At 69.5% G+C, this 54,029-nt stretch carries 44 protein-coding genes, 2 pseudogenes and 1 riboswitch; of the genes and pseudogenes, 28 read left to right on the top strand and 18 right to left on the bottom strand.

The annotated features are described in order from the left end of the window. The first annotated feature begins 16 nt into the window (after window positions 1–16). Window positions 17–2,290 carry an ATP-dependent DNA helicase RecG gene (gene recG / locus NX1_RS29745; RefSeq protein ID WP_068066640.1) on the top strand — a complete coding sequence of 758 codons (2,274 nt, stop codon included), beginning with the start codon at window positions 17–19 and terminating at the stop codon, window positions 2,288–2,290. A 47-nt stretch (window positions 2,291–2,337) separates the two neighbouring features. On the opposite strand, the gene NX1_RS29740 is transcribed toward recG, so the two are convergent. Then, the gene (locus NX1_RS29740) at window positions 2,338–3,807 is read right to left on the bottom strand and encodes an MFS transporter (RefSeq protein WP_068066637.1); all 1,470 of its coding nucleotides are present in this window, start codon (window positions 3,805–3,807) and stop codon (window positions 2,338–2,340) included. Window positions 3,808–4,001: 194 nt separating this feature from the next. On the opposite strand from NX1_RS29740, the gene sigJ reads away from it, so the two are divergent. Continuing rightward, a complete protein-coding gene (gene sigJ, locus NX1_RS29735; RefSeq protein WP_068066635.1) occupies window positions 4,002–4,916 on the top strand; it encodes an RNA polymerase sigma factor SigJ in 915 nt (304 codons plus the stop codon). Window positions 4,917–4,919: 3 nt separating this feature from the next. Here the strand turns inward: sigJ and NX1_RS29730 are convergent, their stop codons facing one another. Continuing rightward, a complete protein-coding gene (locus tag NX1_RS29730; RefSeq protein WP_174555540.1) occupies window positions 4,920–6,341 on the bottom strand; it encodes a short-chain fatty acyl-CoA regulator family protein in 1,422 nt (473 codons plus the stop codon). Between the two features lie 163 nt (window positions 6,342–6,504). Here NX1_RS29730 and prpD point away from each other — a divergent pair, with 163 nt between their 5' ends. From prpD to NX1_RS29710, 4 genes are all read left to right on the top strand, one after another. Beyond that, window positions 6,505–8,028: a 2-methylcitrate dehydratase PrpD gene (prpD, locus tag NX1_RS29725; RefSeq protein WP_068066632.1), complete on the top strand. Its 1,524-nt coding sequence runs from the start codon at window positions 6,505–6,507 to the stop codon at window positions 8,026–8,028. After that, window positions 8,028–8,951, top strand: a complete 924-nt coding sequence (prpB, locus tag NX1_RS29720; RefSeq protein WP_068066629.1) for a methylisocitrate lyase — start codon at window positions 8,028–8,030, stop codon at window positions 8,949–8,951. The genes prpD and prpB overlap by 1 nt, the downstream gene beginning before the upstream one ends. 3 nt (window positions 8,952–8,954) lie before the next feature. Continuing rightward, window positions 8,955–10,100: a bifunctional 2-methylcitrate synthase/citrate synthase gene (locus NX1_RS29715; RefSeq protein WP_068066626.1), complete on the top strand. Its 1,146-nt coding sequence runs from the start codon at window positions 8,955–8,957 to the stop codon at window positions 10,098–10,100. Between the two features lie 68 nt (window positions 10,101–10,168). Next, window positions 10,169–10,552: a nuclear transport factor 2 family protein gene (locus NX1_RS29710; RefSeq protein ID WP_068066622.1), complete on the top strand. Its 384-nt coding sequence runs from the start codon at window positions 10,169–10,171 to the stop codon at window positions 10,550–10,552. A gap of 336 nt (window positions 10,553–10,888) precedes the next feature. On the opposite strand, the gene metE is transcribed toward NX1_RS29710, so the two are convergent. Continuing rightward, window positions 10,889–13,156 (bottom strand): 5-methyltetrahydropteroyltriglutamate--homocysteine S-methyltransferase, encoded by a 2,268-nt coding sequence (metE, locus tag NX1_RS29705; RefSeq protein ID WP_068066618.1) that lies wholly within the window; start codon window positions 13,154–13,156, stop codon window positions 10,889–10,891. Between the two features lie 154 nt (window positions 13,157–13,310). After that, window positions 13,311–13,517, bottom strand: a riboswitch (cobalamin riboswitch). A 252-nt stretch (window positions 13,518–13,769) separates the two neighbouring features. Between metE and NX1_RS29700 the strand changes: the two genes are divergently transcribed. The 3 genes from NX1_RS29700 to coaD are packed head-to-tail and all read left to right on the top strand — an operon-like array spanning window position 13,770 to window position 18,234. Then, a complete protein-coding gene (locus NX1_RS29700) occupies window positions 13,770–17,174 on the top strand; it encodes a pyruvate carboxylase (RefSeq protein WP_068066615.1) in 3,405 nt (1,134 codons plus the stop codon). Further along, a complete protein-coding gene (rsmD, locus tag NX1_RS29695) occupies window positions 17,171–17,728 on the top strand; it encodes a 16S rRNA (guanine(966)-N(2))-methyltransferase RsmD (RefSeq protein ID WP_068066612.1) in 558 nt (185 codons plus the stop codon). Before NX1_RS29700 ends, rsmD begins: the two co-directional genes overlap by 4 nt. A 20-nt stretch (window positions 17,729–17,748) precedes the next feature. Continuing rightward, window positions 17,749–18,234, top strand: a complete 486-nt coding sequence (coaD, locus tag NX1_RS29690) for a pantetheine-phosphate adenylyltransferase (RefSeq protein WP_068066609.1) — start codon at window positions 17,749–17,751, stop codon at window positions 18,232–18,234. A gap of 65 nt (window positions 18,235–18,299) precedes the next feature. Here the strand turns inward: coaD and NX1_RS29685 are convergent, their stop codons facing one another. After that, the gene (locus tag NX1_RS29685; RefSeq protein WP_068066606.1) at window positions 18,300–18,812 is read right to left on the bottom strand and encodes a GtrA family protein; all 513 of its coding nucleotides are present in this window, start codon (window positions 18,810–18,812) and stop codon (window positions 18,300–18,302) included. A 331-nt stretch (window positions 18,813–19,143) separates the two neighbouring features. Here NX1_RS29685 and NX1_RS29680 point away from each other — a divergent pair, with 331 nt between their 5' ends. The 8 genes from NX1_RS29680 to NX1_RS29645 all read left to right on the top strand — a co-directional run bounded on the left by NX1_RS29680 (window position 19,144) and on the right by NX1_RS29645 (window position 25,874). Beyond that, window positions 19,144–19,890, top strand: a complete 747-nt coding sequence (locus NX1_RS29680; protein WP_068066603.1) for a DivIVA domain-containing protein — start codon at window positions 19,144–19,146, stop codon at window positions 19,888–19,890. Between the two features lie 162 nt (window positions 19,891–20,052). Beyond that, complete coding sequence (locus tag NX1_RS29675) at window positions 20,053–20,679, top strand: YceD family protein (RefSeq protein ID WP_068066657.1); 627 nt, start codon at window positions 20,053–20,055, stop codon at window positions 20,677–20,679. A gap of 54 nt (window positions 20,680–20,733) precedes the next feature. After that, the gene (gene rpmF, locus NX1_RS29670; RefSeq protein WP_014987105.1) at window positions 20,734–20,916 is read left to right on the top strand and encodes a 50S ribosomal protein L32; all 183 of its coding nucleotides are present in this window, start codon (window positions 20,734–20,736) and stop codon (window positions 20,914–20,916) included. Between the two features lie 22 nt (window positions 20,917–20,938). Further along, entirely contained in the window at window positions 20,939–21,661 is a 723-nt protein-coding gene (gene rnc, locus NX1_RS29665; RefSeq protein ID WP_068066601.1) for a ribonuclease III, read from the top strand. Window position 21,662: 1 nt separating this feature from the next. Then, complete coding sequence (gene mutM / locus NX1_RS29660) at window positions 21,663–22,523, top strand: bifunctional DNA-formamidopyrimidine glycosylase/DNA-(apurinic or apyrimidinic site) lyase (RefSeq protein ID WP_068066598.1); 861 nt, start codon at window positions 21,663–21,665, stop codon at window positions 22,521–22,523. A 64-nt stretch (window positions 22,524–22,587) separates the two neighbouring features. Next, entirely contained in the window at window positions 22,588–23,169 is a 582-nt protein-coding gene (locus NX1_RS29655; protein ID WP_068066655.1) for a dihydrofolate reductase family protein, read from the top strand. Between the two features lie 4 nt (window positions 23,170–23,173). Next, a complete protein-coding gene (locus tag NX1_RS29650; RefSeq protein WP_245668725.1) occupies window positions 23,174–24,232 on the top strand; it encodes a PHP domain-containing protein in 1,059 nt (352 codons plus the stop codon). Window positions 24,233–24,350: 118 nt separating this feature from the next. After that, a complete protein-coding gene (locus NX1_RS29645; protein ID WP_245668724.1) occupies window positions 24,351–25,874 on the top strand; it encodes a PstS family phosphate ABC transporter substrate-binding protein in 1,524 nt (507 codons plus the stop codon). Window positions 25,875–25,883: 9 nt separating this feature from the next. Here the strand turns inward: NX1_RS29645 and NX1_RS29640 are convergent, their stop codons facing one another. From NX1_RS29640 to NX1_RS29615, 7 genes and pseudogenes are all read right to left on the bottom strand, one after another. After that, window positions 25,884–26,063 (bottom strand): hypothetical protein, encoded by a 180-nt coding sequence (locus NX1_RS29640; protein ID WP_068066652.1) that lies wholly within the window; start codon window positions 26,061–26,063, stop codon window positions 25,884–25,886. A 68-nt stretch (window positions 26,064–26,131) separates the two neighbouring features. Next, window positions 26,132–28,267 (bottom strand): amylo-alpha-1,6-glucosidase, encoded by a 2,136-nt coding sequence (locus NX1_RS29635; RefSeq protein ID WP_084501846.1) that lies wholly within the window; start codon window positions 28,265–28,267, stop codon window positions 26,132–26,134. Further along, a complete protein-coding gene (locus NX1_RS29630; protein WP_068066595.1) occupies window positions 28,264–29,451 on the bottom strand; it encodes a glycosyltransferase family 4 protein in 1,188 nt (395 codons plus the stop codon). The genes NX1_RS29635 and NX1_RS29630 overlap by 4 nt, the downstream gene beginning before the upstream one ends. Before the next feature lie 291 nt (window positions 29,452–29,742). Then, window positions 29,743–30,831 carry a winged helix DNA-binding domain-containing protein gene (locus NX1_RS29625; RefSeq protein ID WP_068066591.1) on the bottom strand — a complete coding sequence of 363 codons (1,089 nt, stop codon included), beginning with the start codon at window positions 30,829–30,831 and terminating at the stop codon, window positions 29,743–29,745. A gap of 64 nt (window positions 30,832–30,895) precedes the next feature. Continuing rightward, window positions 30,896–31,030 carry a hypothetical protein gene (locus NX1_RS38475; protein WP_281217403.1) on the bottom strand — a complete coding sequence of 45 codons (135 nt, stop codon included), beginning with the start codon at window positions 31,028–31,030 and terminating at the stop codon, window positions 30,896–30,898. Window positions 31,031–31,050: 20 nt separating this feature from the next. Continuing rightward, complete coding sequence (locus tag NX1_RS29620; RefSeq protein WP_068066647.1) at window positions 31,051–31,392, bottom strand: 4Fe-4S dicluster domain-containing protein; 342 nt, start codon at window positions 31,390–31,392, stop codon at window positions 31,051–31,053. Beyond that, a pseudogene (locus tag NX1_RS29615) lies at window positions 31,389–32,696 on the bottom strand (FAD-binding protein); the annotation flags it as partial. The gene NX1_RS29620 and the pseudogene NX1_RS29615, both read right to left, overlap by 4 nt. Window positions 32,697–33,026: 330 nt before the next feature. On the opposite strand from NX1_RS29615, the gene NX1_RS29610 reads away from it, so the two are divergent. Then, window positions 33,027–33,548: a hypothetical protein gene (locus NX1_RS29610; protein ID WP_068066588.1), complete on the top strand. Its 522-nt coding sequence runs from the start codon at window positions 33,027–33,029 to the stop codon at window positions 33,546–33,548. A gap of 110 nt (window positions 33,549–33,658) precedes the next feature. Here NX1_RS29610 and NX1_RS29605 read toward each other — a convergent pair whose 3' ends face one another. The 4 genes from NX1_RS29605 to NX1_RS38200 are packed head-to-tail and all read right to left on the bottom strand — an operon-like array spanning window position 33,659 to window position 38,457. After that, the gene (locus NX1_RS29605) at window positions 33,659–34,543 is read right to left on the bottom strand and encodes a potassium-transporting ATPase subunit C (RefSeq protein ID WP_068066585.1); all 885 of its coding nucleotides are present in this window, start codon (window positions 34,541–34,543) and stop codon (window positions 33,659–33,661) included. Window position 34,544: 1 nt separating this feature from the next. Next, window positions 34,545–36,698 carry a potassium-transporting ATPase subunit KdpB gene (gene kdpB / locus NX1_RS29600; protein WP_068066581.1) on the bottom strand — a complete coding sequence of 718 codons (2,154 nt, stop codon included), beginning with the start codon at window positions 36,696–36,698 and terminating at the stop codon, window positions 34,545–34,547. A gap of 1 nt (window position 36,699) precedes the next feature. Further along, a complete protein-coding gene (gene kdpA, locus NX1_RS29595; protein ID WP_068066578.1) occupies window positions 36,700–38,370 on the bottom strand; it encodes a potassium-transporting ATPase subunit KdpA in 1,671 nt (556 codons plus the stop codon). After that, window positions 38,371–38,457: a potassium-transporting ATPase subunit F gene (locus NX1_RS38200; RefSeq protein ID WP_067782076.1), complete on the bottom strand. Its 87-nt coding sequence runs from the start codon at window positions 38,455–38,457 to the stop codon at window positions 38,371–38,373. A gap of 720 nt (window positions 38,458–39,177) precedes the next feature. On the opposite strand from NX1_RS38200, the pseudogene NX1_RS29585 reads away from it, so the two are divergent. The 7 genes and pseudogenes from NX1_RS29585 to NX1_RS29555 form a co-directional block, all read left to right on the top strand. Continuing rightward, window positions 39,178–41,655, top strand: a pseudogene (locus tag NX1_RS29585) (sensor histidine kinase); the annotation flags it as partial. 494 nt (window positions 41,656–42,149) lie between these two features. Then, window positions 42,150–42,872 (top strand): response regulator, encoded by a 723-nt coding sequence (locus NX1_RS29580; protein WP_281217402.1) that lies wholly within the window; start codon window positions 42,150–42,152, stop codon window positions 42,870–42,872. A gap of 129 nt (window positions 42,873–43,001) precedes the next feature. Continuing rightward, window positions 43,002–43,469 carry an OsmC family protein gene (locus tag NX1_RS29575; RefSeq protein WP_068066570.1) on the top strand — a complete coding sequence of 156 codons (468 nt, stop codon included), beginning with the start codon at window positions 43,002–43,004 and terminating at the stop codon, window positions 43,467–43,469. 149 nt (window positions 43,470–43,618) lie between these two features. Next, a complete protein-coding gene (locus NX1_RS29570) occupies window positions 43,619–43,927 on the top strand; it encodes an acylphosphatase (RefSeq protein ID WP_068066567.1) in 309 nt (102 codons plus the stop codon). A gap of 31 nt (window positions 43,928–43,958) precedes the next feature. Continuing rightward, on the top strand, window positions 43,959–44,657 hold the full coding sequence (locus NX1_RS29565) for a hypothetical protein (protein WP_084501845.1): 699 nt from the start codon (window positions 43,959–43,961) through the stop codon (window positions 44,655–44,657). Continuing rightward, entirely contained in the window at window positions 44,657–45,823 is a 1,167-nt protein-coding gene (locus NX1_RS29560) for a glutathionylspermidine synthase family protein (RefSeq protein ID WP_068066564.1), read from the top strand. Before NX1_RS29565 ends, NX1_RS29560 begins: the two co-directional genes overlap by 1 nt. 56 nt (window positions 45,824–45,879) lie before the next feature. Next, window positions 45,880–46,329, top strand: coding sequence for a DUF350 domain-containing protein (locus NX1_RS29555; RefSeq protein ID WP_068066561.1), 450 nt, complete (start codon window positions 45,880–45,882; stop codon window positions 46,327–46,329). A 39-nt stretch (window positions 46,330–46,368) separates the two neighbouring features. Here NX1_RS29555 and NX1_RS29550 read toward each other — a convergent pair whose 3' ends face one another. Then, complete coding sequence (locus NX1_RS29550) at window positions 46,369–46,995, bottom strand: MBL fold metallo-hydrolase (RefSeq protein WP_068066558.1); 627 nt, start codon at window positions 46,993–46,995, stop codon at window positions 46,369–46,371. Continuing rightward, window positions 46,992–48,077 carry an S-(hydroxymethyl)mycothiol dehydrogenase gene (locus NX1_RS29545; protein WP_068066555.1) on the bottom strand — a complete coding sequence of 362 codons (1,086 nt, stop codon included), beginning with the start codon at window positions 48,075–48,077 and terminating at the stop codon, window positions 46,992–46,994. Before NX1_RS29545 ends, NX1_RS29550 begins: the two co-directional genes overlap by 4 nt. A gap of 178 nt (window positions 48,078–48,255) precedes the next feature. On the opposite strand from NX1_RS29545, the gene NX1_RS29540 reads away from it, so the two are divergent. Further along, on the top strand, window positions 48,256–48,684 hold the full coding sequence (locus NX1_RS29540; protein ID WP_068066552.1) for a DUF1707 SHOCT-like domain-containing protein: 429 nt from the start codon (window positions 48,256–48,258) through the stop codon (window positions 48,682–48,684). Window positions 48,685–48,795: 111 nt separating this feature from the next. Then, window positions 48,796–49,740, top strand: a complete 945-nt coding sequence (locus tag NX1_RS29535) for a DUF4231 domain-containing protein (protein ID WP_068066549.1) — start codon at window positions 48,796–48,798, stop codon at window positions 49,738–49,740. A gap of 62 nt (window positions 49,741–49,802) precedes the next feature. Here NX1_RS29535 and NX1_RS29530 read toward each other — a convergent pair whose 3' ends face one another. Further along, window positions 49,803–51,149: a hypothetical protein gene (locus NX1_RS29530; RefSeq protein WP_068066546.1), complete on the bottom strand. Its 1,347-nt coding sequence runs from the start codon at window positions 51,147–51,149 to the stop codon at window positions 49,803–49,805. 459 nt (window positions 51,150–51,608) lie between these two features. On the opposite strand from NX1_RS29530, the gene smc reads away from it, so the two are divergent. Further along, on the top strand, window positions 51,609–54,029 hold a 2,421-nt coding region (gene smc, locus NX1_RS29525; protein ID WP_068066543.1), incomplete at its 3' end, for a chromosome segregation protein SMC.

Raw genomic sequence — 54,029 nt, 5'->3', positions numbered from 1 at the left:
GCACGAGGGCGGAGAAATGGCGACACTGAGCGATCGGCTCGACCACATCCTTGGCGCGAAGGCCGCGGATTCGCTGTCCGACGCCTTCGACATGCACACGGTCGAGGATCTGCTGCGGCACTATCCGCTGCGCTACGCCACCCAGGGCCAGCCGCTCACCGAGGAGGCGCCCGAGGACGGCTCGCACATCACCGTCATCGGCCGGATCACCAAGACCGAGCTCAAACCGATGCGCAACCGGCGCGGCTCGCTGCTGAAAGTCTTGCTGGACACCGGCTCCGGCCGCCCGGTCGACGTCACCTTCTTCAACGGTGACAAGGTGAGATACGTAGTCAAAGAGGGACTTCGGGCGATGATGTCGGGCACCGTGAGCTACTGGCGGCCCGGCAGCTGGAATCTCAGCCACCCCGGCTACCTGATCCTGCCCGAGACCGAGGACGATTCGGTCGGCACGTTCACCAAGGTGCGCGGCGGCGGCGACCTGCGCGGTCTGGCGCAGAGCGCGAAAGGCGCCGGCGGCGTCGACGTCTCGTTCATGGAGCGGGAATTCATCCCGGTGTATCCGGCCACCGCGAAGGTGCAGAGCTGGGATCTGCTTGCCTGCGTGCGCCAGGTGCTCGAGCAGCTCGACCCGATCGACGATCCGCTGCCGGAGGACGTTCGCGACGATCGCGCCCTCATGCCGGTCTCCGACGCGCTGCGGCTGATCCACCTGCCGGAACACAAGTCCGATATCGACCGGGCCAAGGAGCGCCTGCGCTTCGACGAGGCGCTGGCCCTGCAACTGGTGCTCGCCGACCGGCGGCACGAGGTCGCGGGCCGGACCGCGCGACCGTGTCCGCCGCGCGCCGACGGCATCGCCGCGGCATTCGACCGGCAGCTGCCGTTCGAGCTCACCGCCGGTCAGCGGCAGGTGATCTCGGAGATCTCCGCCGATCTCGGCCGCACCCAGCCGATGCACCGGCTGCTCCAGGGCGAGGTCGGCTCGGGCAAGACGATCGTCGCGCTGAACGCCATGCTCCAGGTGGTCGACGCGGGTCAGCAGTGCGCGCTGCTCGCGCCGACGGAAGTGCTTGCCGCCCAGCACTGTCGGTCGCTACGCGGGATGCTCGGCGAGCTCGGCACGGCGGGGGAGCTCGGCGCCGCCGAGCAGTCCACCCGGGTGGTGCTGGTGACCGGGTCGATGTCGGCGTCGGCGAAGAAGGCCGCGCTGCTCCAGGCCGTCACCGGCGAGGCGGGCATCGTCATCGGCACGCACGCGCTGATCCAGGACAACGTGGAGTTCTTCGACCTCGGCATGGTGGTGGTCGACGAACAGCACCGGTTCGGCGTCGAACAGCGTGACGCGTTGCGCGCCAAGGCGAAAGCCGGAAGCAGCCCGCATCTTCTTGTAATGACCGCGACCCCGATTCCGCGCACCATCGCCATGACCACGCTCGGCGATCTGGAGACCTCCACCCTCACCGAGCTGCCCCGCGGCCGCTCGCCCATCACCTCGAAAGTCGTTCCGCGCAAGCTGCATCCGAACTGGGTCGACCGTGCCTGGGAACGCATCCTCGAAGAGGTGAAGGACGGCCGCCAGGCGTACGTGGTGTGCTCGCGCATCGGCGACGACGAGGAGAACGGCGGCTCGGGCAAGCGCGGTCGCGGCAAGGCGGCGGAGGAGAAGGAGACCCCGGCGACGCAGGCCGTCGTCGACGTCTTCGACATGCTGCGCGCCGGACCGCTTGTGGGCGTCCGGGTCGGCCTGTTGCACGGCAGGCTGCCCTCGGACGAGAAGGACCAGGTCATGCGCGCCTTCAACGACGCGGAGATCGATGTGCTCGTCTGCACCACCGTGGTCGAGGTCGGCGTCGACGTGCCGAACGCGACGGTGATGGTGATCGTCGACGCCGACCGGTTCGGTGTCAGCCAGCTGCACCAGCTGCGCGGGCGGATCGGCCGTGGCAAGCACGCGGGGCTGTGCCTGTTGATCACCGACGCCGCGCCGGGCGGTTCGGCGATGACCCGGCTGGAAGCGGTGGCCGCTACCACCGACGGGTTCGAGCTCGCCGTGCTCGATCTGCGCCAGCGCCGCGAGGGTGACGTGCTCGGCGCGGCACAGTCCGGCACAGCGAGCTCGCTCAAGCTGCTCTCCCTGCTCGACGACCTGGAAGTCATCACCGCGGCACAGGATCTGGCCAGGCAGCTGGTCGAGGCCGACCCCGGGCTGCGCGAGCACCCCGGCTTGGCGGGCATGATGCACGCCGCCGTCGACGGTGAGCGGCTGGAGTACCTGGCCAAGTCGTGAGGTGCGGCAGGGACGGACCGCGGGTGCCGATCCGTCCCCGGATAGTGCTATGCCGCAACGGCTTTCGGTTGCTCCTCGGTCGCATCGGCGGTGTCCGCGCCGCGCGAGTCCGCGGTCCAGAACCCGATGACCGCCGCCGAGATCGCGATCAGCCCGCCGACGAGCAGCGCGCGCTGGAAGCCGTCGGTCATCGCGGCCTGCTGCGGCTCGCCCGCCGCCAGCTGCGCGGTGGTGCGGGAGGTGGCGATCGCCGTCAGCACCGCGATGCCGAGCGCGCCGCCGATCTGCTGGGCCGTGTTGAGCAGCGCGGCGGCCAATCCGGCCTGTTCGGCGGGCACGCCCGCGTTGGCGGCTGTGGTGTTGGCGACGAACACCGCGCCCGCCCCGACCGACATGACGAGCATGCCGGGCAGCAGATTCGCCAAGTAGGACCCGTCGGTCGGGATGAACGACAACCACACCACGCCGAGCCCGGTGATGGCGGCGCCGCCGATGATCACCGGCCGGGTGCCGACCCTGGCGAACAGTTTCGCCGAAAGACCCGCCGCCGCACCGATGGTGAGACTCACCGGCAGATAGGCCACGCCCGCCGCGAGTTCGCCGTACCCGAGGACAGACTGCATGTAGAGGGTCACGAAGAAGAACATCGCGAGCATGCCCGCGGCCAGGGTGAGATGGGTCAGGTTCGCCGCCGCGAGGCCGCGGACGCGGAAGATCGACAGCGGCATCAGCGGATCCGCCGAGTAGTGCTCGTTCGCCACGAAGGCGATGAGCAGAGCCGCCGCTGCGCCGAGCAGCGCGAGCGTCGTCGCGTCGCCCCACCCGTGTTCCGGCGCCTTCACCAGTCCGTAGACCAGCAGCATCAATCCGCCGGTGCCGAGCGCGGTGCCGAGCAGGTCGAAGCCGCCGCGAATCTCGTTGCGCCGGTCGTTGGGGACGAGCGACGGAATGGCCGCCAGCACCAGCAGGCACACCGGGGTGTTGACGTAGAAGATCCAGCGCCAGCCGGGGCCCTCGGCCAGCACGCCGCCGAGGAAGACGCCCGCCGCCGACGCCAGCCCGGCGGCGCCGCCCCACACGCTGAGCGCGGCGGTGCGGTCGGGTCCCTCGCGGAAACTGGTGGTGAGGATCGACAACGCGGCGGGCAGCATCAGCGCCGCGCCGACACCTTGCGCCAGGCGCGCGCCGATCAGCAGCCCGCTCGCGTCGGCGAGCCCGCCGATCGCCGAGGAGACCGCGATGATCAGCGTGCCCGCGACCAGCACGCGGCGGCGTCCGAGCAGATCGGCGAGACGTCCGCCGAGCAGCATGAGTCCGCCGTAGGTGAGCAGATAGCCGCTGGTGACCCATTGCAGCGTCACCACCTCCATGCCGAGTTCGCGCTGGATGGTCGGCAGCGCGACATTGACGATCGAGCCGTCGACGAAATCGAGGAACGCGACCGTGCACAGCAGCGCCAGCGTGAGCTTGCCGCGGCGGGTCGCCAGATACGAGGGTGATTCGGTCGGTGCGGGCACTGGCCAGGTCCTTCTCTGCGGTCGGACGGTTTTCATCCGCTCGCCAACCCAGAGCGCGCGCGGCCGGGGGAGGTGACATCGGCGGCCGCCCGAGAGATTCAGATCACACATCGTTGCCTTCGATGTCACGTTCGAGGCGCGGAAACACTCTCGGACAACGACAGCCGCGCGCGCTTTCCGGCACAGGAGGAACGATGATCGACACCATGGACGAACAGCCGACGCGAGTTTTCGCCGAGCACCGCGAACTGCTGTTCTCGATCGTGTACAACATGCTCGGCACCGTCACCGACACCGAGGACGTCCTGCAGGACACCTGGCTGGCTTGGGTGTCGCGGAACCGCTCCGACCTCGGCGAGATCATCAGCCCGCGGGCGTACCTGGTGCGGATCGCGGTGAACACCGCCCTCTCGCGCCGAGAGAGCATCGTGCGGAGGCGGGAGACCTACGTTGGGCCGTGGCTGCCCGAACCGCTGGTCGCCGACACCCCCGAGATCCGGGACAGCGCCGACGCCGCCGAGATCGCGCTGCGCGGCGAGTCGGTCTCGCTGGCCGTGCTCGTGATCCTGGAGACGCTGACCCCGCTGGAACGCGCGGTGTTCGTGTTGCACGAGGTGTTCGGCTATCCGCACGCCGAGATCGGCTCGATCCTCGGCCGCGAGACCCCGGCGATTCGTCAGCTCGCGCACCGGGCGCGGGATCACGTGCGGGCGAAGCGTCCTCGCTACCAGGCCGATCCCCGCACCCAGCGCGCGGTGACCGAGCGCTTCCTCGCCGCCCAGCTGAGCGGGGACGTGACGGGCCTGCTGGAAATGCTCGCGCCGGACGTCACCTTCCTTTCCGACGCGGGCGGCCGGGTGCGGGCGGCGCTGCGGCCGATCCACGGCGCCGACAAGGTCGCGCGACTGCTCACCAGCCCGATGGTGATCGCTTCGGTGCCGGACATGTCCGTCCGGTTCGGCTGGACCAACGGCGAACCGTCCGTGATCGTGTACTCCGGCGGCGAGCTGCAAGCCGTCGTGGCGCTGGACATCGAGGCGGACACCGGAAAGGTCAGCTGCGTCTACGCGATGCGCAACCCGGAGAAACTCCGCCACCTGGGCGGATGAAACTCAGCGCAGCATTCGCGGATACGGCAGATCGGTGCTGGTGTTCTCGGCGACCGCCAGCGGGCTGCCGATCTGGGGGAACGCCCGCTGTGGGCAGGCCGGTCGCTCGCACACCTTGCAGCCTGCGCCGATCGGCACCGCGGCGGCCGGGTCGTCCAGGTGCAGGCCGGTGGAATACACCAGGCGGTCGGCGTATTCGATGTCGCAGCCGAGTCCGAGGGCGAAATTCTTGGTGGCCGTGCCGAATCCGTGCGGGGCGATGAACGAGGTGCGGGCGATCCAGAGGTAGCGCCGCCCGTCGGGCATGGCGGCGATCTGCGTCAGGATGCGGCCGGGGTTCGCGAACGCCTCGTGCACCACCCACAGCGGACAGCTGCCGCCGACCCGGGAGAAGTGGAAGGCCGTGGCGGACTGGCGTTTCGAGATATTGCCCGCGCGGTCGGTACGAACGAGGAAGAACGGCACGCCGCGCTGGCCCTGCCGTTGCAAGGTGCTCAGGCGGTGGCAGATGGTCTCGAAGCCGACCTCGAAACGCAGGCTCAGCAGGTCGATGTCGTAACGCAGTTCCTCGGCCGAGCGCAGGAACCGGCCGTAGGGCAGTATCAGCGCGCCCGCGAAGTAGTTGGCGAGCCCGATCCGGGCCAGCGCGCGGGATTCCCCTGTGAGCGAGGGGGTTTCGCTGAGCACCGCGTCCAGTTCGGCGCCGAAGAGCAGAAAGCCGAGCGTGGTCGCGATCTGGAAGGCGCGCTGCCCTGGCCGCAGCCTGCGTGCCAGGGTCAGCGTCCGGCTCTCGGGGTCGTAGTGGCGCTTCGGGATCGCGGGATCCGCGCCGTCGCCGCGCACCAGCACGGTCACCCCCGCCCGCTCCTCCGCGATTCTGGCCAGCTGGCGGTCCAGCGAGCCGATGGTCAGTCCGGACTCCTCGAAGAGCTGTTCGGCGAGGTGATCGAGGTGCGGAATGTGATTGTGGTGGTCGTAGAAGAAATCGCGCACGTCCTCGTAGGGCATCGGGACACCCGGTCCGCCGGTGGGCGCGGCCACCCGGGAGGAGAGCAGATCCAACTGGTCGGTGGCGGCGCGCAATCGGCGATGCATGGCGACCAGCAGGCGGGCCACCTCGGGCTGCCTGGTGGCCAGCTCCTCGACCTCGGCCAGCGGGGCGCTGTCGCCGCCCGCCGCGTCGACGAGCACCTCGTGCAGATCGGAGACCAGCCGGGCGTCGGAATCGGCGGCGAAGAATTGCACATCGAGGTCGAAAGTGGAATTGAGCTTCAGCAGCACCGGAATGGTGAGCGGTCGCTGGTCGCGTTCCAGCTGGTTGAGATAACTGGGCGAGAGATCGAGGGATTTCGCCAGCGCCGCCTGCGTCATCCGCCGTTCCTCGCGCAATCGCCGCAGCCGGGCGCCCGCATACATCTTGCGCACGGGCGAATCCTAGCCGCTTCGTCTTCGCAAACATCGCAGATTCGGTACTTCTCGCCCACAAAAGTCGGCATGTGCAAGGGGTTCTTGCTCCAGCGATCGCTGCGTAGCGTGCGAAGAGAGGCCCTTGGGCCGGTCGAGCAGGCCGTCTGGAACCGGAGGATGCATGAAGACTCATATCGTACGCGCTCGCGCCGCCGACGAAGCGTTTCCGCGCGGCGAACATCTGGCCGCGAAGATCGCGGATGTGGCAGCGGATCCGGTCGAGGTGACCGACGAGGTGGCCGAGATGATCGTGAACCGCATCATCGACAACGCGGCCGTCGCCGCGGCCTCGGTGCTGCGGCGTCCCGTCACCAGCGCGCGCACCCAGGCGACAGCGCAGCCGTATCGACCGCGTGAGGGGCGGTCGGGTGGCACCGTCTTCGGCCTGTCCAAGCAGACCAGGGTCTCCCCGGAGTGGGCCGCGTGGGCCAACGGAGTCGCGGTGCGGGAACTGGACTTCCACGACACCTTCCTCGCCGCGGAGTACTCGCACCCCGGCGACAACATCCCGCCGATCCTCGCCGTCGCCCAGCACACCGGCCGTACCGGCGCCGAGCTGATCCGCGGCCTGGCCACCGGTTACGAGATCCAGATCGACCTGGTGCGCGGAATCTGCCTGCACGAGCACAAGATCGACCACGTCGCGCACCTGGGGCCATCGGCCGCCGCCGGCATCGGCACGCTGCTCGGGCTGGATGCCGAGACCATCTACCAGGCGATCGGTCAGGCGCTGCACACCACCACCGCGACCAGGCAGTCCCGCAAAGGCGAGATCTCCAGCTGGAAGGCCTACGCACCGGCGTTCGCGGGCAAGATGGCCGTGGAGGCGGTGGACCGGGCGATGCGCGGCGAGGGCGCGCCCGCGCCGATCTGGGAGGGCGCCGACGGCGTCATCGCGTGGCTGCTCGGCGGGACCGAGGTGGAGTACCGCGTGCCGCTGCCCGCCCCCGGTGAGGCCAAGCGCGCCATCCTGGACAGCTACACCAAAGAGCACTCGGCGGAATACCAGAGTCAGGCGCCGATCGACCTGGCCCGCCGGATGCGGTCGCGCATCGGCGATCTCGACCGGATCGAATCGATCGTGCTGCACACCAGCCACCACACGCACGTGGTGATCGGCACCGGCTCCGGCGATCCGCAGAAGTTCGACCCGCACGCCAGCCGCGAAACCCTCGACCACTCCGTTCCCTATATCTTCGCCGTGGCGCTCCAAGACGGCGGCTGGCACCACGAGCGTTCTTACGCCCCGGAACGCGCGCAGCGGCCGGACACCGTCGCGCTGTGGCGCAAGATCTCCACGGTCGAGGATCCGGAATGGACGCGCCGCTACCACTCGACCGATCCGAACGAGAAGGCGTTCGGCGCCCGCGCGGTGGTGACCTTGGACAGCGGCGAGACCATCGTCGACGAGCTGGCCGTCGCCGACGCGCATCCGCTCGGCGCGCGGCCGTTCGGCCGCGCCCAGTACGTCGAGAAGTTTCGTACGCTGGCCGACGGGGTAGTAGATCCTGCGGAGCAGGACCGCTTTCTCGACGCGGCGCAGCGCACCGCGGAACTCGGTGCGGGAGAACTGGATCGGCTGACGTTCACGGTGGCGCCCGAGGTCCTCGGCCGGGCACCGGAGGCTCGTGAGGGGATCTTCTGATGCCCGACCAACTCCGTCCCGGTTTGCCGGCCGCCGCGACCACCGCCGCCGGCAAGCGAGCCGCCTTCCGCGCCGGACTGACCTCAGGGCGCATCCAGCGCCTGCCCGGCGCGTTCGATCCGCTGGTGGCCACCCTGATCCAGCGGCTGGGATTCGAGGGTGTCTACGTCTCCGGCGCGGTGGTGTCGGCCGAATTGGCGCTGCCCGACATCGGTTTGACCACGCTCACCGAGGTGGTCGAGCGCGGTCGGCAGATCGCCAGGGTGACCGACCTGCCCGTGCTGATCGACGCCGACACCGGCTTCGGCGAACCGATGAACGCCGCGCGCACGGTGACCCTGCTCGAGGACGCGGGCTCGGCGGGCTGCCACATCGAGGATCAGGTGAACCCCAAACGCTGTGGCCACCTCGACGGCAAGGCCGTGGTACCGGTGCGGGACATGGTGCGCAGGCTGCGCGCGGCCGTCTCGGTGCGGCGCGATCCCGGCTTCGTGATCTGCGCCAGGACCGATGCTCGCGGCACCGAGGGATTGGCCGCGGCGATCGATCGTGCCAAGGCCTACGCCGACGCGGGCGCGGATCTGATCTTCACCGAGGCGCTGGCCGACGCGGCCGAGTTCGCGAAGTTCCGTGCCGCCGTCGACGTTCCGCTGCTTGCCAACATGACCGAGTTCGGCAAGTCCGAGCTGCTGTCCGCGCAGGCGCTGGAGGATCTCGGCTACAACGCGGTCATCTATCCGGTGACCACGCTGCGGCTCGCGATGCACGCGGTGGAACAAGGGTTGGCCGAGATCGCGAGCACCGGAACGCAATCCGGTCTGCTGGACCGGATGCAGCACCGCGCCCGGCTCTACGAACTTCTCGACTACCAGCGCTACAACGACTTCGACTCCGGAATATTCACCTTCACGCTGAGCGAGTGAACCATGACCGAGATCAGAAAGGGGCTGGCCGGAGTGGTGGTCGACACCACCACCGTCTCCAAGGTCGTGCCCGAGACCAATTCGCTGACCTACCGCGGCTACGCGGTCCAGGATCTGGCGGCGCACTGTAGCTTCGAGGAGGTCGCCTACCTGCTCTGGTACGGCGAGCTGCCCGACGTGGCCCAGCTCGAGCTGCTGTGCCGGCGGGAGCGCGCGCAGCGGCGGGTCGACCGGTCGATCCTGTCGCTGATCGAGAAGATGCCCGCAAGTTGTCATCCGATGGATGTCGTGCGCACGGTGGTGAGTTACCTCGGCGCGGAGGAACCGGGCACGGACCCGGACGGCATCGCCGTGCGGAAGGACTTGCTGACCAGAGCATTACGGCTCACCGCAGTGCTGCCGACGGTGGTGGCCGCTGATATGCGCAGGCGTCGGGGCCTCGATCCCATCGCGCCGCACTCGCACTTGGGCTTCGCGGAGAACTTCCTGAACATGTGCTTCGGCGAGGTGCCGGACCAGCGGATCGTCCGCGCCTTCGAGGCGTCGCTGATCCTCTACGCCGAGCACGGCTTCAACGCCTCCACCTTCGCCGCCCGCGTCGTCACCTCCACCCGCTCCGATCTCTACAGCGCGGTCACCGCCGCCATCGGCGCGCTCAAGGGCCCGCTGCACGGCGGCGCGAACGAAGCGGTGATGCACGCGATGCTGGAGATCGGCGAGCCGGAGCGCGCGGCGGACTGGTTGCGCGACAAGCTCGCCGCCGAGCGGAAGGTGATGGGCTTCGGGCACCGCGTCTACAAGAACGGCGACTCCCGGGTGCCGACCATGAAGGCCGCGCTCGACGATGTGGCGGCGGTGACCGGCGGGCAGCGCTGGTTGCGCGTGTACGACGAGCTGGAGCGCGCGATGGCCGAGGCCACCGGCATCCGGCCGAACCTCGATTTCCCGGCGGGGCCCGCGTACTACCTGATGGGCTTCGACATCGAGATGTTCACCCCGCTCTTCGTGCTCAGCCGCATCACCGGCTGGACCGCGCACATCGCCGAGCAGTCGGCGGCCAACGCGCTCATCCGGCCGCTGTCGGAATACACGGGCGTGGCGCAGCGGGAGCTGCTGGTCGCGGGGCGGGGTGGGGCGAACCCCTACTGAACCAAGCGTTCATTTGGTTGAATGGGTGGATCGATGTCCCGCCCGGCGCCAAGGAAGCGAGCGTTGCCATGACCGGTCCCGACGAACTCGTCCGCGCGATGTGCCAGAGCTGGTCCGGTCCCGATCCCGACCCCGATCGGATCAGCTCGTACTTCGCCGAAGACGCCGTGTACCACAACATCCCGATGGAGCCGATCGTCGGCCGCACCGCCATCCGCGATTTCATCGCCGGATTCCTAGGCTCCTTCGACGCCATCGATTTCGATATCCACCACCAGGTGGTGTCCGGCAACGTCGTGATGAACGAACGCACCGATACTTTGCGCGGTAACGGTCGCGACACCCCGCTGCCCGTCATGGGCGTCTTCGAGGTGCGCGACGGCGCCATCACCGCGTGGCGCGACTACTTCGACATGGCGGCCGTCGACCGCGCCTTCGGTTCGCCCGACTGAGCGATATGGGCCACGTGGGAACCGAATGGACTTGGCGCACGTCGAAGAAAGCAAGTGGGGAGCAATGATTCGTCGACGTGTGAGGAGGGGCGGCTCGTGGAACGGTCGAGGTGTGTGCCGTCGTGGCGGCAAGGTGTGAGTCCCAAGGCTCGGACGCGGCCGGTGCGGCAGGCGGGGGAAGCATGCGAGAACTACACGCCGAGAAAGCGGCCGCAGCAGGAGCGTCCGTTGGAGGGCGACTGAAATCGCGTTCATCGGCAGTGGGTCGACGATCGCTGCAAGCGAGTGAGATTCGATGCGGCCGGGCCGCGCGGAAAGCGCGGCCCGGCCTTCGTGCTAGCGCACCGCCTTCGCGGCGGCCACCATGTTGCGCAGCGCGGCTTCCACCTCCACCGGACCGCGGGTCTTCAGTCCGCAGTCCGGATTCACCCAGAGCCGTTCGGCGGGAACGGCTTTCAATGCGGCGCGCAGCGAGGCGGTGATCTCCTCGACGCCCGGCACCCGGGGGGAGTGGATGTCGTAGACGCCCGGGCCCACACCCAGGTCGAAGCCCGCGGCGTTGAGATCGTCGAGCACCTCCATGTGCGAGCGGGCCGCCTCGATGGAGGTCACGTCGGCGTCCAGCCCCGCGATCGCGTCGATGACCTCACCGAACTCCGAATAGCACAGATGGGTGTGGATCTGCGTGGCATCGGCGACGCCCGAGGTCGCCAGCCGGAACGAGCTCACCGACCAGTCCAGGTAGGCGGCCTGATCGGCGGCTCGCAACGGGAGCAGTTCGCGTAGCGCGGGTTCGTCGACCTGGACGATGCGGATGCCCGCTGATTGCAGATCGACCGTCTCGTCCCGGATCGCCAGCGCCACCTGGCGCGCCGAGTCGGCCAGCGGCTGGTCGTCGCGGACGAAGGACCAGGCAAGGATGGTGACCGGTCCGGTCAGCATGCCCTTGACCGGTTTGTCGGTCAGCGACTGGGCGTAGGTGATCCAGTCCACCGTCATCGGCGCGCGGCGGGTGACGTCGCCGAACAGGATCGGCGGCCGCACGCAGCGGGTGCCGTAGGACTGCACCCAGCCGTTGTCGGTGGCGGCGAAACCGTCGAGTTGCTCGGCGAAGTACTGCACCATGTCGTTGCGCTCCGGCTCGCCGTGCACCAGCACGTCGAGGCCGAGCTTCTCCTGGAGCGCGACGACGTCGGCGATCTCGGCGCGCATCCGGCGCACGTACTCGGCCTGATCGATCTCGCCCTTGCGCAGCGCCGCCCTGGCCAGCCGGATCGCCGAGGTCTGCGGATACGAGCCGATCGTGGTGGTCGGCAGCGCGGGCAGGTCGAGCCGCTGCGCCTGCAGCGCGCGACGTTCGTCGGCGGGCGCGCGCCGGGTGGCCTCCGGACCGAGCGCGGCGAGCCTGGCGCGCACCTGAACGTCGTGCAGCCGTGGGTCGGCGGCGCGCGTCGCCGCGGCGGCCCGCGCGGCGGCGAGCTCGTCCGCGACGGCCTCGGTGCCCTGCGCCGAAGCCGTTGCCAGCAGGCGCACTTCGGTCACCTTTTCCGCGCCGAAGGCCAGCCAGGAGCGCAGCCGCTCGTCCAGTCCGGTCTCCGGGGCGAGCGAGTAAGGCACGTGCAGCAGCGAGCAGGAACTCGACACCGCCACCGACGCCGCGCTGCCGAGCAGCGTGCCGAGGGTCGACAACGCCCGATCCAGGTCGGTGCGCCACACATTTCGTCCGTCGACCAGGCCCGCAACCAGCAGCTTGTCCGCCAGCGACGGCAGCGTCGCCACTGCGGACAGATCCCACGTCGCGGTGAAGTCGAGTGCGATGCCCTCGACGGCGGTCGCCGCGAGCGCGGGCAGCGCGGCCCGCGGCGTGCCGAAGTAGGTGGCGACCAGGATCGCGGGCCGCTCGCTCGCCTCGGACAGCGCGGCGTAGGTCCGCCGCACCAGGTCGATCTCGGCCTCGGTGAGATCGGTGACCAGCACCGGCTCGTCGATCTGCACCCACGCAGCACCCGCGGCGGCCAGCTGACGCAGCAGGTCGCGGTAGAGCGGCACCAGCTCGCCGAGCCGGTCCAGCGCCGGGCGGCCACTGCTCTTGGCGAGCTTCAGGAAGGTGATCGGCCCGACCAACACCGGACGCGCGGGCACGCCGAGTTCGAGCGCCTCGCGCAGCTCATCGAGAGGCTTCTCCGGATGCAGCGCGAACGTTGTCTCCGCGCCGAGCTCGGGAACGAGGTAGTGATAGTTGGTGTCGAACCACTTGGTCATCTCCAGCGGTTCCACGACGTCGGTGCCGCGGGCCGCAGCGAAGTACCGGTCCAACGGATCGGCGATCCCGGCGACCCGGGCGGGCAGCGCGCCGAGCAGCACGGCGGTGTCGAGCATCTGGTCGTAATAGGAAAAGGTGCCGACCGGGATCGAGTCCAGTCCGGCCGCCGACAGCTCGGTGAACTGGGCGCGGCGCAGGTCGCGGGCGACGGAGTGCAGCTGCTCGGCGTCGATGCGCCCGGCCCAGTACGACTCGGTGGCGCGCTTCAACTCCCGGCGCGGTCCCACGCGCGGTAGCCCGAGAACCGTCGCGGTGAATGGGGTGTGCTGAGAAACAGTCACGGTGTGCTCCAGTGCTTTTCAGGACGTGAGCCATCGCCATGCGAGCACGCGGCGACCGGCCGACGTCGCGGGCAGCCGAGTGGAGACGGAGCCCGGGAAGATCGGCACTGACGGTCCGCGCGCCCAATCCACGAGGCGGTGGCCGCCGGATACGGCGTATCCGGCACGGCTGGCAGGTCTTCGGACTCGCGGGCACCGGCTGCGGAGCCGCGCTCCCGCCGACCTACTTGCCGTCGCTTCCCAGGCGCGCGCCCAGTGCGTGATGACGGTGTTCGTTCCTGCTCACCGCTGCGGGACAGTCCCGGATTCTCACCGGGTTCCCTCTCGCCCGCTGCCCGGAAGGACCGGGAACGGGTTTCGACTCCTTGCGCGCGACGTCGGGGCTCCATCTCGTCGGGCACACTGGAGAACCAGCTGCGTTGTCCAGCATAAACGGGCGCCGGGGTATTCCGTGCGTACCCCCGGCCCGCCGCGCACCGACAGCGGGTGACAACGGTGAGATGTGACGCCGGGATGAACGCAACTTCGCAAGCCTGCTAGGTCCCGTTGTGAAGATTGCTGCGAAGGGGACTTCCCTGTCGGCGCTGTATCCGGGGCCGGGTACCTTGGTTCAATGTTCTCGAAAGTCTTGGTTGCCAATCGCGGCGAGATCGCCATCCGCGCCTTCCGCGCGGCCTACGAACTCGGCATCGGGACGGTCGCCGTTTTCCCATACGAGGATCGCAACTCGGTCCATCGGTTGAAGGCCGCGGAGTCCTATCAGATCGGGGAGAAGGGCCACCCGGTCCGCGCTTACCTCTCCATCGAGGCGATCATCGACGCGGCGAAGTCCGCGGGCGCCGACGCCATCTACCCGGGGTACGGATTCCTCTCGGAGAACCCCGATTTGGCGGCGGCGTGCGCGCGCGAGGGCATCACCTTCATCGGCCCGTCGGCCGAGGTGCTCGAGCTGGCGGGCAACAAAGCTCGCGCCATCGAGGCGGCCAAGGCGGCCGGGCTACCGGTGCTGAAGTCGAGCGCGCCGTCGGCGGACGTGGATGAACTGCTCGCCGCGTCGGCCGAACTCGAGTACCCGATTTTCGTCAAGGCGGTCGCGGGCGGCGGCGGTCGCGGCATGCGCCGGGTCGCGGCGCCCGAGCAGCTGCGCGAGTCGATCGAGGCCGCGTCGCGCGAGGCCGAGTCCGCGTTCGGCGACCCGACCGTGTTCCTCGAGCAGGCGGTGGTGAACCCGCGCCACATCGAGGTGCAGATCCTGGCCGACCAGCACGGCAATGTCATGCACCTGTTCGAGCGCGACTGTTCGGTACAGCGCCGCCACCAGAAGGTGATCGAGCTGGCGCCCGCGCCCAATCTCGATCCGGCGCTGCGCGAACGCATCTGCGCCGACGCGGTGGCCTTCGCCCGCCAGATCGGCTACAGCTGCGCGGGCACCGTCGAGTTCCTGCTCGACGAGCGCGGCAACCACGTCTTCATCGAGATGAACCCGCGCATCCAGGTCGAGCACACGGTCACCGAGGAGGTCACCGACGTCGACCTCGTACAGTCGCAGCTGCGTATCGCGGCCGGCGAGACCCTTGCCGACCTGGGCCTGAGCCAGGACTCGGTGACCATTCGCGGCGCGGCGTTGCAGTGCCGCATCACCACCGAGGACCCGGCCAACGGTTTCCGCCCCGACACCGGGCGCATCACCGCCTACCGCACCCCGGGCGGCGCGGGCATCCGCCTGGACGGCGGCGCCAACCTCGGCGCGGAGATCGGCGCCTACTTCGACTCCATGCTGGTCAAGCTCACCTGCCGCGGACGTGACCTGCCCGCCGCGGCGGCCAGGGCCAGGCGCGCGCTGGCCGAGTTCCGCATCCGCGGCGTCACCACCAATATCCCGTTCCTGCTCGCGGTGCTCGACGACCCGGACTTCAAGGCGGGCCGGGTCACCACCTCGTTCATCGAGGAGCGCCCGCAGCTGCTGACGCTACGCCAGTCGGCCGACCGCGGCACCAAGATCCTCGAGTACCTGGCCGACATCACCGTCAACAAGCCGCACGGTGCGCGGCCGACCACGGTCTACCCGCACGACAAGCTGCCCGACATCGATCTGAGCGTGCCGCCGCCGGACGGGTCGCGGCAGCGGCTGCTTCGCCTCGGCCCCGAGGGTTTCGCGCAGGCGCTGCGCGAGCAGAAGGCGGTCGGCGTCACCGACACGACCTTCCGCGACGCGCACCAGTCGCTGCTGGCCACCCGTGTGCGGTCCAACGGTCTGCTCGAGGTCGCCGGGCACGTCGCACGGATGACCCCCGAGCTGCTCTCGGTCGAGTGCTGGGGTGGCGCGACCTACGACGTGGCGCTGCGCTTCCTCTACGAGGACCCGTGGGAGCGGCTGGCCGCGCTGCGCGAGGCGATCCCGAACATCTGCCTGCAGATGCTGCTGCGCGGGCGCAACACCGTCGGCTACACCCCGTACCCGGAGCAGGTGACCCGGTCGTTCGTCTCCGAGGCGACGGCCACCGGCATCGATATCTTCCGCATCTTCGACGCGCTCAACAACGTCGACCAGATGCGCCCCGCCATCGACGCCGTGCGCGAAACCGGCACCGCCATCGCCGAAGTCGCGATGAGCTACACCGGCGATCTGTCGAACCCGAACGAGACCCTCTACACCCTCGACTACTACCTCAAGCTGGCCGAGCAGATCGTCGACGCGGGCGCGCACGTGCTCGCGATCAAGGACATGGCCGGTCTGCTGCGCGCGCCCGCGGCCGCGACGCTGGTCACCGCGCTGCGCAGCAACTTCGATCTGCCCGTGCACGTGCACACCCACGACACGCCCGGCGGTCAGCTGGCCACCTACCTGGCGGCCTGGCAGGCGGGCGCCGACGCGGTGGACGGCGCGAGCGCGGCCATGGCGGGCACCACCAGTCAGCCCGCGCTGTCGGCGATCGTCGCCGCGGCGGCCAACAGCGAGTTCGACACCGGGCTCGATCTGCAGAACGTGTGCGATCTGGAGCCGTACTGGGAGGCGCTGCGAAAGGTGTACGCGCCCTTCGAGTCCGGGCTGCCCGCCCCGACCGGGCGGGTCTACACCCACGAGATCCCCGGCGGTCAGCTGTCGAACCTGCGTCAGCAGGCCATCGCGCTCGGCCTCGGCGATCGCTTCGAGGAGGTCGAGGCCAAGTACGCGGCCGCCGACCGCCTGCTCGGTCGTCTGGTGAAGGTGACGCCGTCGTCGAAGGTCGTCGGCGATCTCGCGCTGGCGCTGGTCGGCACCGGCGTCGACATCGAGGACTTCGCCGCCGATCCCGGCCGCTACGACATCCCCGACTCGGTCATCGGCTTCCTGCGCGGTGAACTCGGCACCCCGGCGGGCGGCTGGCCCGAACCGTTCCGCAGCAAGGCGCTCGCCGGACGTGGCGCGGCCAAGCCGGAGACGCCGCTGTCGCCCGCGGATCAGGCTGGGCTGGAAGGTGATTCGGCGCAGCGGCGCGCGACGCTGAACCGCCTGCTGTTCCCCGGCCCGACGACGGAGTTCCTCACCCACCGCGAAAAGTACGGCGACACTTCGGGACTCAGCGCCAACCAGTTCTTCTACGGGCTGCGCCGCGGCGAGGAACACCGGGTGCAGCTGGAGAAGGGCGTCACCCTGCTGATCGGGCTGGAGGCCATCTCCGAGCCCGACGAGCGCGGAATGCGCACCGTGATGTGCATTCTCAACGGCCAGCTGCGTCCGGTCGCTGTCCGCGACAGGTCCATCGCCAGCGAGATCCCGGTCGCGGAGAAGGCCGACAAGACCAACCCCGGCCATATCGCCGCGCCGTTCGCGGGCGTCGTCACCCTGTCGGTCGCCGAGGGCGACACCGTCGAGACCGGCGACACCATCGCCACCATCGAGGCCATGAAGATGGAGGCCGCGATCACCGCGCCGCGCGCGGGCATCGTCGGTCGCATCGCGATCGGCAAGGTGCAGCAGGTCGAGGGCGGTGACCTGCTGGTCGAACTGGCCGTGCGCGAGTCGACCGCGGAATGACGCGAATCGTCGCGGGCGCGGCGGGCGGGCGGCGCCTCAGGGTGCCGCCCGCGGGGACGAGGCCCACCTCCGACCGGGTGCGCGAGGCGCTGTTCAGCGCGCTCGACGCCAGGATGGATCTGGACGGCGCGCGGGTGCTCGACCTGTACGCGGGCTCGGGCGCGCTCGGCTTGGAGGCGCTCTCCCGTGGCGCGTCCTACGCGCTGCTCGTCGAATCGGATCGCAAGGCGGCGGCCGTGGTGCGCGGCAACATCGCCGATCTCGGCCTGCCCGGCGCGGAGCTGCGCGTCGGGCCGGTCGCCGCGGTGCTCGCCCAGGGCGGCGCGGGGCGGTTCGATCTGGTGCTGTCCGATCCGCCCTACGACGTGGACACCGCGGCGGTGACCGCCGACCTGGTCGCGCTCGCAGACGGCGGTTGGTTGCATCCCGACGCGCTGATCGTCGTGGAACGGTCCAGCCGCTCGCCCGAAATCGATTGGCCCGCAGCCTTCCTGCCCGCCAAGCCGCGGCGCTACGGCGAAACCCGCCTGGAACTGGCCGACTATCGGCCGTGACCGGGTGGTAGCGTCGCCTCATGGCTGGAGCATTGTGTCCCGGGTCCTTCGATCCGGTCACCAACGGGCATCTCGATGTATTCGCCCGCGCGGCGGCGCAATTCGACGAGGTCGTGGTGACCGTCATGGTGAACCCGAAGAAGCAGGGCATGTTCACCGTCGAGGAACGGATCGAGATGCTGCGCGAGGCGACCGCGCACCTGCCGAACCTGCGGGTCACCTCCTGGCAGGGCCTGCTCGTCGACTTCGCCAAGGAGCAGGGCATCACCGCCATCGTCAAGGGTCTGCGCGACGCCACCGATTTCGGTTACGAACTGCAGATGGCCCAGATGAACAAGAAGCTCTCCGGGGTGGACACCTTCTTCATCGCCACCAACCCGACCTTCAGCTTCCTGTCCAGCTCGCTGGTCAAGGAGGTCGCGACCTACGGCGGCGACGTCAGCGACATGCTTCCGCCGTCGGTGTACAAGCGCCTGCTCGACCGCCTCGCCGAACGGCGCGGCTGAGCCCGGACAGACAACCGCCCCGGTTCCGAATTCGGAGCCGGGGCGGATTCGTTCGAGGGCGTGTCTCAGAACACCAAGCCGCGCAGGGCGAGGAAGCGCATGCCACCGACCGCGGCTGTGATCGCCAAGACGGCCGCCGCCTGGGCGGTGTTGCCGAGGCCGGGGGTCCAGAGATCGAGGCCGGCCAGTGCCGCGGTGGTGATGGCGAGGCCGACGAGGGCGAGTCCGCCGCCCTCCCATTGCGCGGTGAACCAGCCGACCCGGTTCGCCGCGTGGAAGGTCAACTGGCGGTGCAGCTCGTTGGCGATGATCGTGCTGACCACCGAACCGGCGATGTTGGCCACGATCGGTCCGATGCCGTGCATGGCGAAGAAGAGCAGGACGTAGGCGACGTTGCTCGAACCGCCGACCAGCGCGAAACGGATGAGCTGGGCGAAGGCGCGATCGCCGCGCAGGTACTGCAGAAGCTGCCCGAATCGGGCGACCGATACCGGGCGCACGATGGGGTACGGGAAGGCCCACGGCGTGTAGACGCCCACGGGCACCACTGCCGAGCGTGGTGCTTCCAGAACCGTCATTGCTCTTCCGATCAACCCGAGCCTTGGAAGGGACAACAGCGGCGGTTGCCGCTTTCCTTCCCCGGTCAACTGCCCGGAAAGGCGTCCACTCCGTCGGCCTCCTCGGTCCCACAGTTCCCGTGCGGCCCTGCGGTCCCCTTATGAAGATCTTGTGGAGATCCTCTGACAAAAAATGTAGCACGAAGTGGAGGGTCTTCCTCCACTTGATTTTGTGGTGTACGAGACACTGCGGCGACACACCGGTAGGGGGTTCGGCATACGTCGTGATGAGGGGCACACTGGGCTCGGCGGAGAGTTTCGCCCGATTCAGCAGGAGAGCGGGGTAGTGAGCATGTATCGCGTATTCGAGGCACTCGACGAGCTGGTGGCCATCGTCGAGGAGGCGCGCGGCATCCCGCCCACCCGCAGCTGCATCGTGCCGCGCGGCGACGTGCTCGAACTGCTCGACGACGTGCGTGACGCGCTGCCGGGCGAACTCGACGACGCTCAGGACGTGCTCGATCATCGCGACAAGATCGTCTCCGATGCTCGCTCGGCCGCCGAGATCACCGTGACCTCTGCCAACGAACAGGCCGAGCAGACCATCGGCTCCGCACGCGAGGAAGCCGACCGCATCCTCGCCGACGCGAAGGCGCACGCGGACCGGATGGTGGCCGAGGCCAGTGCGCACGCCGACCATCTGGTCGCCACCGCGCAGGAGGAGGCCGAGCGCGTCGTGGCCGACGGCAACGCCGAGTTCGAGGCGGTCACCGGCCGGGCGCGGGCCGAGTCGGAGCGCATGATCGAGGCGGGCAAGGCGTCCTACGAACGCTCGGTGGCCGAGGGCCTCGCCGAGCAGGAGCGCTTGGTGACCCAGACCGAAGTGGTCAGGGCGGCGCACGCCGAGTCCGCGCGCATCATCGACCGCGCGCACGCGGAGGCCGACCGGATGCGCGACGAGTGCGACCACTACGTGGATTCGACGCTCGCCCAGTTCGAGGAGACGCTGAACAGCACCTTGCGCACCGTCGGCCGCGGGCGGCACCAACTGCGCAGCGGCGCCGGAGCGCCCGACTACGCGGCGGAATTCCGCCGTTGACCGGGTGCGGCCTCATCCGCCGCGACCCTCGTTTCCGCCGATGTGCGTCCTCCTGTCGGTGCTGGCCTATGCCGCAGCGCCGCCTGCGTTTTGAGGTTCGGCCGACCCCTCGCGTATTGTTGAGTGGTTGCCCATTTCCCTTCGATCGTGAGTGAGTTCGTGATGCCCGCCGGTTCCGGTTCTGTGTCGCGTCGCCGTGCGGCCTCGCACCGCAAGACGGACGTGGGTTTCGTGCTGGACACCCGCAGCCTGGGGCGCCGCCCCGGCACGATGCGGGAGCAGCAGCGCACGGTCACCACCGCCGAGAAGATCGGGTTGGACCTGATCTACATCCCGGAGGGAGCCGAGGTCGAGCTCGACCTGCAACTGCAAGCGGTATCCGAGGGTGTGCTGGTCACCGGAACGGTGATCGCGCCGACGGCGGGAGAGTGCTCGCGCTGCCTCGAACCGTTCACCGGCGAGGTCCGCCTCCATCTCACGGAGCTGTTCGCGTACCCCGACAGCACCACCGAGCAGACCACCGAGGACGACGAGATCTATCGGATGGACGACGATCTCATCGACCTCGAACCGGTGGTCGTCGACGCGATCGGTTTGGAGCTGCCCTTGCAGCCGCTGTGCACTCCGGACTGCGCCGGGCTGTGCCCGGAATGCGGCGTGCGGATGGCGATTGCGGGTTCCGACCATGGGCATGAGATACTTGACCCTCGCTGGGCCGGGCTGGCGAAGTTCGCCAACGAATCGCCCGGCAACGGCAGTCCCGACGCGGACGCCGACCCAGAACGATAAACGCAAGACCGTCAGCCGAACCGGCAGAGCAATTAGGACAGAGGAGAGTTAGTCGTGGCCGTTCCCAAGCGCCGGATGTCCCGTTCCAACACCAGGTCGCGGCGCAGCCAGTGGAAGGCCACCGCGCCGACCCTGATCACCTGCCCGAACCGCGCCTGCGGCGAGAAGACCCTGCCGCACATCGCGTGCCCGTCCTGCGGCACCTACAAGGGCCGCCAGGTCACCGCCGCCGTCTGACAGTTCGACCTGTCGTATCGACGTGACCGTCAGCAAGGACGAAGCCGGCTCGTCCGGTGAACACGCCAGCCTGCTCGAAGCCCTCGGCGTCGACGTACGACCGGATCTGCTGCGCCTCGCGCTGACACACCGGTCGTACGCCTACGAGAACGGCGGGCTACCGACCAACGAGCGCCTGGAATTCCTCGGCGACTCAGTACTCGGCCTCAGCATCACCGAGCGGCTGTACCACGAGCACCCGGACAAGTCCGAGGGCGAACTGGCCAAGCTGCGGGCGAGCGTGGTGAACATGCACGCGCTCGCCGAGGTGGCGCGCGGGCTCGGCCAGGGCGGCCTCGGCGTGCACCTGCTGCTCGGCAAGGGCGAAGAGCTCACCGGCGGCCGGGACAAGCCGAGCATCCTCGCCGACGGCATGGAGTCGCTGCTCGGCGCGGTCCACCTGCAACACGGCATCGACGTGGCGCGCGGCGTCGTGCTTCGGCTGTTCGCTGAGTTGCTCGAGCGCGGCCCGCGCATGGGCGCCGGCCTCGACTGGAAGACCAGCCTGCAGGAGCTCACGGCGGAACGCGGTCTCGGCGTGCCCAGTTACGAGATCACCTCGACGGGCCCCGACCACGACAAGGAATTCACCGCGACCACGGTGATCGGCGGCCGTGCCTACGGGCAGGGCGTCGGCCGGTCCAAGAAGGAAGCGGAGCAGAAGGCCGCGGGCGCCGCCTACCAGGCACTGACCGCCGAAGCCTGACGTGCCCGAACTCCCCGAGGTCGAGGTCGTCCGGCGCGGACTCGCCGAGCATGTGGTCGGCCGCACCATCGAATCGGTGACCGTCACGCACCCGCGATCGGTGCGCCGTCATCTCGAGGGGGCGGCCGATCTCGCCGCCCGCATGGCCGGGCAGCGCGTGACGGCGGCCGAGCGACGCGGCAAATATCTCTGGCTCACCTTCGACGACGGCGACGACGCGCTGGTCGTGCATCTCGGCATGAGCGGCCAGATGCTGGTGCGTCCCGCCGACGCCCCGCTGGAGAAGCACACGCATATCAAGGCGACCCTGCACGACGGCACCCAGCTCCGCTTCGTCGACCAGCGCACCTTCGGCGGCTGGGCGCTCGCTCCACTGGTCGAGGTCGACGGCACGCCGGTGCCCGAGCCGGTGGCGCATATCGCCCGCGATCCGCTGGACCCGCGCTTCGACCGGGAGGCGGCGGTGGACGCCATCCGGGCCAAGCGGTCCGAGATCAAACGGGTGCTGCTGGACCAGTCGGTGATCTCCGGCGTCGGCAACATCTACGCCGACGAATCGCTCTGGCGCGTCCGCATCCACGGCAGTCGCCTCGCCTCCGGTCTGACCAAGCCCGTGCTGCGCGAACTGCTCGACGCGGTCACCGCCGTGATGGGTGAGGCCTTGGCTGTCGGCGGCACCTCATTCGACGCGCTCTATGTCGACGTCAACGGTGAGTCCGGCTACTTCGAACGCGCGCTCGCCGTCTACGGCAGGGAGGACGAGCCGTGCCGCCGCTGCGGCGCGCCCGTGGTGCGCGAGCGATTTATGAACCGTTCTTCCTACTCCTGCCCGCGCTGCCAGCCGAAGCCGCGCCGCCGCTGACTCGAGCGAGCTACGGTTTCCTCATGCAGCCCGGGACGTCCCCCCGGTCGTGGAGGAAGGACACATGCGCAAGCTCACCTACTACGTAGCGTCGACGATCGACGGGTTCATCGCCACCGAGGAAGGGTCGGTCGACTTCTTCCCCGTCGGCGGCGACCACGGCCCGGCGATCACCGCGCAGTATCCCGAGACCTTGCCGACCAAGGTGCGGGAGGCGCGCGGCATCACCAAGCGCAATGCCAACTTCGACACGGTGCTGATGGGGCGCAAGACGCACGATTTCGGCGTGCGCACAGGCACCTCCAGCCCGTACGCGCACCTGCGACAGTTCGTGGTCTCCACGACCCTGCCGGAGAACCCGGACCCCGCCGTCGAGCTGATCTCGGACGATCCGCTGGAGCGGGTGCGAGAACTCAAGCGGGACAAGGGACTCGGCATCTGGCTGTGCGGCGGCGGCGAGCTGGCCCAGGTACTGCTTCCCGAGATCGACCAGATCTTCCTGAAGCTGTATCCGATCGTGCTCGGCCGCGGTCGTTCGCTGTTCGGTTCCGGGCCCCGGCTGCCGGAGGCGGCGCGATTCCGCGTGATCACCAGCCGGGTGTTCGAAGACGGGGTGGCATTCGTGAAGTACAGCAGGATTCGATAGCCGCGTGACCGACGCCGATCGGATCGCCGAACCGGACGGGGCGGGCGCGCCCGGTCCGGTGGAAGCGTTGCGTGAGATCGGCTTCTGGTTGGAGCGCGGGCGCGCCCAGACCCACCGGGTCAAGGCCTACCGCCGCGCCGCCGAGGTGGTGGCTGGACTGTCGCCGGACGAGCTCGCCACGTACCAGGCGGCGGGCATCTGGCAGGACCTGTCCGGCATCGGACCGAAGACGGCTGCCGTCATCACGCAAGCCTGCGCGGGACAGATCCCCGACTATCTGGCCGACCTGCGCCGTGCCGCGCAGCCCATCGGCGCGCCGGGCAAGCCGCTGCGCCAACGGCTCCGCGGCGACCTGCACACCCATTCGAACTGGTCCGACGGCGGCAGCCCGATCGAGGAGATGATGGGCGTGGCCGCGGCGCTCGGACACGAGTACTGCGCGCTCACCGATCATTCGCCGCGCCTGACGGTCGCCAACGGCCTGTCCGCCGAGCGGCTGCGCCGCCAGCTCGACGTGGTGGCCGAGCTGAACGAGCGCTTCGCGCCGTTTCGCGTCCTTACCGGCATCGAGGTCGACATTCTCGACGACGGCGCCCTCGATCAGGAGGCCGACCTGCTCGCCGAGCTGGACATCGTGGTGGCCAGCGTGCATTCGCACCTGCGCGCGGACAGCGCGACCATGACCAAGCGCATGGTCTACGCGGTGGCGAACCCGAACGTGGACGTGCTCGGCCACTGCACCGGCCGTTTGGTCGCGGGCGTCCGCGGCAACCGGCCGGAATCGACCTTCGACGCCGAACTCGTCTTCGAGGCGTGCAAGAAGTACGGCACCGCGGTGGAGATCAACTCCCGTCCGGAACGCCTCGACCCGCCCTCCCGGTTGCTGCGGCTGGCCGTGGAGATCGGGTGCCACTTCGCCGTCGACACCGACGCGCACGCCCCGGGCCAATTGGATTGGCAGGGTTACGGTTGCGAGCGCGCCGTCGCCAACGGCGTCGATCCGGATCGGGTGATCAACACCTGGCCGGTGGACGATCTGCTGGCCTGGACCGCCGGGTCCTGATCCTTCCCGAGATGGTCTGGCAGTGAACGGTCGGCGAACATTCTGCGTCCGCGTCCGCGGAATGTGTCCGCGCCCTGGACAATAGGCCCACATCGACATCCTGGGGGTGGGGTAACCGTTGGGGGACTTCTCGCTCGACACCGCGCTCGCGCTGATCGGTATCGCGGTACCGGTCGGCGCCTTCCTGTGGGAGTTCGTCTTCGTGGGCCGCAGGCGGCTCGGCTACCGCGTGCAGATGGATACTCCCGTCACCGGCGAGATCGAATCGGTGTACCCCGGTGTGCTGCGTAACCTGCGCCCGGACGCCGGGGACTCCGGCCCGGAGCTGCGCGATCTGTCTGTGGTGCTGGTGCGCATCGAGAACAGCGGCAACACCGCGATCGCGGCGTCCGACTACCTGGCTCCCACCGCGCGCATCGGCCTGCACCTGCACTTCCCTCGGCGCCGGGTGCTCGGCATGGCGGTGACCGAGCTGAGCGATCCCGACCTGGCCGAAAGCCTCGGCCCCACTTCGGGTATCGCTGTCAGGGAGGACACCGGAGGGCATATCGGCGTCATCGATCTGCCGAAGGTCCCGCTGACCAGAAAACACCACTACAAGATCCTGGCCATTCTGCAGCAATCCGAAGCGGGCGGCACCGAGGAGGAGCGCAAGCCGGTGCTGCGCGGCGAGATTCGCGGCGGGCACGTGGTCGCGACACGCAGCCAGACCGGAATCTCCCGGGTCATGCTGGTGCTCACCACGTTTCTGGTGCTGGTGATCATCGGGCAGTTCGTCGTCTCCGCGTTGCAGCCGCCGACTCCGTTGGACTGTGCCAAGGGCAAGCTCACCCTGGTCGGCTCTTCGGCGTTCGAGCCGGTCGTCCGCGACGCGGCGGCGCAGTACGAGAAGCGCTGTACCGGAGCCGAATTCGCCTTCGACTTGCAAGGCACCGAACGGGGTCTCGATCGACTGGCCGAAGCCGGGCAGACCGGCGATCTCCTCGCGTTCAGCGACGGCGTGAAGGGTCCGGGTTACCCTGCGCTGCAACCGCGTCCGCTCGCGGTGTCCTTGTTCGCCGTCTTCGTGCACAAGGGCCTCGGCATCACCGATCTCACCGCCGCCCAGGTCAGGGACATCTACCAGGGCAGGATCACCAACTGGCGGCAAGTCGGCGGGCCCGACCTACCGGTCGTGCTCATCGATCGGGCGCCGGGATCCGGCACCAGGGTGATCTTCGAGAACGCGCTGCTCGGCGGCGAACAACCGGCTCGCCCGCACCGGAGCTGCACCGCCATCAAGGACACCGCGGGCACCTACTGCGACGTGCCGGTCACCAAAGACATGCACAAGGCCGTCGACGACCTCCCCGGCGCGATCGGCTACGGCGAATTCTCCGAGGCACGCAAGGCCGAGATGCGCGTCGTCACGATCGGCGGCGTCGCGCCGGGCAGACAGGCCGCGATCGACCGCTCCTATCCCTTCTGGGGCATCGAATACGCGTACGCCAAAGGCGATCTCCCCGGCGATTCGCTCGCCGCGAGCTTCTTGCACTACCTCACCGCGAACGTGGGCGCGGAAGTGCTCCGCGCACGGCAACGAGCCGTGTGCCAGCGAGCTCATCGAACCGGGCCGCTGCGCACCGGCATCATGAGCTGGTAGTGCCGCCGGTCAGCGCGCGTGGCCGAAACAGTAGGCGGCGGCCGCCAGGTACTGGCGACAGTCGGGTCCGTGCCCGGCGTGGACGCTGCGCAGAAACAGCGCTAGGTCCAGGTCCAAATCTGTCGGCTCGATCCCGCAGTCTCTGTGCTGAGTGCTCCACAGGTCGCGCTTGTCCTGCGATGTCTGCATCGTGCACCTCCAGCCCACGTCGGCGCAGGGTGCCCGATTCCCGTGCGCGGGTGACTATCGCGAGCGTTTCATAGAGTGACCAGCTGCCAATCGTCGGGCAGTCGAGCCGAGAGCACCTGGTTACCTTCCGCTTCCAGATCGACGCTGACGTGCCCGAGTCGCAGCGCGGTGAGTGTCACCTTGCCCCAGGCGTGGGGCAGCCGCGGTCGTACGGTCAGCGTCCGTTGTGGCACATCGGGATTCAGGCCGAGGAAAGCCCGCACCAGCAGCAGCGGTGCGGCGCTCGCCCACGCCTGCGGCGAACAGGACGTGGGATAGGGCACCGGGATGGCGAACCGGGAGCGCGGGAAGCCGCAGAACAGCTCGGGCAGGCGCCCGTCGAAAGCCGCTGCCGCGTCCAGCAATCCGGTGGCCAGCCGGGTGGCCAGCTTCGTCGCGCCCGGCACGTGCTCGTAGCGCAGCAGCCCGGCCACGGCGATCGCGGTGTCGTGCGGCCACACCGAGCCGCAGTGATAGCTCATCGGGTTGTAGGCGCCCATGTTGGCCGCCAGTGTGCGCAACCCGAAACCGGTGTCCATCTCCTCCTTGGCCAACTGACGCACCAGTTCCTCGGCGTGCTCGTCGCTGGCGATACCCGCCCAGAGACAGTGCGCCGCATTGCTGGTCAGCGCGTCGACGTGCCGCTTGGTGCCGTCCAACGCGACCGCGTACCAGCCGCGGTCCGGCATCCAGAACTGTTCGGTGAACTTGCCGCGCAGTTCGGCCGCCCGCTCGCGCAGGCGCGCGGCCAGGCGTTGCTCGTCGAAGGCGTCGGCCAGCTCCGCCCTGGCGAGCAGGGCCGCGTGCACGTAGCCCTGCACCTCGCACAGCGCGACCGGAGCCTCGGCGAGATGTCCTCCCGCGTCGTTGATTCCGTCGAAGCTGTCCTTCCAGCCCTGGTTGATCAGGCCGCGGTCGGTGGCGCGGCGGTACTCGACGAAACCGTCGCCGTCCCGGTCGCCGTACTCGGTGATCCACTCCAGCGCCGCGTCGGCGGCGGGAAGCAGTTCCTCGATCGCCTGCGGCTCCGCGCCCCACCGATGGCATTCGGCGAGCAGCATCACGAACAGCGGTGTGGCGTCGGCGGTTCCGAAGTAGATGTTGCCGCCGAGCACTTGGCCGCCCGATGGACCGCGCCGCATCTCGTGCATGATCCGCCCCGGCTCCTCTTCGGTGAGCGGATTCACTTCCTGCCCTTGCAGTTCGGCCAGCTGTTGCAGCGTGCCGAGGGCGAGATCGACGGCGAGCGGCAGCGCCATCCACGCCGTGAGCAGGCTGTCGCGCCCGAACAGCGTCATGAACCACGGCGCGCCCGCCGCGACGAACGGCCTGCTCCCGCCGGTGTCGTCGTGAATCTGCAAGGCGCCCAAGTCGCTTTCGGTGCGGCGAAGCACCTGGGTGAGCACCGGGTCCGCCGAGGAGATGTCGGTGGCGGTGTCGCGCCACGCGGCGATCTTGCGGCAAGGCCCGCTGAAACCGACGTGCTCGCCCGGCGTGATCGGCATCTGCACCTGCTGGTTGCCCAGCGTCGGCTGCGCGATGACCTCGGTCTGCCACTTGCCGCCGACCGGAACGACGACCCGCCACACCAGGGCGCCGGGCAGCACGGTGGGTTCGACGGTGGCCGAGACCGTGATGCCACGCATGCGATCCGAGCGATCGTGCAGCAGCAGTTCGCTGTCGGTGATGGTCACGTCCGCGCGCACATGCCCCGCGCGGCCTTCCTTCACCGCGAACAGATCGACGAAATCCGCGTCGACGTGCAGCTCGAGGGTGACCGCGGTCGGTTCGCGGCCCATGTTCTCCAGCGTGAGCAGCTCGTGCATGCCGTCGGCGACGATGCGTTCGCGGACCACGAGCAGGGTGCTGTCGGCCAGCCCGGCATGCGGCGGCCTGCGCATGACGAAGCGCGCGATGAACGCCTCTGGGCTCAGGACCGACAGCGGTTCCGGCGGTCTGCCGTCGACGAGCAGTTCCCACCGTGACAGGACGCGCGCGTCACGGAAGAACAGCCCGTGCGGGCGGCCGGGCTCGACGTCGCCGAGCCGGTTCGACAGGCAGAAGGTGCCACCTTCCACCAGCGTCACCGACCCGGCACCGCCGAAGCCCGTTGGTTCACCCGAGTTGAGCGGCGTCGGGCCGCTCGCGGCGGACGCTCCTGTCACGCGAGCCTGCTCGCGACCGCTACGTTCGGAGCCGTCTCGGGCAGTCGGGTGGCGACCCGGTTCCTCGGCCGCAGGAGCTTCCAATAGACCTGCTCGTAGCCGCGGCCGAGGCCGTCGGAACCGAAGTTCGCCTCGACATGGGCGCGGCACGCCGCCGGATCCATGCTCTGCACTTCGCCGATCGCCGCGGTCAGTTCGGCGGGATCGTCGCAGATGCGACCGGTGACGCCGTCGACGACCACCTCTTCGACCGCACCGCCGCGCAGCGCGACCACCGGGGTGCCGCACACCATCGATTCGATCATCACCATGCCGAAGGGTTCCTCCCAGCGGATCGGGAACAGCAGGCAGCGCGCACCGGCGAGCAGCTTGCGTTTGGCCTTGGCGTCGGCCATCCCGAAGACGTGGTCCCGATCGGTGAGCAGCGGACGCACCTTCTCTTCGAAGTACGCCAGCTCAGGTGGTTCGCTGCATTTGCCTGCGAGGATGAGTGGAATGCCAACGGAGTGCGCCGCTTCGAGCGCGAGGTGCGGCGCTTTGCATTCGTTGAACCGGCCGAGGAAGAGCGCGTAGTCCTCCTTCTCGGTCTGGAACGGCCAGTCCGCCACGTTGATCGCGTTGTGCACCCGCCCGGACCAGTGCAGGTCCGGGGCCAGGACGCGCTGGCGGTCGCTGATCGCAACCAGCGACACTTCGTCGCCGAGCGCCTTGTAGTACTGGTAGCAGTCGTCCTGCACCGGCCCGTGTACGGTCACCACGGTGGGCAGGCCGAGGCCGTAGTAAGCCGGTGAGTTGAGCGGGCCCGCGAAGGTGTGGTCGTGCACCAGGTCCAAGCCGTAGGTGGCGTGGTGGCGCTCGATGGCCTTCCGCACCTTCAGCGCGTGCATGACCTCGGGGAACGGCTCGCCGAGCCGTTCGGGCAGCGCCCGATCCCAGACCGGGACGAAGCGAGCCTTGGTACCCGGCTCGCCGGCGCCGAACAACGTCACATCGTGCCCACGCGTTACCAGCGAATCGACCAGATCGGCGACTACCGCCTCGACGCCGCCGTAAGCCTTCGGCGGCACGTCGAAATACGGCGGAACAACCATGGCAATGCGGAAACGGGTACCGGGGTGATCGATCGACAGAAGATCCGAAGCCACACGCTGCGCCGAAACCGGCGCCGAGAACACTGCGCTCATGACCCTCCTTCCAGGGACACAACCATTGCACTCGCATTCACCCAGCACACCGATGCGCCGGGTGCCTAACGTGGTGGCCGCCGCCGGCGGAGGTGGAGCGAGAACTTCACCGCCGTCCATGGGGCTTTGGTTGGCCTGTCACAGTGGAACGTGATCAGGGGAGGCCGAAGGGGTTGTACCTCGTTTGCCCCGGCTCAAACCAATCGGTTGCCAGTAATCTTCTTCGTACTGTTACCGGACCGGTAGTCTTGTTTCGAATATGCGGGGATCATCGGCGATTCTTTCGAATTTTCATCCGCCTTCGACGAAAATTTTTCCGTCTTTTTCGGGCGCCGCGAAAGCCAGCAGACGCATGGCCTCGGCGCGCAACGCTGCCTCGTCCGCGGCCGAGAGCGGATGCCACGGCGTGATGCGCACGGTGTCGTCCTCCAGCGACCAGCGGCCGTGCACGAAACCGTCGACGAGGTACATCGGGATACCGCCGGAGGCCTCCTTCGCCGTGCGCTGGCGGTCCTCCTCGCTGATCACCCGGCGGCGGTCCTTGTGGCCGAGCAGCGCGTTGTCGAAGGCGGGCAGGAAGCGCACCGGGACGTCGAGATCCGGGTCGGCCAGCGGCGCGTCCGGCAGGTCGAACAGCACCCGGTGCCGGTCGTCGGTGAAAACCACCAGCTCCGAACGCATTTCGTCGACGACTTCGGCGAGCCGAGTGATGCCCGCCCACGCCTGCATGTCCGCGACGGTCGCAGGGCCGAAGGCGGCCAGGTAACGCCGGATGAGCTCGGCGGGATCGGGCGCGGCCATCGGCGCGCCGATCCATTCCTCGGCCAGACTCACGGTGACGTAGCGATTGCGCCACCGGCCCCACGCGCCGGTGTCAGCGCCGTGCACCAGCGGGACGAGCAGCTCGACGGTTTCGGCGAGCCTGCGGACGTGCCGGTCCGGGAACCGCTCGGCCAGCAAGGAGCCGAAATCGCCGCGGCTCAACTGTTTTCCGGCCAGCAGCGCGCGGCCCGCCGCGGCGAGTTCGGTCAGATCGATGCCCTCGATCTCGTCGCGGTAGTACGCCGCCTTCAGTGCCGCGTCGACCACCGGCTGCACGGTCGGGCGCAGCCAGCGGAAGTCGGCACTGTCGGCCAGGTGCACGGTGCGGCGAATCATGGTGGAGCGCACGAGCTTCCGATCGCGCAGCAGGGCGGCGAGATCCTCGTGCCCGAACCCGGCCAGGCGCGTCCATAGGCCGATGTAGGGCCAATTCGGTTCCTGCCCTTGCACCGCGACGAGATGCTTGACGAGCTCGAACGGGGTCAGATCCACGCGCTCCGCCAGCTTCTGGCGTAGCAGCAGGGTCCGGTTCAGCTCGCGTAGCGATAGTTCCGTCATGTCCCCATCCTGGCCGAGACCACCGACAAATCGGCCGGGCAGTCTGGCTGCCCGGCCGTGACACTCAGCCTTGTTTCGGCTTGCCGGTGCGGCAGAACCAGTCCTCCAGGTCGAAATCCTTGCGGATCTCGCCTTGTGCCGTCAGCACGACGACGGCGGCGGAGAGCAGGGCGGCGGCCGGCGGCCGCAGGATGCGCATGCGAGAACTGTTCGCTTTCTTCATGTTTCGATCAGCCGCGGCGGCGGCGTGCCGTGCGGCAGTTTCGGGCCGACCGCGACCAGGCTGCCCGGGGTCCGGCCACGGCCCCAGCCCAGCTTCTCGCGGTAACGCCCGATGTGGTCTTCTGGAATCGCCGCGCCTTTCGGCAGCGGCGTGGATTCCGGATCGACGTAGAGCGCGTCGGTCGGGCAGTAGGCCTCGCACATGAAGCAGGTCTGGCAATCGGATTGCCGTGCGATGACCGGGATTCCGGACGCGGTGCGTTCGAAGACGTTGGTCGGGCAGGCGTCGACGCATTTGTCGCAGCCGATGCAGTCGTCGGCGCGCAGTAATTCGATCACGACGCCACCGCCGGCGTGGTGTTGCGAGCAGGCGTGGTGCCGGTCCATACCTCGTCGAGTCCGCCGGAGAGCACGTGGTGATGCTGCGCGGGATCGAGCTCCGGGTGGTCGGCGCGCTTGCTCATGCCGCGGGTTTCGGTGCGCGCCAGCGTCGACGCGTACATCAACCGGCCGACCGCGGTGATCGCAGCCGCCTGCCTGGCACGGACGCGCTCGTCTCCGCTGCGCCCGGCGAGTCCCTCGCTCGCGCGCTGCCAGATCGCGTCCAGTTCGGCCAGCGCCGGGCGCACCCGATCGCCGTGGCGCAGGTAGTTCTTCTCGAACGGAATCAGCTCGGCCTGCGCCGCCTCGACCACGTCGGTAGCCGTCACCGCCTCGGTTCCACCGGGACGCAACCCGACTCGGCCCGCGCCGCGCACCTGCCCGTCCGCGCGGCGCCCGTCGCGCAGGGCGAACTGGGCCGCGCCACGGCCTGCCCAGCTGCCCGAGGACATGGCCCACGCCGAGTTGTGGCTGCCGCCGCCGGTGAAACCGCCGCAGATGCGTTCCCTGGTCGCGGCGTCGCCCGCCGCGTACAGCCCTGGCACGGTGGTGGCGCAGTCGTCGTCGATCACGTCGATGCCGCCGGTGCCGCGCACGGTGCCTTCGGCGAGCAGGTCGACCTCGAAGCGCTCGGTGAAGGGATCGATGCCGCGCCGGTCGAACTGCAGGAAGAAGTTCGGCTGGCCGAGGCGCATCTGCTCCTGCACGGTCGCGTCTGCGCGGTCCAGCTGCGCGAAGACCCTCTCCGTCAACAGGGTTCGCGCGATCACCGAGCGGCCCTTGGTCGAGCCTGCGCCCTCCAGCACCCGGCCGTCCTCGTGGAAGAAGGTCGCGTAGCCGTAGTAGGCGGTCTTGGTGATGGTGGAGCCCTTGGGCACGATGGCGTAGGCGTTGGAGAACTCCATGCCGGAGAAGCGGGCGCCCACCTCCGCGGCCATCAGCGCGCCGTCGCCGGTGTCGACGTTCGTGCCGAGCGCCTTGGACAGGAAGGCACAGCCGCCGGTGGCGAGCACCACCGCGCCCGCGGTGATCCGGTAGTCCCGGTCCTCCCTGCGCCGGTAGCCCGCCGCGCCGCGCACCGTGCCCGCGTCGTCGACGAGCAGCTCCAGCGCGGGCGAGTGATCGAGGACGCGCACGCCGATTCGCTCGAGCCAGGCGCGCATTCGGCGCATGTACTCGGGCCCCTGCACCCCGGTGCGCAGCTGCTCGCCGGTCGCGGGATCGACGGGGAACGGGTAGCGGCCCTCGACGGCGAGTCGATTCGGGTCGTCTGCATCTCGGCCACCACCGCGGATCCGCGACGACGGCCGGGGGCGGGGAGGTGACCGGATCCGATTGCAGTGTCATCTGGCAACGGTCCTAACACGAGTGGTATTGCCGAAAACCTAGGACCGCTCGTCGCGCCGCGAAATGGTTCGGATCACCGCGATCCGGACGAGTGCCCGTGGCCGGTTTCCGCGAGACCCTGGAATCCGGCTGCGTCCCGCGCCGGGCGTCCCGCGCCGCGCGAGCAGGACTGGCCCGTGACTTGTAGGGTTCATGGCGGGGCCGGAGGGTGTCCGGCGGGACGCGCGGAGAAAGGGACAGCGGGGATGTCGGACGCATCGGTCGAGGTGCTGCTTGACGACTTCGAGAACAAGGACAAGTGGGATCTCGCGGGGAACGGGGCGAGCAAGACGCACCTCACCACGTTCGCGGAGGGCGCGCCGAGCAAGACGCCCGGCGTCTACGCAGACGGCGTCGCCGGTGCTGACCAACGCGCGCTCGTGCTGTTGGTCCGCGAGGCGACCGCGGACCTCGAGGTCGAGCTCCAGGCGAAGCCCGGGCAATCCTTCTCGATCGCGGGGAAGCTGGCGGTACTGAACCTGTGGGTGCGTTCGCCGCACGCGTCGATCCGGGTGTCCGCCCGGCTCTCCAGCGACCAGGGCGAGACAGAACTGGTGCTCGGCGCCGTCACCGCCACCGGGGAATGGCGTCGCCTCGAGCACGAACCGGCGGACGTGATCGCCGACGCCGAGATACTCGGCTTGAAGATCCGGCTCACCGAGGTCGTCAAGCGAGAGGGCGAGGTCATGATCCTGCTGGACGACCTGACCGCCCAGACCGCGGTATGACGACAGGTATTTCGCCCGCCTGATCGAGTGGGCTGTCGGCTGCGGAAACGAGAACAGCCCCGGCGCTCGGGCGCGGGGCTGTCCTCGGCCGAAAGAGGCTGAGCCGAAACTCAGCCGCGGACGGGATGGGCGCGGTCCAGGTCGAGATTCAGCTCGACCACGTCGACTCGCGGCTCCCCGAGGAACCCGAGGGTTCTTCCTTCGGTATGCGCTGAGACGAGCCGACGCACCTGATCCTCGGAGATGTCGCGCGCCTTGGCGATCCGCGGCACCTGGATCTCCGCGTAGGCGGGGGAGATGTGCGGATCGAGGCCGCTGCCGCTGGCGGTGACCGCGTCGGCGGGGACCGCAGGAACGGCGGGGGCGTCGCCGCGGATCGGCACGATACGGCCGATCGAGTAGTCCGCCCCGGGTTCGGCGCACTGGACCCGCACCCCGAGATAGACATCGAGGAAGGGCACGGCCGGACACGCCTGGTTCACGCTGACCACCCGCACCGGACGCGAGATCTGGCCGTCGGCCTCGCGCGGACCGATCACCGAGAGGACCGCGCCGACACCGTCTTCGGTGCAGAACGGGCGGGAACCGTCGACCCCCTCACGGTCGCCGATCTCCTTGCTTCGCGCGCACACGGTGGTCAGCAGGCTCGCGCGCCCCACGGGGTCGAAGACGTTCTGATCCACGATGTCCTCGGGGCCCAGATTGCTCGCCGCGGTGGACAACGGGTCATAGCCGTCGCCCGCGGCGGACGGGCGGCTCTGGAAGTACTGCGTCAGGGCAGCGCCGTCGGCGTCGGTGAAGGATTGGCCGATCAGGCTGCTGCCCACCACCTTTCCTTCCGACACAAGCAGCGAACCGTCGGCCTTCTCGTTCAGTCCCGGCAGGTGACCGATCGCGAAAACCGCCAGCGGATAGACGATTCCGGTGATCGCGGTCAGCACAAGCAAGGCGCGCAGAGCGGCAAGATGCTGACGGATCCAAGTGGACATACGCATTTCAGGACATCCCGGGGAGGAGGTGGACGACGAGATCGATGAGCTTGATCCCTAGGAACGGCGCGACGACCCCGCCGAGGCCGTAGACGGTCAGGTTGCGGCTCAATAGTTTCGACGCGTGCGACGGGCGGTAGCGCACGCCGCGCAGCGCCAGCGGGATCAGCGCCACGATGACGATCGCGTTGAAGATCACCGCGGAAAGGATCGCCGACTGCGGACTGGCCAGGCGCATGACATTGAGCAGGTCCAAGCCGGGGAACAGGCCGACGAACAGCGCCGGGATGATGGCGAAGTACTTGGCGATGTCGTTGGCGATGGAGAAGGTGGTCAGCGCGCCCCGCGTGATGAGCAGCTGCTTGCCGATCTCCACGATCTCGATGAGCTTGGTCGGGTCGGAGTCGAGATCGACCATGTTGCCCGCCTCTTTGGCCGCGGAGGTGCCGGTGTTCATCGCCACGCCGACGTCGGCCTGGGCCAAGGCGGGCGCGTCGTTGGTGCCGTCGCCGGTCATGGCGACCAGGCGCCCGCCGTCCTGTTCCTTCTTGATCAGGGCCAGCTTGTCCTCGGGAGTGGCCTCGGCGAGGAAGTCGTCGACGCCAGCCTCGTCGGCGATCGCCTTGGCGGTCAACGGATTGTCGCCGGTGATCATGACGGTGCGGATGCCCATCCTGCGCATCTCGTCGAAGCGTTCCCGCATGCCTTGCTTCACCACGTCCTTCAGGTGGATCACGCCGAGCAGGCGGGCGACGCCGTCATCGATCTCGCCGACGACCAGTGGAGTGCCGCCGGAGGCGGAGATACCGTCCACGATTACGCCGATCTCGTCGGGCACCGAACCGCCGTTGGTGCGCACCCATTCGGTGACCGCGCTGGCGGCGCCCTTGCGCAGGCGATGCCCGTCGGCGAGATCGACGCCCGACATGCGGGTCTGTGCGGTGAACGCCACCCAGGTCGCGCCGGTCAGCTCGCCGGGGGTGCGCTCGCGCTTGTTGTAAGCCTGCTTGGCGTACACCACGATCGAGCGGCCTTCCGGCGTCTCGTCCGCCAGGCTGGACAGCTGCGCGGCGTCGGCCAGCTCGTCGTCCGGAATGCCTGGCATCGGAAGGAAGTCCGAGGCCTGCCGGTTGCCGAGCGTGATCGTTCCGGTCTTGTCCAGCAGCAGCGTGTTCACATCGCCCGCGGCCTCGACCGCCCGGCCCGACATGGCCAGCACATTGCGCTGCACCAGCCGGTCCATGCCGGCGATGCCGATCGCCGACAGCAGCGCGCCGATGGTGGTCGGGATCAGGCAGACCAGCAGCGCGACCATGACGATGCCGGTGATGCCGTCGGCGTCCAGCGCTGTCGTATCCGGCACGCCCGGGTTGTTCGCCTTGGCGAAGATGGCCAGCGGCTGCAAGGTGACGACGGCGAACACGAAGATGATCGTGAGCGCGGCGAGCAGGATGTTCAGCGCGATCTCGTTCGGCGTCTTCTGCCTGCTCGCGCCCTCGACCAGGGCGATCATCTTGTCGATGAAGCTCTGCCCCGGTTCCTGGGTGATCCGGACGACGATCCGGTCCGACAGCACGGTGGTGCCGCCGGTGACCGCGGAACGGTCACCGCCGGATTCCCGGATGACCGGGGCGGATTCGCCAGTGATCGCCGACTCGTCCACGGAGGCGATGCCTTCCACGACGTCGCCGTCGCCCGGGATGACCTGCCCCGCCTCGACCACCACGTGGTCGCCGCGACGCAGTTCCGGTGCGGCGACTCGCTCCTCGACCACTCGCGAACCGGGTGACCAGTCGACGAGACGGCGCGCCACCGTGTCGGTCTTGGCCTTGCGGAGCGTATCGGCTTGGGCCTTACCGCGTCCTTCGGCGACCGCCTCGGCCAGGTTGGCGAACAGCACGGTGAGCCAGAGCCACACCACGATGGCCCAGGCGAACACGCTCGGATCGGCGATCGCGAGCACGGTCGACCAGACGGCGCCGACCTCCACGATCAGCATCACCGGATTGCGCCACAGCGAGCGCGGATCCAGCTTGCGCACGGCGTCGGGCAGCGAGGTCAGCAGCAGCGCGGGATCGAGCACCCCGCGCGTCATCTTGTGGTCGTGGCGTTCGGGGGTGGTCTCGGACCGGGTGGCCGGTTCTGTTGCGGTACCGATCATGTCAGTGGATTCCCTCGGCGAGCGGCCCGAGCGCGAGCGCGGGCAGAAAGGTGAGCGCGACCAGGATCACGGTCACGCCGACCACCAGACCGACGAACTGCGGGCGATGGGTCGGCAGCGTGCCGATCGATGCGGGTGTGACGCCCTGTTGGGCGAGTGATCCGGCCAGCGCGAGCACGAAGACGATCGGCAGGAACCGCCCGAGCAGCATGGCGAGACCGAGCGCGGTGTTGTACCACTCGGTGTTGCCGGTGAGACCCGCGAACGCGGAGCCGTTGTTGTTGGCGGCGGAGGTGAACGCGTACAGCACCTCCGACAGGCCGTGCGGTCCGCCGTTCAGCATGCCCCCGCGCTGGCCAGGCAACGCCATGGCGATCGCGGTGAAGGTCAGCACCAGCAGCGGGCTGATGAGGAAATACGAAGCCGCCAGCTTGATTTCGCGTGGCGTGATCTTCTTGCCCAGGTACTCCGGTGTACGTCCGACCATCAGACCCGCGACGAAGACGGTGATGACCGCGAGGATCAGCATGCCGTACAGGCCCGAGCCGACGCCGCCTGGCGCGACCTCGCCGAGCTGCATGTCGAACATCGTCATCATGCCGCCCAGGCTGGTGTAGGAATCGTGGAACGAGTCCACGGCGCCGGTCGAGGTGAGCGTCGTCGAGGCCGCGAAGGTGGCCGAATTCGAGACGCCGAAGCGGGTTTCCACGCCCTCGGTGGCGGCGCCGATGGCCGTCGGCACGGTCCCGTGGTTCTGCAGCTGGAAGAGATTCGTCAGCGCGATGCTGGTCAGGGCGATGGTGCCCATGACCGCGATGATCGCGTAGCCCTGCTTCGTGCTGCCCACCATGCGGCCGAAGGTGCGCGGCAGCGAGCAGGCGATGACCAGGATCAGGAAGATCTCGATCCAGTTCGTCCAGGCGGTGGGGTTCTCGAAGGGGTGAGCGGAGTTGGCGTTGTAGAAGCCGCCGCCGTTGGTCCCGAGCTCCTTGATGACCTCCTGGCTCGCTACCGGGCCGCCGGTGATCGTCTGCTGCATGCCCGCGACGGTCTGGGCGACCTGGTCGTGGAGCTGGAAGTTCTGGATGACTCCGCCCGCCACGAGCACGATCGCGAACACCAACGCGATCGGCAGCAGGATGCGCAGCGTTCCGCGCACCAGGTCGACCCAGAAGTTGCCCAGCTCTCCGGTGTGCTTGCGGGCGAAGCCGCGCACCAGCGCGATCGCGACCGCCATACCCACCGCCGCCGAGACGAAGTTCTGCACGGCGAGTCCGGCCATCTGCACCAGGTGCCCCTGGGTGGATTCGCCGGAGTAGTTCTGCCAGTTGGTGTTCGTCACGAAACTGACCGCCGTGTTCCAGGCGAGCGCCGGGGTCATCTCGGTGGCGGGATCGTTCAGGTGCAGCGGCAGCTTGTCCTGGACCAGCTGGAAGAAGAACAGGAAAAGGATGCTGACCGCCGAGAACGCGAGCACACTGCGGGCGTAGACGCCCCAGGTCTGCTCTACCTCCGGTTGCGCGCCGATGGCGCGATAGATCAGCCGCTCCGCGCGGGAGTGCTTGGCGCTGGTATAGACCCGGTACATGTAGTCGCCCAGCGGGACGTGCGCCAGGGCCAGCGCGAGGACCAGGGACGCCACGAAGACGATCCCCGCGGTTGTCGTGTTCACCTAGAACCTCTCGGGAAACAGCAAAGCCGCGACCATGTAGACGGCGACGAGGACAGCGAGCGCGAGACCGATCAGGTTCGCGGTCACAGCTTCTCCACCCCTCGTTGCACCAGACCCAGCAGTGCGAACACCGCGACCGTGAGCGCCGTGAACACCACGACAGACATGACTATTCGACCTCCTTGCGGCTCCCGGATGTGGGAACGCACAGCGAGTCAAGCGCCGATTCGCCGCGGCGGCCGGTTCCCTGACGAGTTCTTAGCGCCTCGCCCCGCGGCATTGACGCTCCGTTAACGGGTTGCGTGAGCGCCGCGGCTGTGACCGGGATGCGAAAGATGTCGACCTTCGGCACGAGGCGGACCGGTGTCGTGCCAGGTCGCGGCGGGCGGGTGCGCTGACGGCAGGCGGTGACGGCGCCGGTCGGTCGGATGCGCACAAGGATGGCGTCAAGGACCGGGGCGGGACCGTCAAGAGATCGTAAAGATACGCCGTGGTCATCCGGGGCGGCGGTATTCCTGGTGGGGCCGGTCGGGCGAGGTATCCGTGCCACCGGCGCCTGGCTCGCCCTGTGGAAAGGAATGCTATGTCTCCCGTCACCGTCGCGGTGCTTCTCGGGTTCGTGTGTTGCGCGTTGATCATTCGCGCGTTCGCGCTGCACGGGACGGACGCGCGGGCGGTGCCCGTCGCATCCCGGAGCGGTCGGCCGGGGGGCTCGGCGCCTAGTTTCGATGCGTGAGGGCCGGTGCGGCGCGTCGCCTGATCCGAGGGATTCGCGGCGTGGATGCTCGAACGAGCGATGATGGACATGTGAAGCGCGGCCAACTACGGATCTACCTCGGTGCAGCGCCCGGCGTCGGCAAGACCTACGCCATGTTGGGCGAGGCCCACCGGCGGCTGGAGCGCGGCCGCGACGTGGTGGCCGCGGTGGTGGAGACGCACGGCCGGGCCAAGACCGAGGAGTTGCTGGCGGGTATCGAGCGGATACCGCCGAAGATCATCGACTACCGCGGCGCGCGCTTCCCGGAACTGGATGTGGACGCGGTACTGCGGCGAGCGCCCGCGGTCGTGCTGGTGGACGAACTCGCGCACACCAACACGCCGGGCAGCGACAACCAGAAGCGCTGGCAGGACGTCGAGGAGCTGCTCGACGCGGGCATCGACGTCATCTCGACGGTCAATGTCCAGCACCTGGAGAGCCTCAACGACGTCGTAGAGCGGATCACCGGGATCACCCAGCGCGAGACGGTCCCGGATGCCGTTGTACGCGGCGCCGAACAGGTCGAACTGGTGGACATCACACCGGAGGCGTTGCGGCGCAGGCTTTCCCACGGCAACGTCTACGCGGCCGACAAGGTGGACGCCGCGCTGCGCAACTACTTCCGGCCGGGCAACCTGACCGCGCTGCGCGAACTCGCGCTGCTGTGGCTGGCCGACCAGGTCGACGCCGCACTGGCGAAATACCGTGCCGACCACCACATCACCGAGCTGTGGGAGGCGCGCGAACGCGTGGTGGTCGCGGTGACCGGCGGCCCGGAGTCGGAGACGATCGTGCGGCGGGCGAGCCGGATCGCGACGAAATCCAGCGCCGATCTCATCGTCGTGCACGTGGTGCGCGGCGACGGGCTGGCGGGTGTGTCGACCGAACGGCTGGCCAGGCTGCGGGAACTCGCCGCCAGCCTGGACGCCTCGCTGCACACCGTCACCGGTGACGACGTGCCTGGCACGCTGCTGGAATTCGCCCGCGAGGTGAACGCCACCCAGCTGGTGCTCGGCACCTCGCGGCGCTCCCGCTGGGCGCGCATCTTCGACGAGGGCATCGGCTCGGCCGTCGTGCAGCGCTCCGGGAAGATCGACGTGCACATGGTCACCCACGAGGAGGCCCATCGCGGCCTGCGCTGGCGGGGACTCGTTCCGCGTCAGCCCGCGCTCGCCTGGCCCGCCGCCATCCTGGTCCCGGTGCTCGTGTGCGTGCTGAGCGCCGCCGTGCTCGACGACCTCCTCCAGCTGGGCGGCCTGAGTGCGGTGTTCTTCATCGGCGTCGTCGCGGTCGCGCTGCTCGGCGGCGTGCTGCCCGCCGCGTTCTCGGCGCTGCTGTCGGGACTGCTGCTGAACTGGTTCTTCACCGATCCGCGCTACAGCCTGACCATCGCCGAACCGGACAACTTCGTCACCGTGGTGGTGATGCTGTTCGTCGCGCTCGCGGTGGCCGCGCTGGTGGACGTCGCCGCCAAGCGAACCGGGCAGGCGCGCAAGGCGTCTCGGGAGGCCGAGCTGTTGACCATGTTCGCCGGTGCCGTGCTGCACGGCGCCGATCTGCCCAACCTGCTGGAGCAGGTGCGCGAGACGTTCGGGCTGCGTGCGGTGAGCATGGTGTGCGCGGGAACCGTCGTAGTCCGGGTCGGCGTCGAACCGCCGGAGCGGCCGGGGGACGCCGACACCGTCATCGAGGCGGGCGACGGCACCAGTTCGCTGTTGCTGGCCGGGCGCCCGCTCGACGCGGCCGACCTGCCGGTGCTCAACGCGGTGACCAACCAGGCGGCGGGACTCGTGCGCCAGGCCAAGCTGGCCGAGGAGGCGAGCGCGGCGGCGGCGCTGCTGGAGGCCGACCGATTGCGCCGCGCGCTGCTCTCGGCGGTGAGCCACGATCTGCGGACGCCGCTGGCGGGCGCCAAGGCCGCGGTGTCGAGTCTGCGCAGCGACGACATCGAGTTCTCGCCGGAGGACACCACCGAATTGCTGGAGACCATCGAGGAATCGGTGGACCAGCTGACCGCGCTGGTGGGCAACCTGCTCGACTCCTCGCGACTGGCCGTCGGCGTGGTGAGTCCCCAGCTGCGGCGGGTGTACATGGACGAAGTGGCGCACCGCGCCCTGGTGAGCGTCGGCATGGGCGCCCGCGGCCTGCGCCGCGCCGCGCTGAATCGGGTGGAGGTGTCCGTTGGCGAGGTGTCGGTGCTGGCCGACGCGGGTTTGCTGGAGCGCGTGCTGGCCAATCTGATCGACAACGCGATTCGCCACTCACCGCCCGACACCCCCGTCCGGGTGACCGCCGAACACGCTGGCGACCACGTCGCGATCGCGGTGGTCGATCGCGGGCCCGGCGTGCCGCCCGGTACGGAAGATCAGCTCTTCGAGCCGTTCCAGCGGCTGGGCGACCGGGACAACACCACGGGCGTCGGGCTGGGCCTCTCGGTGGTGCGCGGTTTCGTCGAGGCGATGGGCGGCGTCGTGCGCGGCGAACCCACCCCGGGCGGCGGACTGACGATGCTGGTCGACCTGCCCGCCGCGGATACGGCCCTTACGGTGGCCAGTGCGGTGGCCGGCGCGGATGTATCGGCCGTCGGCCGCGAGCCGGGCGGCGCGGTGCGCGACGGGGCCGATTCCGGCGAGGCGCCGGAGCGACGGAATGGCAACCGAGCGACGGCGCGCGCCGACACCGGGTCCGTGGCGGACGGAGCCGCTGTGCCTGCGGCGAGCGAGGGTGAGGGGTCCGGCGAAGCGACGGAGCAGAGTCGCGACCGGACGTCGGCGGGCCGCGACACTGTGCCCGCGGCGGGCGAAGACATCGTGCCCGTGATGAGCGGAAGGGCCGGGGCGCGCGAGTGGTACCCCTCCGCCTCCGGGATCGGGCGCTCGTCGTCCGGCGCGGCTTCGGGGGAGCGGGTCGGGGCGGGGGAGGATGGCAGGAACGGTGAGGACTCGGCGCGGGGCGGGGACGCGCACGGATGACGAGGGTGGTGGAAGGTGTCGAAGCAGGCGGGGCCGCAAGGAAATTCGCGGTGAGCGAGGACAAGCCGGAGGCCGGCGCGGCGCAGGCTCCGTCGATCAAGGTGCTCGTGGTCGACGACGAACCGCAGATCGTGCGCGCGCTGCGGATCAACCTGTCGGTGCGCGGATACGAGGTGATCACCGCCGGTACCGGAGCGGCGGCGTTGCGCGCGGCCGCGGACAAGCATCCCGACGTGGTGATCCTCGACCTCGGACTGCCGGACATGGACGGCATCGAGGTGCTCGGCGGACTGCGCGGCTGGAGCAGCGCACCGGTGATCGTGCTCTCGGCGCGCACCGACTCGACAGACAAGGTGGAGGCGCTCGACGCGGGCGCCGACGACTACGTGACCAAGCCGTTCGGTATGGACGAGCTGCTGGCCCGGCTGCGGGCGGCCGTGCGCCGCGGGGCGACCGACGGCGAGACGTCCGATCCGGTGGTGGTAACCGATTCGTTCACCGTCGACCTGGCCGCCAAGAAGGTCACCAAGAACGGCGAACCCGTCCATCTCACCCCGACCGAGTGGGGGATGCTCGAGATGCTGGTCCGCAACAAGGGCAAACTGGTCGGCCGCAAGGAACTGTTGCGGGAGGTCTGGGGTCCGTCCTACGCCACCGAAACCCATTATCTGCGGGTCTATCTCGCGCAGTTGCGGCGCAAGCTGGAGGACGATCCCTCGCGGCCGCGGCACCTGCTGACCGAGGCGGGCATGGGGTACCGCTTCCAGGTCTGATCACGCGTTCCGACTTCGCCCGAGAGCGCCGAGCGGGAGTGTGGCCGAGATCGCAGCCAGGAATGGCGTCCGCCCGTGCGATGTTGGCAGGCGTGAGCCGTTCCCGACGAAGATGGCAGGATCGAACCCATGGCTGAACCGACCGTTGCCCCTGCGACCGCCACCACGGCATCGACCACCGCCGAGCCGACCACCCTCTGGGTCGAGCGCACCGGCACCCGCGCCTACACCGGCCGCAGCTCCCGCGGCGCGGAGGTACTGATCGGATCGCAAGGCGTGCCAGGCGTGTTCACGCCGGGCGAGTTGCTGAAGATCGCGCTCGCCGCCTGCTCGGGACTGAGCGCGGACTTCCCGCTCTCGCGCAAGCTGGGCGACAACTTCGACGCGACCATTCGCGTCGCCGGCGACGCCGACCGGGAGAACGAGGTCTACCCGCAGCTCGACGAGGTGTTCGAGCTCGACCTGAGCGAACTGGACGAGGAGGCGCGCGAGCGGCTGCTGGTGACCGTGCAGCGCGCCATCGACAAGGTGTGCACCGTCGGCCGCACGCTGAAGGCGGGCAGCAAGGTCACCCTCTCCTTTGATATCGACTCCTGACGGGAGGGCGACGTCCGCTGCTCGCGTGTGGTGGCGGGCAGTCGCATCCCGACGTCTCGAGCGCCCGGCTGCGGTGATGCGCGGCCGGGCGCTCGCCACGTCCGGCCCCCTGCGCCCGCGCGGGGCGGCCGGTGCGGCATTCTGATCGGATGACTGAGACTCCGCACGGCGCGGCCGCGTCCACCGACCGGGTCCGGCTCGCCGCATGGGTGCACGGCATGGTGCAGGGCGTCGGTTTCCGCTGGTGGACGCGGTCGCGGGCGCTGGAGCTCGGCCTGGTCGGGTCAGCGCGCAACACCAGCGACGGCCGGGTGCACGTGATCGCGGAGGGCAGCCGCGCGGCGTGCGAGCGTTTGCTGGAACTGCTGCGATCGGGCGATACTCCTGGCCGGGTGACCTTGGTTGTGGAAAGCTGGGAGCCCCCGCGGGGAGATTCGTCCGGATTCGAGGAGCGTTAGTGGTGGTTCCGAAGGCCATGGGGAGGGAGCGGTGAGCACGCAGAATCCTGGCGACGGGGAACAACGGCGTCCTGACGAACCCGCCGCCGAGCCGGAGTGGACCACACCTGAGCTGAATGTGCCCGAACCGCCGGACGTACCGGGCCCGCAGGAATCACCGCAGCCACCCGGCCCGCGGCCGGGCAGCATCCAGCGACAGGAACCCGGCGTCACCCAGCCGCGTCCGCCGACCGTGGCCGAGGCGCGAGCCAGGGACAAGGCCCGCAAGCGCGCCGCCGACGCGCAGCGCGCGGCGCAGGCGGCGGCCGACGCCAAGAAGCGCACCCGCAAGCGGGTGCTGATCGGCGGCGTCGCCATCGTGGGCGTCGCGGGACTCGTCGGCGGCGGATATCTGGCGTACCGGGCGCTCACCGCGCCGGACGAGGTCACCGCCTACTGCGTGCGGACCGAGAACGGCCAGGAGATCGTCGTCGAGGACAAGTACTGTCAGCCGGGCCAGGCTGGTTTCGTCGACGACAACGGCGGTTCGTACAGCCACGCGGGTCCGATCATCATCTACGGCGGTGGTCCGCAGTACCGCTACTACTACGGCGGCGGCAACACCGTCGGCAAGCCGCCCGTCGGCGGCTCCACGCTGAAACCCAAAGGCGCCCAGATCACCACGAAGTCCGGCACCACCATTCAGCGCGGTGGTCTCGGCAGCAAGAGCACCGGCGGCGGTGGTTCCTGATGCGTCGCGTCCGCGGAACACCGCGCCAGGACTGGCAGCGGATCATCGAGGGGCAGGGGCTCGTCTACGGCGCGCCGGGCCGTGACGCGAGCGGTCAGCCGCGCCCGTACTGGGACGAGTCTGTGCACTACGAGTTCGACATGCCGGAGATCCTCGCGTTGGAAGCCGATGTCGAACTGCTGCACTCGATGTGCCTGAACGCCGTCGAGCACGTCGTGCTGACCGAGCGGTTCCGGGATTTCGGTCTGCCGGAATGGAGCTGGGGGCCGATCGCCGAATCCTGGCGGCGCGGCGACCCGCACGTCTACGGCCGCTTCGACCTGCGCTACGACGCGCGCCGCCCGGCGAAACTGCTGGAGTACAACGCCGATACGCCCACCTCGCTGCTGGAGGCGGCGATCGTGCAGTGGCACTGGCTGACCGCGCTGTACCCCGACGACGACCAGTGGAACTCCTTGCACGAGAAGCTGGTCGAGCGCTGGGGCCTGCTGCGCGACAAGTTGCCCTCGCCGCAGCTGCATTTCACCTGGTCCTCGGCCGACGCCACCGGCGAGGACAACGTCACGACGGCCTACATGCAGGAGACCGCCGCGGAGGCGGGCTTCGACACCATCGCGCTGCCCATCGAGGAAATCGGATTCGATACGGAGCTGGAGCGTTTCGTCGATCTGGCCGAGGCGCCGATCGAATCGATCTTCAAGCTCTACCCGTGGGAGTGGGTGCTCGACGACGATTTCGGCAAGCGCGTGGTGCAGAGCCTGCCGCAGACCATGTGGATCGAGCCGCTGTGGAAGACGCTGCTCAGCAACAAGGCGATCCTGGCGATTCTGTGGGAGATGTACCCCGGGCACCCGAACCTGCTGCCCGCCTACCTCGATCAGCCCAACGAACTCACCGAGTACATCCGCAAACCCAAGCTCGGCCGCGAGGGCGCCAACATGACCATCGTCGGCGCGGGCTTGGAGACCGCCACCGGCGGCGTCTACGGCGCCGAGGGTTTCGTGTACCAATTGCTCGATCCGCTCCCGGAATTCGATGAGATGCGGCCGGTACTCGGCGCCTGGATCGTCGGCGACACCGCCGCGGGCCTCGGCATCAGGGAGACCGCGGGGCTGATCACCGACGACGGCGCGGCGTTCGTTCCGCACCGCATACCCACCGAATAGGTGCGCGAGCACCACAGACCACCGCACCAGCACCGAACACATCCGGAAGGACCACGATGACCGCAGTCGCCCTCGAATCGGGGTACTGGAGCGCGCTCGGCGAAGGCGTAGGGGCGATCGTCCTCTACGCCCTGGTCGGCCTAGTGCTCATGCTCGTCGGCTTCTATGCCATCGACCTGACCACCCCGGGCGCCCTGCGCGGACTGGTGGCCGAGGGCAAGCCCAACGCGATCATCGTCACGGCGGCCGGCATGCTCAGCATGGCGTTCATCGTCGTGCTCGCCATCTACTCGTCCGGGGGCAAGCTGGCCGAAGGGCTGATCGCCTCGCTGGTGTTCGGTCTGGTCGGCATTGTCGCCCAGGTCATCTCGGTGCGGGTCGTCGAACGGGTGCTCGGCATCGATATCGGCGCCGCGCTGCATTCGGAGAGCTTCACGACCGAGGTGCTCGTGGTCGCGGCCGCGCACTTCGCGCTCGGCCTCGTCGTGGCCGTCGCCATTCTCTGACCGGCGAGCGGCGCGGTTCGTCTCGGCGCCGCGCCCCGTTCAGTGGCCGCGGGCGATCCAGTCAGCCAGCGACGGCTTCTCGGCGCCGATGGTGGTGCCATCGCCGTGCCCGGTGTACACCGCCGTCTCCTCGGGCAGCGTGAGCAGCCGGTCCCGGATGGAATCGATGATGGTGCCGAAGTCGGAGTAGGAGCGGCCGGTAGCGCCTGGACCGCCGGCGAAGAGCGTGTCGCCGGTGCACAGCGCGTGTAGTTCCGGCAGATACAGGCAGACCGACCCGGGCGAGTGCCCCGGCGTGTGCAGTATCTCGATCTCGATGCCCGCCACCGAGATCCGCGCGGTGTCGGCGAGCGAGCGGTAGCCCGCCTCGGGGTGAGTCATCCGCCACAGCGGCTCGTCCGCGGGATGCAGCAGGACGGGCGCGTCGAACCGATCGCCGAGTTCCGGCGCGACGGTGACGTGGTCGTTGTGGCCGTGCGTGCACAGCACCGCGACGACGTGCCGTCCGCCGACCGCGTCCGCGATGGCGTCGGCGTCGTGCGCCGCGTCCACCACCAGCACCTCGCGGTCGTCGCCGATCAGCCAGACGTTGTTGTCGACCGCCCAGGTCCCGCCGTCGAGGGAGAAGGTTCCCGAGGTGACCACCCGGTCGATGCGGGCGCTCACCAGACCACCACCGAGCGCAGCACCTCGCCCGCGTGCATGGCGGTGAACGCCCGCTCGACCTCGTCGAGCGCGATCCGCTCGGTGACGAAGCGGTCAAGCGGCAGCCTGCCCTGCCGGTACAGGTCGACCAGCATCGGGAAGTCGCGCTCCGGCAGGCAGTCGCCATACCAGGAGGATTTCAGCGCGCCGCCGCGGGAGAACAGATCGATGAGCGGCATCTCGATCGTCATGTCGGGCGTGGGGACGCCGACCAGCACCACGGTGCCCGCCAGGTCGCGGCCGTAGAAGGCCTGCTTCCAGGTCTCCGGGCGGCCGACCGCGTCGATCACCACGTCGGCGCCGAAGCCGTCGGTCAGCTCCTGGACGCGGGCGACCACGTCCTCGGCGCTCGCGTCGACGGTGTGGGTGGCGCCGAACTCCTTGGCCCAGGTCAATTTCCGCGGGTCGCGGTCGATCGCCACGATGGTGCGCGCACCGGCCAGCCGGGCGCCCGCGATGGCGGCGTCGCCGACGCCGCCGCAGCCGATCACCGCCACGGTGTCGCCGCGCGAGACGTTGCCGGTGTTCATGGCCGCTCCGATGCCCGCCATCACGCCGCAGCCGAGCAACCCCGCGACGGCCGGGTCCGCCTCGGGATCGACCTTGGTGCACTGTCTTTCGTGCACCAGCGTCTTGTCGGCGAAGGCGCCGATGCCGAGCGCGGGGCTGAGTTCGGTGCCGTCGGTGAGGGTCATCCTCTTGCTCGCGTTGTCGCTCGCGAAGCAGTACCAGGGACGCCCGCGTTTGCAGGCGCGGCATTCGCCGCAGACGGCGCGCCAGTTCAGCACCACGAAATCGCCCGGAGACACGTGCGTGACCGCTGCGCCGACCGTCTCGACCACACCCGCCGCCTCGTGGCCGAGCAGGAACGGGAACTCGTCGTTGATGCCGCCCTCGCGGTAGTGCAGGTCGGTGTGGCAAACGCCGCAGGCCTGCACCCGCACGACGACATCGTGCGGACCGGGATCGGGGATGACGACGTCGACCAGTTCGACCGGAGCGCCGATGGCTCGGGCGATGACGCCGCGCACGGTTTCGGACACGAATCCTCCTCGAAGCTCGCATGCCGCCTCTGGCACCCGAACCATCTTGCCGTGCCGCGCGCCGCGCGTGGGGCTGTCGGACGAAGTCGGGCCGCCCGGACTTGACATTCCATATTGGAGGGTGCACGCTATCTTCAATATTCCACTGTGGAGGGTGGAATCGTCGATAGGAACTGGCATGGACATCTCGACCGGTACCCGCGCCTCCGATGCCGAACGCGATCAGATCGTGCGGCTCCTCGGCAGGCACATGGCCGACGGCCGCATCGACCTCGCCGAATACGACCAGCGGGTCGCGCGCGTCTACGGCTCGGCCACCCGCGACGACCTGCAACTGGTGCTCTCCGACCTGCCGAAGCTCTCGAAAGACTCCGCCGCGCAATCCAACCCGCGCCCGCGAATCCCGGTGTGGCAGCGCATCGAGGGCGGCAGCTGGCTCGGCGTCAGCGTTCTGGTGCTGATCATCTGGGCCGCCATCTCGATCGGCGTCGGCGAGTTCACCTACTTCTGGCCGGTCTGGGTCATCGGTCCGTGGGGCGCGGTGCTGGCCTTCCGCGTGCTCACCGGCTGGGAGTCCGGCCGCGGCGGCAAGCGGGCGCGCCAGTAGTCCCTCGCCAGGACCGGTCGCCGCATGCCCGGCGCCACCTACGCCGCTGATTTACCGGACGGCGCCATTGCGGCAGGCGACAATACGATGCGTGCAGCCGAGTAGGGCGTCATGAGCGCCGAGGACGAGGTCGTCGCGGCGCTGTGGGCGCGGCGTGCACGCTGGGCCCGCGCCGCGGATGCCGCGAAACGGCGTGCCGACCGCGCCCGGATCGCCGTCCTCTGCCTCAGCGGGGCGGGTGCGATCGCCACGGCGACGACGGCGACCGTATTGCGGAACTCGGGCCTGCCGCAGCTCGTGGTCGCCACTCTGGGCGCGGTCGCCCTCGCCACGGGGACGTTCCTCGCCGCGCATTTCCTCACTCCCGCCGAGCTGCGTCGCTGGACCCGGGCCCGCGCCGTCGCGGAGAACATCAAACAGGTGATCTACCGATTTCGAGCCGGGGCACGCCCGTTTCACGATGGCGATGCCCTGCTCCGGCTGCACCGGGCCGTCGGCGAGATCGAGCAAGGCGCGGACGATTTGCTGCCGTTCCTGGCGGAGAACCACGCCGCCGAGTGCACGGGCTCCGGCGCGCCACCGGTGCTGACGCCCCGTGATTACGTCCGGGATCGCGTGCAGGGACAGATCACCGACTACTACGGGCGGAGGGCACGCGAGTACGCCGCGCGGTCGCGGCGATGGCGCCGGGCGGCCCTGCTGCTCGGTCTGGCGGCGACGGTGGTCGCCGCCATCGCCGCCGTCCTCGTCGGCGCCTCGTCCGGCTCGAGCCGAACCAGCTGGGCTTCCCTGATCACGCCATGGGTCGCGGTGCTGACCACGCTGGGCGCGGGGGTCGCCGGTCACCTGGCGGGACGGCGGTACGAGTTCCTGGTGATGAGCTACTCCGCGACGGCCCGGCGGCTCGGGCAGATACTGCACGAGTGGCGAGCGGAGGGTTCACCCACCGACGAACAACGGTGGACGGCCTTCGTCGACGACTGCGAAACGGTGATCGCCGACCAGAACGAGACGTGGGTGGCGAAATGGGCCGAGCCCCAACCGAATGGACGATGAACGGCCTGTTCGTCGGCAGATCCTCGCCGCGCCGACTACCGACTGTCGGGCCGAGGCGCTGGTCACCGGTAGCGGTGCGCGCGGCGCTCGGGTGGCGGCGGGTAGCTGCGCTCGGACGCTTCGGAGGAGTGGCGGTTTTCGAGGGCGGCCTCGTGCGCGGCGGCCGCGGCGGGTCTGCGCCGGGGAGAGACGCCACGGTCGGCGGCCGCCTCGTAGGCGACGGCCGCCGCGGGCATGCGCTTCGGCGGTGCGGCGGACGGTGCCGAGGCGGCAGGCATGTGACGGCGTTGCGGCGCGGCGCCGCGCTCGCGCGACGGTAGGTCCGCGGCGGACGGACGACCGTTCCGTTCCGGTGCGATCGGGTCGACCGGTACGGAGGGCGGCGCGTCCAGATGGCGCGTCCGGCGAGCGGCGCGTTCGGGCGCCTGCCGGTCCGATGCCGGTTCCCCGGCGTCGTTGGCGGACCGTGTGCGCCGGGTGGCCGCCCGTTGCGGCGCGTCGGTGGTGCGGCTGCGCCGGGGCAGAGCGGGGCGGTCGTCCGCGGATTCGGGTTCCACTGCGGCGCGGTGGGATCGGGTGACTTGCGCTGACTGCGGGGATTGGGGGGATTGGGTGGACCGCCGGGAGGCGGGGGCCGATGCAGCGCGACGGGACGCGACGGCGCTCCCGTCGGCGCGCGCGGCGACCGTCTCCCGAGGCGTTCTCGCCCGTGCCCGCTCGGGCGCTGCTTCGTCCGCCACACGGGCGGCGCGGCCGCGGGGGTGCGCCGCCGCTCGCTCGGCCTCGGGCACCCTGCGCATGCCGACGCGGAAGATCGGCAGTTTGGTGGTGACGCGGCTCGGGTGGTCGCCCTTCTCGCGGTAGGCGGCGGCGATGCCGTGCGCGCGCAGCCAGGCGCCGGGGTCGTCCCTGATCTCCGGGCCCGCGTCGAGAACGACGTCTTTCAGGAGTTCGATCAGATCGGTCTCGTGGTCGCCGCCGAGCGCGGCGCGGATGGCGGGGAAGGTGTCGGGCCGGAAGGTCCATGACCATTCGTGGCCAGGATGGAATCCGTCGTGGTCCTGGCCGTGCAGTACGAGATTTCCCGACTTCGCGATGCGGACGCGCACCGTGCGGCCTTCGGACTCGATACGGCACTCGTTCGGCGTCTCCGCGGGGCGAGCCTCATCCGCACCGAGTCCGAGGTCATCTTCTTCTTCCAGTTCTTCGGCGCGGGTGATCTCGAACCAGGCCACGACCATGGCGCCGACGCCGAGCGCGGCGGCGATCGCCAGCTCGAGCCAGACGTCGGCCGGGATGACCCGCCTGGTGCGTTCGCACGCGTGCAGGAACAGCAGACAGCCGACGACGAGCGCGGCGATCCGGGCAAGCCGGAGGGCGGTGCCGGTGTCGACCGAAGGTGCGCGCATCCGCTGACTGCTCCCGAACAAAGACTTGCCGCCAAATCAGACAGGATCGTAAGCGCAGGAGCCCTTCGGTGGGAGACCGTAGGTTTTCGGTACAACAGGCGGACGCGAGCCCGGTGGATGCCGGTCGATTACCAGCCAGCGACGGCTACGCTCGGCCCCGATTCGCCGACGCGGCCTCGCGCACCGCCTGATGCGGCGCGATGCGACCGATCCCGGCTCGACCGGCTCCGAGGCGACCGTGCGCGATGGCGTCGGGACGCGTTCGTGGCAAACCTCGAGCACATCGAAATGCGCGACATCCCCTGCCGACTCGTTAACCTGGATCGGACCGGTCGCGTCGAACCCCATCCCCGACGCGGTGCGCCGCCCGCCGACAAACACTGCCGCGACCGGCGGATACCATGGCTGGTCGCCCCGCGGGGATATGTCCGGCCACCGCGCACGGAAAGGTCGTCGAATTTGCACCTGAAGAGTCTGACGTTGAAGGGCTTCAAGTCCTTCGCGTCCGCGACGACGCTGCGCTTCGAACCCGGCATCACCTGTGTGGTGGGTCCGAACGGTTCCGGCAAGTCCAACGTCGTCGACGCGCTCACCTGGGTGATGGGCGAGCAGGGGGCGAAGGCGTTGCGCGGCGGCAAGATGCAGGACGTCATCTTCGCGGGCACGGCGGGACGGGCCCCGCTCGGCCGCGCCGAGGTCACCCTGACCATCGACAACTCCGACGGCGCGCTGCCCATCGACTACGCGGAGGTGTCGATCACCCGGCGCATGTTCCGTGACGGCGCGGGCGAATACGAGATCAACGGCAGTACCTGCCGCCTGATGGACGTGCAGGAACTGCTGAGCGACTCCGGCATCGGCCGGGAGATGCACGTCATCGTCGGACAGGGCCAGCTCTCCGCGATCCTGGAATCGCGCCCCGAGGACCGGCGCGCATTCGTCGAAGAAGCCGCGGGCGTGCTGAAACACCGCAAGCGCAAGGAGAAGGCGGTCCGCAAGCTGGAGGCGATGCAGGCCAATCTGGCGCGCCTGACCGACCTCACCACCGAACTGCGCCGCCAGCTCAAACCGCTGGGCAGGCAGGCCGAGGTGGCCAGGCGCGCGCAGACCGTGCAGGCCGACCTGCGAGACGTGCGCTTGCGGCTGGCGGCCGACGACCTGGTGACCCGCCGCGGCGAGCTGGAGAGTCAGCAGAGCAAAGAGGCGTACGCCCGCGAACAGCAGATCACCGTGCAGACCGAGCTGGACGCCGCGAACGCCGCGCTGGCGCAGCAGGAGTTCCAGCTGTCCAAGCTCACGCCGAGCGCGGAGGCCGCGGCCCAGATCTGGTTCCAGCTCTCGGCGCTGGCCGAGCGGGTGAACGCGACCATCCGCATCGCGGGCGACCGGGCCCGCCATCTCGACACCGAGACGACGGTCGGCACCGGCCGCGACCCCGATCAGCTGGAGGCCGAGGCAGACCGCATCGAAGCCGAGGAGGCCGAGCTGCGCGAGGCGGTCGAGATCGCGGTGGAGACCTTGGAGGCGGCAAGGGATCAGCTGGCCGAACGCGAGCACGCCGCCAAGGCCGCCGAACAGGCGCACCTGGCCGCCGTCCGCGCGATCGCCGACCGGCGCGAGGGCCTGGCCAGGCTCTCCGGTCAGGTCGACACGCTGCGGACGAGGGCGCAGTCGGTGGACGCCGAGATCGCCCGGCTGTCGGTGGCGATCACCGAGGCCAGACATCGCGGCGAGGCCGCCCAGGCCGAATTCGACAGCGTGCAGGACCAACTCGGCGAGCTCGACGCGGGCGAGGAAGGACTCGACGCCCAGCACGAGCACGCCGTGCAGGCGCTCGAGCTGGCCGACCAGCGGGTCACCGAACTACGCGAACAGGATCGCGACGCGGGCAAGCGGGTGGCCTCGCTGTCCGCGCGCATCGAGGCGCTCGGCATGGGCCTTGCCCGTCGCGACGGCGCCGCCTGGCTGGTGGAGAACCGCGCCGACGGGTTGGTCGGCCCGCTGTCGGGACTGCTGCGGGTACACACCGGCTTCGAGGCCGCCGTCGCCGCGGCGCTCGGCCCGCTCGCCGATGCGGTGGCCGCCGACACCGAGGATGCCGCGCACGCGGCGGTGCGAGCGCTCAAAGCGGCCGACGGTGGCCGCGCCGCACTGGTTTTCGGCGCCGCCGAATCCGCGCGCTCGACCGGCGATCCGCTGCCGGGTCCGGCCCGGTGGCTGGCCGACGTGATGGAATGCCCGGAGTCGGTGCGGGCAGCCATCGGCGCGCTGACCGCGGGTATCGCGGTGGTCGACGACCTCGCGGCCGCGACCGAACTCGTCGCGGCCCGCCCCGAGCTGCGGGTGGTCACCCGCGACGGCGATCTCACCGGCACCGGTTGGCTGCTCGGCGGATCCGACCGCGCCCCAAGTCAATTGGAGATCCAGGCCGATATCGACACGGCCGAAGCCGAGCTGGTCGGGGCGCAGCGGCGGGCGGAGGAACTGGAGGCGGCGCTGTCCGGCGCGCTGGCCGAACAGGCCGATCGCAAGGAGGCGGTGGATCACGCGCTGCTCGCGCTGCACGAATCCGATCAGGCGCTGATGGCCATCTACGACCGGCTCGGCAGGCTCGGCCAGGCGGCCCGCGCGGCCCAAGCCGACAGCGACCGGCTCGCCGCCCAGCGCACCGAGGCGGAATCAGGGCGCGAGAAGGCGCTCGCCGCGCTGGCCGAGCTGGAGGACCGGCTGCGGCACGCCGAGCTGGAACAGTCCGAGATCGACGCCGACGGCCTCGGCGCGGCGGGCACCGAGACCGCGGGCCGCGACCGCGAGGAGGCGGCCGCAGCCTTGGCCGAGGCGCGCTCCATGGAGGTGGAGGCCAGGCTCGCCGTGCGCACC

It is taken from the genome of Nocardia xishanensis NBRC 101358 (assembly GCF_001613365.1).
Lineage (GTDB): Bacteria > Actinomycetota > Actinomycetes > Mycobacteriales > Mycobacteriaceae > Nocardia > Nocardia xishanensis.
The sequence above is the reverse complement of the archived record's forward strand: the minus strand, read 5'-3'. Positions and strand labels throughout refer to the sequence as shown.

Bases quoted from the DNA above. Each gene is read 5' to 3' on its own strand.
- NX1_RS29535 (WP_068066549.1), top strand. From the start codon at position 48,796: ATGAGCGCCGAGGACGAGGTCGTCGCGGCGCTGTGGGCGCGGCGTGCA.
- NX1_RS29560 (WP_068066564.1), top strand. From the start codon at position 44,657: ATGCGTCGCGTCCGCGGAACACCGCGCCAGGACTGGCAGCGGATCATC.
- NX1_RS29530 (WP_068066546.1), bottom strand. From the start codon at position 51,149: ATGCGCGCACCTTCGGTCGACACCGGCACCGCCCTCCGGCTTGCCCGG.
- NX1_RS29555 (WP_068066561.1), top strand. From the start codon at position 45,880: ATGACCGCAGTCGCCCTCGAATCGGGGTACTGGAGCGCGCTCGGCGAA.
- recG (WP_068066640.1), top strand. From the start codon at position 17: ATGGCGACACTGAGCGATCGGCTCGACCACATCCTTGGCGCGAAGGCC.
- sigJ (WP_068066635.1), top strand. From the start codon at position 4,002: ATGATCGACACCATGGACGAACAGCCGACGCGAGTTTTCGCCGAGCAC.
- NX1_RS29625 (WP_068066591.1), bottom strand. From the start codon at position 30,831: ATGACGGAACTATCGCTACGCGAGCTGAACCGGACCCTGCTGCTACGC.
- NX1_RS38475 (WP_281217403.1), bottom strand. From the start codon at position 31,030: ATGCGCATCCTGCGGCCGCCGGCCGCCGCCCTGCTCTCCGCCGCCGTC.
- prpB (WP_068066629.1), top strand. From the start codon at position 8,028: ATGCCCGACCAACTCCGTCCCGGTTTGCCGGCCGCCGCGACCACCGCC.
- NX1_RS29575 (WP_068066570.1), top strand. From the start codon at position 43,002: ATGGCTGAACCGACCGTTGCCCCTGCGACCGCCACCACGGCATCGACC.
- NX1_RS29540 (WP_068066552.1), top strand. From the start codon at position 48,256: ATGGACATCTCGACCGGTACCCGCGCCTCCGATGCCGAACGCGATCAG.
- prpD (WP_068066632.1), top strand. From the start codon at position 6,505: ATGAAGACTCATATCGTACGCGCTCGCGCCGCCGACGAAGCGTTTCCG.
- NX1_RS29630 (WP_068066595.1), bottom strand. From the start codon at position 29,451: ATGAGCGCAGTGTTCTCGGCGCCGGTTTCGGCGCAGCGTGTGGCTTCG.
- NX1_RS29655 (WP_068066655.1), top strand. From the start codon at position 22,588: ATGCGCAAGCTCACCTACTACGTAGCGTCGACGATCGACGGGTTCATC.
- NX1_RS29610 (WP_068066588.1), top strand. From the start codon at position 33,027: ATGTCGGACGCATCGGTCGAGGTGCTGCTTGACGACTTCGAGAACAAG.
- kdpB (WP_068066581.1), bottom strand. From the start codon at position 36,698: ATGATCGGTACCGCAACAGAACCGGCCACCCGGTCCGAGACCACCCCC.
- NX1_RS29680 (WP_068066603.1), top strand. From the start codon at position 19,144: ATGTATCGCGTATTCGAGGCACTCGACGAGCTGGTGGCCATCGTCGAG.
- NX1_RS29640 (WP_068066652.1), bottom strand. From the start codon at position 26,063: ATGCAGACATCGCAGGACAAGCGCGACCTGTGGAGCACTCAGCACAGA.
- NX1_RS29675 (WP_068066657.1), top strand. From the start codon at position 20,053: ATGCCCGCCGGTTCCGGTTCTGTGTCGCGTCGCCGTGCGGCCTCGCAC.
- rsmD (WP_068066612.1), top strand. From the start codon at position 17,171: ATGACGCGAATCGTCGCGGGCGCGGCGGGCGGGCGGCGCCTCAGGGTG.
- NX1_RS29710 (WP_068066622.1), top strand. From the start codon at position 10,169: ATGACCGGTCCCGACGAACTCGTCCGCGCGATGTGCCAGAGCTGGTCC.
- NX1_RS29715 (WP_068066626.1), top strand. From the start codon at position 8,955: ATGACCGAGATCAGAAAGGGGCTGGCCGGAGTGGTGGTCGACACCACC.
- NX1_RS29700 (WP_068066615.1), top strand. From the start codon at position 13,770: ATGTTCTCGAAAGTCTTGGTTGCCAATCGCGGCGAGATCGCCATCCGC.
- NX1_RS29605 (WP_068066585.1), bottom strand. From the start codon at position 34,543: ATGCGTATGTCCACTTGGATCCGTCAGCATCTTGCCGCTCTGCGCGCC.
- NX1_RS29685 (WP_068066606.1), bottom strand. From the start codon at position 18,812: ATGACGGTTCTGGAAGCACCACGCTCGGCAGTGGTGCCCGTGGGCGTC.
- coaD (WP_068066609.1), top strand. From the start codon at position 17,749: ATGGCTGGAGCATTGTGTCCCGGGTCCTTCGATCCGGTCACCAACGGG.
- NX1_RS29570 (WP_068066567.1), top strand. From the start codon at position 43,619: ATGACTGAGACTCCGCACGGCGCGGCCGCGTCCACCGACCGGGTCCGG.